Source organism: Novosphingobium sp. HNCC26BN242, from assembly GCF_057180525.1.
In genome coordinates this window covers 1,591,720-1,648,814 of sequence record NZ_JBXUGM010000001.1, presented here as the reverse complement: position 1 = coordinate 1,648,814, position 57,095 = coordinate 1,591,720, and the positions used below count along the sequence as shown (strand labels likewise).

General features: G+C 62.0%; 52 protein-coding genes and 5 tRNA genes (2 of these 57 only partly in view). 43 read left to right on the top strand and 14 right to left on the bottom strand.

All coding sequences use genetic code 11. The features are described from left to right. From mfd to AC2A1F_RS07595, 3 genes are all read right to left on the bottom strand, one after another. A protein-coding gene (gene mfd / locus AC2A1F_RS07605; RefSeq protein WP_484208123.1) for a transcription-repair coupling factor crosses the window boundary here: on the bottom strand, positions 1-3,131 show its 5' portion. It extends 364 nt beyond the left edge of the window; the window shows 3,131 of its 3,495 coding nt (coding positions 1-3,131); the start codon lies at positions 3,129-3,131; the stop codon falls past the left edge of the window. 26 nt (positions 3,132-3,157) lie between these two features. After that, a complete protein-coding gene (locus tag AC2A1F_RS07600; RefSeq protein WP_484208122.1) occupies positions 3,158-3,451 on the bottom strand; it encodes an FAD assembly factor SdhE in 294 nt (97 codons plus the stop codon). Positions 3,452-3,571: 120 nt separating this feature from the next. Further along, on the bottom strand, positions 3,572-3,976 hold the full coding sequence (locus AC2A1F_RS07595) for a baeRF12 domain-containing protein (RefSeq protein ID WP_484208121.1): 405 nt from the start codon (positions 3,974-3,976) through the stop codon (positions 3,572-3,574). Positions 3,977-4,109: 133 nt separating this feature from the next. Between AC2A1F_RS07595 and recG the strand changes: the two genes are divergently transcribed. Beyond that, positions 4,110-6,167, top strand: coding sequence for an ATP-dependent DNA helicase RecG (recG, locus tag AC2A1F_RS07590; protein ID WP_484208192.1), 2,058 nt, complete (start codon positions 4,110-4,112; stop codon positions 6,165-6,167). A gap of 50 nt (positions 6,168-6,217) precedes the next feature. Here recG and AC2A1F_RS07585 read toward each other — a convergent pair whose 3' ends face one another. Together AC2A1F_RS07585 and AC2A1F_RS07580 are read right to left on the bottom strand one after the other, a co-directional pair. After that, entirely contained in the window at positions 6,218-6,784 is a 567-nt protein-coding gene (locus AC2A1F_RS07585) for a hypothetical protein (protein ID WP_484208120.1), read from the bottom strand. A gap of 222 nt (positions 6,785-7,006) precedes the next feature. Then, positions 7,007-7,083: transfer RNA gene (locus AC2A1F_RS07580), tRNA-Pro, on the bottom strand. Positions 7,084-7,223: 140 nt separating this feature from the next. Between AC2A1F_RS07580 and thyA the strand changes: the two genes are divergently transcribed. From thyA to AC2A1F_RS07550, 6 genes are all read left to right on the top strand, one after another. Beyond that, on the top strand, positions 7,224-8,168 hold the full coding sequence (gene thyA / locus AC2A1F_RS07575) for a thymidylate synthase (protein WP_484208119.1): 945 nt from the start codon (positions 7,224-7,226) through the stop codon (positions 8,166-8,168). A gap of 127 nt (positions 8,169-8,295) precedes the next feature. Beyond that, positions 8,296-9,585 carry a thiamine pyrophosphate-dependent enzyme gene (locus AC2A1F_RS07570; RefSeq protein WP_484208118.1) on the top strand — a complete coding sequence of 430 codons (1,290 nt, stop codon included), beginning with the start codon at positions 8,296-8,298 and terminating at the stop codon, positions 9,583-9,585. Continuing rightward, positions 9,582-10,613: an alpha-ketoacid dehydrogenase subunit beta gene (locus tag AC2A1F_RS07565; protein WP_484208117.1), complete on the top strand. Its 1,032-nt coding sequence runs from the start codon at positions 9,582-9,584 to the stop codon at positions 10,611-10,613. Before AC2A1F_RS07570 ends, AC2A1F_RS07565 begins: the two co-directional genes overlap by 4 nt. A gap of 4 nt (positions 10,614-10,617) precedes the next feature. Beyond that, positions 10,618-11,907 (top strand): dihydrolipoamide acetyltransferase family protein, encoded by a 1,290-nt coding sequence (locus AC2A1F_RS07560; protein ID WP_484208116.1) that lies wholly within the window; start codon positions 10,618-10,620, stop codon positions 11,905-11,907. A 107-nt stretch (positions 11,908-12,014) separates the two neighbouring features. Then, a tRNA-Asp gene (locus tag AC2A1F_RS07555) sits at positions 12,015-12,091 on the top strand. Between the two features lie 138 nt (positions 12,092-12,229). Further along, positions 12,230-12,306, top strand: a tRNA-Asp gene (locus AC2A1F_RS07550). A gap of 46 nt (positions 12,307-12,352) precedes the next feature. On the opposite strand, the gene AC2A1F_RS07545 is transcribed toward AC2A1F_RS07550, so the two are convergent. The 4 genes from AC2A1F_RS07545 to AC2A1F_RS07530 form a co-directional block, all read right to left on the bottom strand. After that, positions 12,353-12,583, bottom strand: a complete 231-nt coding sequence (locus AC2A1F_RS07545; RefSeq protein ID WP_292628790.1) for a DUF2842 domain-containing protein — start codon at positions 12,581-12,583, stop codon at positions 12,353-12,355. Further along, positions 12,580-13,167, bottom strand: a complete 588-nt coding sequence (locus AC2A1F_RS07540; RefSeq protein ID WP_484208115.1) for a 5-formyltetrahydrofolate cyclo-ligase — start codon at positions 13,165-13,167, stop codon at positions 12,580-12,582. Before AC2A1F_RS07540 ends, AC2A1F_RS07545 begins: the two co-directional genes overlap by 4 nt. Before the next feature lie 206 nt (positions 13,168-13,373). Further along, positions 13,374-13,718, bottom strand: coding sequence for a cell division protein ZapA (locus AC2A1F_RS07535; RefSeq protein ID WP_484208114.1), 345 nt, complete (start codon positions 13,716-13,718; stop codon positions 13,374-13,376). Positions 13,719-13,731: 13 nt separating this feature from the next. Beyond that, positions 13,732-13,938 carry a hypothetical protein gene (locus AC2A1F_RS07530; RefSeq protein WP_484208113.1) on the bottom strand — a complete coding sequence of 69 codons (207 nt, stop codon included), beginning with the start codon at positions 13,936-13,938 and terminating at the stop codon, positions 13,732-13,734. A gap of 236 nt (positions 13,939-14,174) precedes the next feature. On the opposite strand from AC2A1F_RS07530, the gene tkt reads away from it, so the two are divergent. The 8 genes from tkt to AC2A1F_RS07490 all read left to right on the top strand — a co-directional run bounded on the left by tkt (position 14,175) and on the right by AC2A1F_RS07490 (position 23,902). Continuing rightward, entirely contained in the window at positions 14,175-16,145 is a 1,971-nt protein-coding gene (gene tkt, locus AC2A1F_RS07525; RefSeq protein WP_484208112.1) for a transketolase, read from the top strand. 21 nt (positions 16,146-16,166) lie between these two features. Then, positions 16,167-17,174 carry a type I glyceraldehyde-3-phosphate dehydrogenase gene (gap, locus tag AC2A1F_RS07520; RefSeq protein ID WP_484208111.1) on the top strand — a complete coding sequence of 336 codons (1,008 nt, stop codon included), beginning with the start codon at positions 16,167-16,169 and terminating at the stop codon, positions 17,172-17,174. Positions 17,175-17,185: 11 nt separating this feature from the next. After that, the gene (locus AC2A1F_RS07515) at positions 17,186-17,650 is read left to right on the top strand and encodes an MOSC domain-containing protein (RefSeq protein WP_484208110.1); all 465 of its coding nucleotides are present in this window, start codon (positions 17,186-17,188) and stop codon (positions 17,648-17,650) included. Then, on the top strand, positions 17,647-18,846 hold the full coding sequence (locus tag AC2A1F_RS07510; protein ID WP_484208109.1) for a phosphoglycerate kinase: 1,200 nt from the start codon (positions 17,647-17,649) through the stop codon (positions 18,844-18,846). The genes AC2A1F_RS07515 and AC2A1F_RS07510 overlap by 4 nt, the downstream gene beginning before the upstream one ends. Before the next feature lie 173 nt (positions 18,847-19,019). Next, positions 19,020-19,937: a fructose bisphosphate aldolase gene (locus AC2A1F_RS07505; RefSeq protein ID WP_484208108.1), complete on the top strand. Its 918-nt coding sequence runs from the start codon at positions 19,020-19,022 to the stop codon at positions 19,935-19,937. 153 nt (positions 19,938-20,090) lie between these two features. Beyond that, positions 20,091-20,735, top strand: a complete 645-nt coding sequence (gene thiE, locus AC2A1F_RS07500) for a thiamine phosphate synthase (protein WP_484208107.1) — start codon at positions 20,091-20,093, stop codon at positions 20,733-20,735. Between the two features lie 52 nt (positions 20,736-20,787). After that, positions 20,788-21,888, top strand: coding sequence for a L,D-transpeptidase family protein (locus AC2A1F_RS07495; protein WP_484208106.1), 1,101 nt, complete (start codon positions 20,788-20,790; stop codon positions 21,886-21,888). Between the two features lie 64 nt (positions 21,889-21,952). Next, positions 21,953-23,902, top strand: coding sequence for an OPT family oligopeptide transporter (locus AC2A1F_RS07490; RefSeq protein ID WP_484208105.1), 1,950 nt, complete (start codon positions 21,953-21,955; stop codon positions 23,900-23,902). A gap of 11 nt (positions 23,903-23,913) precedes the next feature. Here AC2A1F_RS07490 and AC2A1F_RS07485 read toward each other — a convergent pair whose 3' ends face one another. Next, the gene (locus tag AC2A1F_RS07485) at positions 23,914-24,291 is read right to left on the bottom strand and encodes a hypothetical protein (RefSeq protein ID WP_484208104.1); all 378 of its coding nucleotides are present in this window, start codon (positions 24,289-24,291) and stop codon (positions 23,914-23,916) included. 108 nt (positions 24,292-24,399) lie between these two features. Here AC2A1F_RS07485 and efp point away from each other — a divergent pair, with 108 nt between their 5' ends. From efp to AC2A1F_RS07470, 3 genes are all read left to right on the top strand, one after another. After that, complete coding sequence (efp, locus tag AC2A1F_RS07480) at positions 24,400-24,963, top strand: elongation factor P (RefSeq protein ID WP_305618510.1); 564 nt, start codon at positions 24,400-24,402, stop codon at positions 24,961-24,963. Between the two features lie 4 nt (positions 24,964-24,967). After that, positions 24,968-25,792 carry an inositol monophosphatase family protein gene (locus AC2A1F_RS07475; protein WP_484208103.1) on the top strand — a complete coding sequence of 275 codons (825 nt, stop codon included), beginning with the start codon at positions 24,968-24,970 and terminating at the stop codon, positions 25,790-25,792. A gap of 40 nt (positions 25,793-25,832) precedes the next feature. Continuing rightward, positions 25,833-25,916: transfer RNA gene (locus tag AC2A1F_RS07470), tRNA-Leu, on the top strand. 4 nt (positions 25,917-25,920) lie between these two features. Here AC2A1F_RS07470 and AC2A1F_RS07465 read toward each other — a convergent pair. Next, a complete protein-coding gene (locus AC2A1F_RS07465; protein WP_484208102.1) occupies positions 25,921-26,394 on the bottom strand; it encodes a hypothetical protein in 474 nt (157 codons plus the stop codon). A 160-nt stretch (positions 26,395-26,554) separates the two neighbouring features. Between AC2A1F_RS07465 and radA the strand changes: the two genes are divergently transcribed. The 9 genes from radA (at position 26,555) to AC2A1F_RS07420 (ending at position 37,702) form a co-directional block, all read left to right on the top strand. Further along, complete coding sequence (gene radA / locus AC2A1F_RS07460; RefSeq protein WP_484208101.1) at positions 26,555-27,922, top strand: DNA repair protein RadA; 1,368 nt, start codon at positions 26,555-26,557, stop codon at positions 27,920-27,922. Positions 27,923-27,935: 13 nt separating this feature from the next. Beyond that, positions 27,936-28,490 (top strand): CvpA family protein, encoded by a 555-nt coding sequence (locus tag AC2A1F_RS07455; protein ID WP_484208100.1) that lies wholly within the window; start codon positions 27,936-27,938, stop codon positions 28,488-28,490. A gap of 1 nt (position 28,491) precedes the next feature. Beyond that, a complete protein-coding gene (locus tag AC2A1F_RS07450) occupies positions 28,492-28,947 on the top strand; it encodes an iron-sulfur cluster assembly scaffold protein (protein WP_484208099.1) in 456 nt (151 codons plus the stop codon). 79 nt (positions 28,948-29,026) lie between these two features. After that, positions 29,027-30,655, top strand: a complete 1,629-nt coding sequence (locus tag AC2A1F_RS07445) for an MFS transporter (protein WP_484208098.1) — start codon at positions 29,027-29,029, stop codon at positions 30,653-30,655. Next, entirely contained in the window at positions 30,648-31,706 is a 1,059-nt protein-coding gene (gene alr / locus AC2A1F_RS07440; protein ID WP_484208097.1) for an alanine racemase, read from the top strand. Before AC2A1F_RS07445 ends, alr begins: the two co-directional genes overlap by 8 nt. A 78-nt stretch (positions 31,707-31,784) precedes the next feature. Next, complete coding sequence (gene phaR / locus AC2A1F_RS07435) at positions 31,785-32,339, top strand: polyhydroxyalkanoate synthesis repressor PhaR (RefSeq protein WP_484208096.1); 555 nt, start codon at positions 31,785-31,787, stop codon at positions 32,337-32,339. A gap of 66 nt (positions 32,340-32,405) precedes the next feature. Next, positions 32,406-33,953: a proline--tRNA ligase gene (gene proS / locus AC2A1F_RS07430; RefSeq protein WP_484208095.1), complete on the top strand. Its 1,548-nt coding sequence runs from the start codon at positions 32,406-32,408 to the stop codon at positions 33,951-33,953. 83 nt (positions 33,954-34,036) lie between these two features. After that, positions 34,037-35,383 (top strand): M28 family peptidase, encoded by a 1,347-nt coding sequence (locus AC2A1F_RS07425; protein ID WP_484208094.1) that lies wholly within the window; start codon positions 34,037-34,039, stop codon positions 35,381-35,383. A 39-nt stretch (positions 35,384-35,422) separates the two neighbouring features. Further along, positions 35,423-37,702 (top strand): ribonuclease R family protein, encoded by a 2,280-nt coding sequence (locus AC2A1F_RS07420; protein ID WP_484208093.1) that lies wholly within the window; start codon positions 35,423-35,425, stop codon positions 37,700-37,702. Positions 37,703-37,954: 252 nt separating this feature from the next. Here the strand turns inward: AC2A1F_RS07420 and AC2A1F_RS07415 are convergent, their stop codons facing one another. After that, entirely contained in the window at positions 37,955-38,413 is a 459-nt protein-coding gene (locus AC2A1F_RS07415) for a universal stress protein (RefSeq protein WP_292628839.1), read from the bottom strand. Positions 38,414-38,584: 171 nt separating this feature from the next. Here AC2A1F_RS07415 and AC2A1F_RS07410 point away from each other — a divergent pair, with 171 nt between their 5' ends. Both AC2A1F_RS07410 and lpdA read left to right on the top strand, forming a co-directional pair. Next, entirely contained in the window at positions 38,585-39,868 is a 1,284-nt protein-coding gene (locus tag AC2A1F_RS07410) for a pyruvate dehydrogenase complex dihydrolipoamide acetyltransferase (protein ID WP_484208092.1), read from the top strand. A 74-nt stretch (positions 39,869-39,942) separates the two neighbouring features. Then, positions 39,943-41,355 (top strand): dihydrolipoyl dehydrogenase, encoded by a 1,413-nt coding sequence (lpdA, locus tag AC2A1F_RS07405; protein WP_484208091.1) that lies wholly within the window; start codon positions 39,943-39,945, stop codon positions 41,353-41,355. A gap of 300 nt (positions 41,356-41,655) precedes the next feature. Here the strand turns inward: lpdA and AC2A1F_RS07400 are convergent, their stop codons facing one another. Both AC2A1F_RS07400 and AC2A1F_RS07395 read right to left on the bottom strand, forming a co-directional pair. Beyond that, positions 41,656-42,138: a shikimate kinase gene (locus AC2A1F_RS07400; protein WP_484208090.1), complete on the bottom strand. Its 483-nt coding sequence runs from the start codon at positions 42,136-42,138 to the stop codon at positions 41,656-41,658. A gap of 41 nt (positions 42,139-42,179) precedes the next feature. Then, positions 42,180-42,269 (bottom strand) — tRNA-Ser (locus AC2A1F_RS07395). 122 nt (positions 42,270-42,391) lie between these two features. On the opposite strand from AC2A1F_RS07395, the gene AC2A1F_RS07390 reads away from it, so the two are divergent. From AC2A1F_RS07390 to AC2A1F_RS07325, 14 genes are all read left to right on the top strand, one after another. After that, entirely contained in the window at positions 42,392-43,432 is a 1,041-nt protein-coding gene (locus tag AC2A1F_RS07390; RefSeq protein WP_484208089.1) for a lytic murein transglycosylase, read from the top strand. 10 nt (positions 43,433-43,442) lie between these two features. Further along, complete coding sequence (locus AC2A1F_RS07385) at positions 43,443-44,408, top strand: SPOR domain-containing protein (RefSeq protein WP_484208088.1); 966 nt, start codon at positions 43,443-43,445, stop codon at positions 44,406-44,408. A 56-nt stretch (positions 44,409-44,464) separates the two neighbouring features. Continuing rightward, positions 44,465-45,640: a D-alanyl-D-alanine carboxypeptidase family protein gene (locus AC2A1F_RS07380; protein ID WP_484208087.1), complete on the top strand. Its 1,176-nt coding sequence runs from the start codon at positions 44,465-44,467 to the stop codon at positions 45,638-45,640. After that, positions 45,637-46,263, top strand: coding sequence for a dTMP kinase (gene tmk / locus AC2A1F_RS07375; protein WP_484208086.1), 627 nt, complete (start codon positions 45,637-45,639; stop codon positions 46,261-46,263). The genes AC2A1F_RS07380 and tmk overlap by 4 nt, the downstream gene beginning before the upstream one ends. After that, on the top strand, positions 46,263-47,219 hold the full coding sequence (locus AC2A1F_RS07370) for a DNA polymerase III subunit delta' (protein WP_484208085.1): 957 nt from the start codon (positions 46,263-46,265) through the stop codon (positions 47,217-47,219). The genes tmk and AC2A1F_RS07370 overlap by 1 nt, the downstream gene beginning before the upstream one ends. Positions 47,220-47,269: 50 nt before the next feature. Next, a complete protein-coding gene (gene metG, locus AC2A1F_RS07365; protein WP_484208191.1) occupies positions 47,270-48,835 on the top strand; it encodes a methionine--tRNA ligase in 1,566 nt (521 codons plus the stop codon). Further along, on the top strand, positions 48,835-49,611 hold the full coding sequence (locus tag AC2A1F_RS07360) for a TatD family hydrolase (RefSeq protein WP_484208190.1): 777 nt from the start codon (positions 48,835-48,837) through the stop codon (positions 49,609-49,611). The genes metG and AC2A1F_RS07360 overlap by 1 nt, the downstream gene beginning before the upstream one ends. 10 nt (positions 49,612-49,621) lie before the next feature. After that, positions 49,622-50,389: an MBL fold metallo-hydrolase gene (locus AC2A1F_RS07355; protein ID WP_484208084.1), complete on the top strand. Its 768-nt coding sequence runs from the start codon at positions 49,622-49,624 to the stop codon at positions 50,387-50,389. Next, a complete protein-coding gene (locus tag AC2A1F_RS07350) occupies positions 50,386-50,553 on the top strand; it encodes a hypothetical protein (RefSeq protein ID WP_484208083.1) in 168 nt (55 codons plus the stop codon). Before AC2A1F_RS07355 ends, AC2A1F_RS07350 begins: the two co-directional genes overlap by 4 nt. 140 nt (positions 50,554-50,693) lie before the next feature. Then, positions 50,694-51,698: an IS30 family transposase gene (locus tag AC2A1F_RS07345; RefSeq protein WP_484207800.1), complete on the top strand. Its 1,005-nt coding sequence runs from the start codon at positions 50,694-50,696 to the stop codon at positions 51,696-51,698. 305 nt (positions 51,699-52,003) lie between these two features. Then, entirely contained in the window at positions 52,004-53,686 is a 1,683-nt protein-coding gene (locus AC2A1F_RS07340; RefSeq protein ID WP_484208082.1) for a class I adenylate-forming enzyme family protein, read from the top strand. Positions 53,687-53,690: 4 nt separating this feature from the next. Beyond that, positions 53,691-54,557, top strand: a complete 867-nt coding sequence (locus AC2A1F_RS07335; RefSeq protein ID WP_484208081.1) for an amidohydrolase family protein — start codon at positions 53,691-53,693, stop codon at positions 54,555-54,557. A gap of 93 nt (positions 54,558-54,650) precedes the next feature. After that, the gene (locus AC2A1F_RS07330) at positions 54,651-55,742 is read left to right on the top strand and encodes a Rieske 2Fe-2S domain-containing protein (protein WP_484208080.1); all 1,092 of its coding nucleotides are present in this window, start codon (positions 54,651-54,653) and stop codon (positions 55,740-55,742) included. Beyond that, positions 55,739-57,095, top strand: the 5' portion of a protein-coding gene (locus AC2A1F_RS07325) for an amidase (protein WP_484208079.1). 149 nt of this gene lie beyond the right edge of the window; the window shows 1,357 of its 1,506 coding nt (coding positions 1-1,357); its start codon is at positions 55,739-55,741; the stop codon falls past the right edge of the window. The genes AC2A1F_RS07330 and AC2A1F_RS07325 overlap by 4 nt, the downstream gene beginning before the upstream one ends.

Genomic DNA, 57,095 nt, shown 5'->3' with positions numbered 1-57,095 from the left:
GCATCGTTCATGCGGCGGTAGAGCGCCATGCGCACGGCCAGATCTGGCACGTAATCCTCAGGTATCATGATCGGCGCATCAAGCGTGATCTGCGGGCTGAGCGCTTCGCGTTCTCGCGCCAAACCAATATCACCCGCCTTAGCCGCAAGTATCGCATCTTCCAGCATCGATTGGTAGAGTTCGAAGCCGACTTCCTTGATGTGGCCCGATTGCTCGTCGCCCAACAGATTGCCCGCGCCCCGCAAGTCCAGATCGTGGCTGGCTAATTGAAAGCCAGCGCCAAGGCTATCGAGATCACCCAGAACTTTGAGCCGCTTCTCCGCGACTTCGGACAGCGCAGTGTTCTCGGAATGCGTCAGGTAAGCATAGGCGCGAATTTTCCCGCGGCCCACACGCCCGCGCAGCTGGTACAACTGAGCCAATCCGAAGCGGTCTGCGCGGTGGATGACGATGGTGTTGGCGCTCGGGATGTCGATGCCGCTCTCCACGATGGTAGTGGAGAGCAACACCTCGTACTTCTTTTCGTAGAACGCGCCCATGCGGTCCTCGACCTCGGTCGGGCTCATCTGACCATGCGCGGCGATATAGCGGACTTCGGGCACATTAAGCCGCAGCCATTCCTCGACATCGGGCATGTCGGCAATACGCGGCACCACGATGAAGCTCTGCCCGCCGCGCTGGTGTTCGCGCAGCAGCGCCTCGCGCATCACCATATCGTCCCACGGCATCACATAAGTGCGGGTTGCAAGGCGGTCGACCGGCGGGGTCTGGATCGTCGAAAGCTCACGCAGGCCCGACATGGCCATCTGCAACGTGCGCGGGATCGGCGTGGCGGTGAGGGTGAGGACGTGGACGTCCGCTTTAAGCTCCTTCAGCTTTTCCTTGTGAGTCACGCCAAAGCGCTGCTCCTCGTCCACGATGACAAGGCCGAGGCGTTTGAACTCCACCGTTTTGGCCAGCAGTGCATGGGTGCCGATAACGATATCGACCCGCCCATCGGCAAGCCCTGCTTTGGTTTCTGCTGCTTCCTTGGGCGGAACGAGCCGCGAAAGGCGTCCAATTTCAATCGGGAAGCCTTTGAAGCGTTCGACGAAATTGGTGAAGTGTTGGCGCGCGAGCAGAGTCGTCGGCGCGACCACGGCCACCTGCACGCCCTGCATCGCAGCGACGAAAGCGGCGCGCAATGCCACCTCGGTCTTGCCAAAGCCTACGTCGCCGCAGACAAGCCGGTCCATCGGCTTGCCTTCGACCATATCGGACAGGACATCGCCAATGGCGCGCTCCTGATCTTCGGTTTCGTCCCACGGGAAGCGGTCTACGAACGGGCCGTAGCTGGCGGGATCGACCGGCAGGACCAGCCCGTGTCGCAGCGCGCGGTGGGCGGCGGTGGCCATGAGTTGGCCCGCCATTTCCAGAATGCGCTCACGCATCCGCGCCTTGCGCCGTTGCCAGGCTTCACCGCCTAGCTTGTCGAGCGGGATGCCTTCGGCGTCCGAGCCGTAGCGAGAAAGGACATCGAGGTTTTCGACCGGAATGTAGAGCTTGTCTTTGCCGGCGTACTCTAGCTGTACGCAATCGTGCGGGGAATCGCCCACCGCGATGGCTTCAAGCCCGATATAGCGCCCGATGCCGTGGTCCATATGGACCACCAGATCGCCCGGCGTAAGCGCCGACAATTCGGCCAAGAACGCATCGGCATTCTTGCGCTTCTTCTTGCGGCGGACAAGGCGGTCGCCAAGGATGTCCTGCTCGGTCAGCAGTTCCAGATCGTCGTTGGCGAAACCTTGTTCGAGCGGGAGAACAACGGCGACGGGCTTGCCAGAGGCAGCCAGCCCAAGCGCCTCCTGCCACGTCTCGGCCATCAGCGGCGCAGCTTTGCCAGCTTCGGTCAGCAGCGAAGTAAGGCGCGCGCGCGATCCGGTAGTGTAGGCCGCAACGATGGGCTTCTTGCCGCGCGTGCCTAGCGCAGCGATGTACTTCGCCGCTGCTTCGTAGATGTTGCTCCCGCCGCTAGTCGCCGCCGCGCGTTCCGGCGTGAAATCGTGGCTGGAGGTGAAGCCGAAATCGATGACCTGCTTTGATTCCGGCTCGGCAAAGATGGTCGTGCGGTGGACCGGCCAGCCCGCCAGCGCGCGGTCCAGCTCGTCCTGCTTCAGGTAAAGCGCGTCTTCGGCCAGCGGGCGATAGCTGCCGGGGGCCTTTGACGAGGAATCGAGCCGTGACTGGTGGTAGTCGGTGATATCCGCCACACGCTGTTCAGCGGCCTTGATTGCGGTGCCATCCAACACCACCAGATCGTCCGCCCCCAGATGATCGAACAGCGTGACGAGCCGGTCTTCGAACAGCGGCAGCCAGTGCTCCATGCCCGCTAGACGGCGGCCCTCGCTTATCGCCTGATAGAGCGGATCCCCGGTGGCATTTGCGCCGAACAGCTCGCGATAGCGGCTGCGGAACCGCTTTATGCTGTCCTCGTCCAGAAGCGCTTCACTGGCCGGGAGCAGCAGGTGCGTTTCCACCGGCTGCACCGAACGCTGCGTGTTCGGATCAAACAGGCGCAGCGTTTCCAGCTCGTCACCAAAGAAATCGAGCCTCAGGCCATGATCGAGGCCCGACGGAAAAATGTCGAACACCGAACCGCGCACCGCGTATTCACCGGCATCGACCACGGTATCGGTGCGCGAATAGCCCTGCCGCTGCAGCAGCGCAATCAGGCTCTCCCGCCCGATTTCCGCGCCGGGCGTCAACAGCCGGGTGGATTCGCGGATGCGGAACGGGGTGAGCACCCGCTGCAGCACCGCGTTGATCGTGGTGACGAGCAGTTGCGGGCCAGAGCGTTTGTGCTGCAGTTTCTGAAGTGCCGCAAGACGCCTTGAGCTGACGCTGAGCGCGGGCGAAGCGCGATCAAACGGCAGGCAATCCCATGCCGGAAAGTCGATTACCTCAAGGTCAGGCGCAAAGAACGCGGCGCTATCGGCCACAGCGCGCATCGCCGCTTCATCGGCTGCGATGAACACCGCACGGCCCTTTGCCGCGCGCGCAAGATCGGCCAGCACAAGCGGCTGCGCCCCGCGCGCGACGGACGAGAGCGTAAGCGGCGTCTTGGCCGACAGGATGCGGTTCAGATCAGACATGGCGGGCTACTGCGCTGCAGATTGAATCAGCGCGGAATCTCGACGTAGTCCAGCTTGCGCATGACGTCCATCATCGCGCCTGCAAACTTTTCAGGCACGATCTGTGTTCCCAGCGCCCATGCCATGATGTCCACATCGTCTTCCTCGATCAGCTCTTCGAACCATACGACCTGATCGAGATTCCAGTTGGCATGGAAACGATCAAAGTAGCAGCCGATCATGTAGTCCGCCTCGCGCGTGCCGCGATGCCATGCGCGGAATTGCAGGCGTTTCAGGCGATCAGCGGTGATCTCGGCGGTAGAGGCAGGGCTTTCGGTCATGGCAAATCCGTTAGGCGCAACGGGGATGCGAAACAAGGCTGTGCAGCCTGTTCAAGCGGGCAGGTGCTGAACAGTGCCCGGCGCGGATGACTTTGCCGCGCCGGGACAGCGATTGCGAGCTTACTTGCTGCGCAGGGCTGCGATGATCTGCGTGGGCTGGCGGTCCATGAAGTCCTTGGCCAGTTCACCGATCACAGCACGTTCCACCGCCTTGCTGTAATGATGGCGCAGTTCGCCCAGAGTGCGCGGTGGCGCGATCACCACGAGCTGCTCGATCTTGTGGTCCTGCACCTGCCGGTTCAGCCATTCGGCCACGGCTGCGGCATGGGCGTCTTCATCGCGCTGGTTGCCCGATGGGTTGGCGGAGCTGGTGCCATGGCGGTTACCCGAACCGTGATTGCTTTCAACCAGTTCCGGGGTGTCCATTTCGGTCAGCTCCGGCTCCGCTTCGGTCCCGCTGTTGCGTAGGATTTGCCAGTCTTCGCCATCGACAAGCGCAATGACGGCACCATGAGGGATCAGCATTGTGGGTAAACTCCTGTGATTGTGGCTTCTGAACGAACGAAGCGCCTACTTGGGACCAATCACCTTGCGTTGCGTCAAATCGCCGTGATTTTCCGGTGTGGCGAAACCCGCTTGCACAGCTTATGTCCGCGCGATGCGTCCTGATGTGCTCAACCCCCTGTTTGCGGAAACCGGCAGCCTGAAAGGCGTGGGGCAGGGATTATCGCGCCCGCTCGAAAAGCTGGGGCTGGGGCGCGTGCGGGATATCGCCTATCACTTGCCCGAACGCTGGGTGCTGCGCCGCGCCGTCGGCAATCTGGACGAGGCGGGCCTTGGCGAACAGATCGTCCTGCCGCTCACCCCGCGCGAATATCGCCAGTCTGCTGGGCGCGGGCCATTCCGGGTCATGGCCGAAGATGCGGGCGGCAATTACGTGGCGCTCACCTACTTCGGGCGCGCGGCCTATAGTGGCAAGAAGCAGCTTCCTATCGGGGAGAAGCGCTGGGTCGCCGGGCGGCTCGATCAATATGGCCAGACCTGGCAAATGGTCCACCCCGATCACGTGAGCGAAGACAGCGCCGGGATGATCGGCCAGTTGACCGAACCGGTCTATGCCCTGTCCGAAGGCCTGACCCAGAACCGCATTCAAGGCCTTGTTCAGCAGGCACTGGCGCATCTGCCCGACCTGCCCGAATGGATCGAACCGGGCCTTGCCGCGCGCAACGATTGGCCGCGCTGGCACGATGCGCTGCGCGCCGCGCACAAGGGCGAGGACAAGGCCGCGCGCGACCGTCTCGCCTATGACGAGTTGCTGGCCAACAGCCTTGCCCTGCTGCTGGTGCGCCAAAGCAACCGCGCCAAGAAAGGCACGCCGCTCCATGGCGACGGGCGCTTGCGCGCCAAGCTGAATCTGCCGTTCGAACTGACCGGCGCGCAGAAGCGCGCCATCGCCGAGATCGAAAGCGACGTGGCGCAAGGCGCGCCGATGCTGCGGCTGCTGCAGGGCGATGTCGGGTCTGGCAAGACGGCGGTGGCGCTCAACGCAATGCTGATAGCAGTAGAGGCCGGAGGTCAGGCCGCCTTGCTGGCTCCCACCGAAATCCTCGCGCGGCAACACGCCGAAACGCTGACGCGCATGGCCGCGGGCACCGGGGTTAACATCGCGCTCCTGACCGGACGGGACAAGGGCAGAGCGCGTGAATCAATCCTGATGGGACTGCTCGATGGCAGCATCGATATCTGCGTCGGCACGCACGCCATCTTTCAGGACACGGTCGCCTATCGCAATCTGGCGCTAGTGGTGATCGACGAACAGCACCGTTTCGGTGTCGGCCAGCGGCTGATGCTTACGCAGAAGGCACGGCGCACACCGCATTGCCTGGCGATGACCGCAACGCCGATCCCGCGCACGCTGACGCTGGCCCAATATGGCGAGATGGACGTCTCGCGGCTCGACGAAATGCCACCGGGTCGGCAGGCAATCGATACGCGGGTCGTGGCGCAAGACCGGTTGGACGACGTGATCGAAGGCATCGGGCGGCACATTGCCAAAGGCGCGCAGGCCTATTGGGTGTGCCCGATGGTCCACGAACAGGAAACCTCGGACATCGCCGCCGCCGAAGCGCGCCACGCGTTGTTGCAAGAGCGGTTTGGCGATACGGTGGTCATGGTCCACGGCCAGTTGCGGCCCGAGGCCAAGGACGCCGCGATGGAACGCTTTGCTCGTGGCGATGCCAAGCTGCTGGTGGCGACCACGGTAATCGAAGTGGGCGTGGATGTGCCCAACGCGACGCTCATGGTTATCGAACAGGCTGAACGCTTCGGCCTTGCCCAGTTGCACCAGTTGCGTGGGCGAGTGGGTCGGGGCAGCCAGCAATCGACCTGCCTTTTGCTGCGTGGCGATGCGCTGTCCGAAACCGGACGCGAACGCCTGGCGCTGATGCGTGAGACGCAGGACGGGTTCAGGCTGGCCGAAGAGGACTTGCGCTTGCGCGGCGGTGGAGAATTGCTGGGCACTCGGCAATCGGGCGATACGCCGTTCAGGGTCGCCGATTTTGAACAGATTGCGCGGTTGCTGCCCTTGGCCCACGACGATGCGAGGCTGCTGATGGAGCGCGACGGTGGCCTGTCATCCCCGCGCGGGGAGGCTGCGCGGCTGCTGCTCTATCTGTTTGAACGCGATTGGGGCGTGCAACTGCTGCGGGGAGGCTGAATCCAGCCAAAGGCGGCACCGAACCCGATGCCGCCCCTTTTTTGTGAAGCTCAGTTGGCAGCAGCTGGAGCCGCCGCGCTCTTGGTTGCATCGGCAAACTGCTGTGAAGTCATGCCCATGAACAAGCCACTTTCGCCTTTCCCGACTGCTGTGCGGGGCAGCTTGACCTTGGCCGTGCCGGTATCGAGCACGAAGTCGGTCTCAGACACTTCGCTGATCTTGCCCAGCACGGTGGTGCCATCAGAGGCATGGACCGGCGCATCCACTACAATGGCCGCCGCCAAAGCTTCCTTGGCCGCAGCCGCAGCCTTTTCAGCGGCTTCATCAAGTTGCACCTTGGTCAGGCCAAGCACCGGACCCTTGGGGCTGGTGCCCAGCGCCGACAGCGCCAGCGTAGCGGTGTTCTTGCCTGTATCGATCACGAAGTTGGGGGCGGCGATGCTCTTGATCGTACCCACTTCGGCACCGGCAGCATCATAGACGGTTGCGCCAACTGCAGGCGCGGCAGGTGCAGGCGCGGTGGCTGCGGCTCCAGCAGCACCCTGCTGTGCGATCGCGGGCGTGGCAAACGGTGCTGCGGCCACAAGCAGGGAAATCGTCAGGTTTTGCAGTTTCACGGATGGGGGTTTCCTGTCCAGTTAATGGGATAACCCCGGAAAGGTCAGGAAAATTCCGCATCAGCGAAAGGGTCTTTGCGTTCTTTGCGAAGGAATATACGGTGAATTGAATGACTTGTGTATCATGAGCGATGAAGCGAGCCTCTGCGACCATGTGATCCAGCGCACATATGAAAAGAGCGACCCGAAGGCCGCTCTCATTCTCATCCCGCTGTGATGAAGTGGTCGGGGAAAGAGGATTCGAACCTCCGGCCCCTGCCTCCCGAAGACAGTGCTCTACCAGGCTGAGCTATTCCCCGACCGATCCGCCAACTGGTTTCCCAGCCGCGAGGCAGGCGCGCCCTATACGAGGCAGTGCCGGGACTGGCAAGCAGGTTGGGGCAAGTTTTTTCCTCCTGCGGTTTTGCGCGTTTGGGCCATGCCGGATAGAAGCAGAGCGATGTCCAGTCATGCCGATTCCGCCCGCCATCCTGAATGGCAATACCTCGATCTGATGCGTCACATCTGGGAGCAAGGGGATGAGCGCGTTGACCGGACTGGCGTTGGCACGCGATCGGTGTTCGGCGCGCAATTGCGGTTTGACCTTTCAGACGGCCGCATGCCACTGCTGACCACCAAACGCGTGTTCTGGAAAACCGCGACGCGCGAATTTCTGTGGTTCTTCACCGGTGACACCAACATTCGCAAGCTTTGCGCGCAGGGCGTGGAAATCTGGACCGACTGGCCGCTTGCCCGCTATCGCAAGGCAACGGGCGACGCCATTTCGCGTGCCGATTTTTCCGCCCGCATCGTGGCAGACGAAGCTTTTGCGCAAAGCTGGGGCGATCTCGGCCCGGTCTATGGCAAGCAATGGGTCAACTGGCCAGTCTATGAAGAGGCGGGTGAGGGCTTGTTCCGCCAGCGCGCGCAAGGCGTAAATCAGGTGGCCGATGTGGTCCACTCGCTGCGCCACAACCCGGGCAGCCGTCGCCATATCGTCGAAGGGTGGAACGTGGCTGAACTGGACCAGATGGCACTGCCGCCCTGCCACAAGACCTACCAGTTCCACGTCAGCGGCAACCGGCTCAATGGTCTGCTATATCAGCGCAGCTGCGATGTGGCGCTGGGACTGCCGTTCAACTTGTGGGGCGCGGCGCTGTTTATCCGTCTGCTGGCGCAGCAATGCGATCTTGAACCCGGCGAACTGGTGTGGATGGGCGGCGATACACACCTCTATCTGAATCACGCGGAACTGGTCGAAGCGCAACTTTTGCGGGAACCGGAGGGCGATCCGCGCCTTGCTCTGTTGCGCCGTCCCCAAGATATCTTCAGTTATCGGATCGAGGACTTTGAAGTCTCCGGATATGCGCCTCAGGGCCAGTTGAGCGCACCGGTAGCCGTCTGAAACGGTGATTGACTCGCAAAGCTGTGTGAAATAAAATAACACGAAGTTATAATTTAACACCCGTTCGGCTTTTGCATTTGCATAGGCACCTGCGGGTGGTGGAGAGTCAGATGCAGGCGTTCCCAAGATGAGCGAAACCGCGCGTGGCAACTTGCCGCAGTTGGCGCTCCATGTGCCGGAACCGAAATTCCGGCCGGGGGACAAGGTCGATTATTCACATTTGGCGATACCCCCCGCAGGCGAACAGCCTCGCCCGGACGAACAGTGTGCGGCAGCGCAGACGCACCCGCTTTGCCTCGATCTGGTGCGCGTGCTTGGCGATGATCATCACGCCGTCGGGCCATGGGACCCCAAACTTGATGCCGAAACACTGCGCCGGATGCTGCGGACCATGGCGCTCACCCGGGCGTTTGATGACCGGATGTATCGCGGGCAGCGACAGGGCAAGACCAGCTTCTACATGAAATGCACCGGCGAAGAGGCGACCTCGGTCGCCCCGGCCATGGCGCTGGCCAGCGATGACATGGTCTTTCCCAGCTACCGCCAGCAAGGCATCCTGATAGCGCGCGGCTATCCGATGGTCGACATGATCAACCAGATCTATTCGAACCGGGCAGACAAGCTGAAAGGTCGCCAGTTGCCGATCATGTATTCAGCGCGTGAGGCTTCATTCTTCTCGATCAGTGGAAACCTCGCCACGCAATATCCGCAGGCCGTGGGTTGGGCCATGGCCAGCGCGATCAAGGGTGACAGCCGCATTGCCGCAACATGGATTGGCGAGGGGTCGACGGCAGAAGGCGATTTCCATTCCGCCATGACGTTCGCCGCGGTTTACAACGCGCCGGTCATCTTCAACGTCGTCAACAACCAGTGGGCGATTTCCAGCTTTTCGGGCTTTGCCGGGGCCGAACGGACGACCTTCGCTGCCCGCGCTATCGGTTATGGCATCGCCGGTATCCGCGTGGATGGCAACGACCCTCTGGCCGTTTATGCCGCCACGCAATGGGCGGCCAACCGCGCGCGGTCCAATGCCGGGCCGACGCTGATAGAACACTTCACCTATCGCGCCGAAGGACACTCCACCTCGGACGATCCCGGACAATACCGTTCGGCGCACGAACGCGAGGAATGGCCGCTGGGTGATCCGATCAATCGGCTCAAGCTGCACCTCATCGCGCTGGGCGAATGGTCCGAAGAACAACAGGCGGAAATGGACCGCGAATTGATGGAACAGGTCAAAGCAGCGACCAAGGAGGCCGAGAAGAACGGCATTCTGGGCCACGGCCTGCACCACCCGTTCCGCACGATGTTCGAAGACGTCTTCGAAGAACTGCCTTGGCACCTGAAAGAACAGAGCGCGCAGGCCATTCATGAGCGCCGCGTCAAATGGCCAGACTGGAAGGAGGACGAGGCATGAGCGAGCCAGTCTCCACCCGCCGCCTGAACATGATCGAGGCGATCAACGATGCACTCGATATCATGATGGAGCGCGATCCCGATGTTGTGGTGATGGGCGAGGATGTGGGCTACTTCGGCGGCGTGTTCCGCGCAACGGCAGGCCTGCAGGCCAAGCACGGCAAGACACGCGTATTCGACACGCCGATCAGCGAATGCGGCATTATCGGCGTGGCTGTGGGCATGGGCGCCTATGGCCTGCGCCCCGTGCCCGAAATCCAGTTTGCCGACTATATCTATCCGGGGCTGGACCAGTTGGTGTCTGAGGCTGCGCGGCTGCGCTATCGCTCAGCGGGCGAATTTACCGCCCCGATCACCGTGCGATCTCCGTTCGGTGGCGGCATCTTCGGAGGGCAGACGCACAGCCAGAGCCCCGAGGCGCTGTTCACGCACGTATCCGGTATCAAGACAGTCATCCCCGCAACCCCCTATGACGCCAAGGGTCTGCTGATCGCAGCGATTGAGGACAACGACCCGGTCATCTTCTTCGAGCCCAAGCGCATCTACAACGGCCCTTTCAACGGCTACTATGACAAGCCAGTTGAGCCGTGGGCCAGACATGCGGACAGCGCCGTGCCAGAGGGGTATTACAAAATCCCGCTGGGCAAGGCGCGGACAGTGCGGGAAGGGGAGGCGTTCACCGTGCTCGCCTATGGCACGATGGTCCACGTAGCCGCCGCCGTCTGCGCTGAAAAGGGTGTCGATGCCGAAATCATCGACTTGCGCACGCTGGTTCCGCTTGACATCGCGGCTGTGGAAAAGTCTGTGCAAAAAACCGGCAAATGTCTGATCGTCCACGAAGCCACCCGCACCTGCGGCTTCGGCGCGGAACTCTCCGCGTTGGTGCAGGAGCGCTGCTTCTACCACCTCGAAGCCCCGATTGAGCGTGTGACCGGTTTCGACACCCCTTATCCCCACAGCCTCGAATGGGCCTATTTCCCCGGCCCGGTCCGCATCGGCGAGGCCATCGACCGTCTGATGAAAGCCTGAAGCCATGGCAACCTATACATTCCGCCTGCCCGACATTGGTGAGGGTATCGCCGAGGCCGAAATCGTCGCCTGGCACGTCGCGGTCGGTGACACCGTTGAGGAAGACGGCCGCCTTGCCGACATGATGACCGACAAGGCCACCGTCGAAATGGAAAGCCCGGTAACGGGAAAAGTCATTTCGATTGCGGGCGAGGTGGGCGATATTGTTGCCATCGGGTCGGCATTGGTGGTGATCGAGACGGAGGGGGAAGACGAGGGTCCTTCGACAAGCTCAGAACGTGCGGATGTTGTTGAGCAGGTGGCAGCCGCCGAACCATCCTCACCAGCCCCCACCACCGCTCGTGCTGAGCTTGTCGAAGCACCGCCCGCCAAACCCGCTCATGCTGAGCCTGTCGAAGCACCGGCCAAACCCGACGCCAGCACCAAAATCCTCGCCAGCCCCGCCGTGCGCGAGCGCGCGCATGATCTGGGCATTGATCTGGCCGAAGTTCGCCCGTCCGAAGAAGGCCGCGTTCGCCACGCCGATCTCGATCAGTTTCTCGCCTACAACGCCACAGGAGGCTATCGCTCGGCAAGCCCGGGGCGCGGCGACGAAGTCGTCAAGGTCATCGGCATGCGCCGCCGCATTGCCGAGAACATGGCCGCGTCCAAACGCCACATTCCGCACTTCTCCTATGTGGAGGAATGCGATGTGACCGCGCTCGAGGCCATGCGAGAACAGTTGAACGCCAATCGTGGTGACAAGCCTAAACTCACACTGCTCCCTCTGCTGATCACCGCGATCTGCCGCGCCTTGCCGCAATTTCCGATGATCAACGCTCGCTATGACGATGAGGCCGGTGTGGTCACCCGCTATGGCACGGTTCACCTTGGCATGGCAGCGCAGACGCCTGCAGGACTGATGGTTCCTGTGATCCGCAATGCCCAGCGTCTGAACCTGTGGCAACTCGCACGCGAGATCGGCCGTCTTGCCGAAGCGGCGCGCAGCGGCAGCGCGAGGTCCGAGGAACTATCCGGATCGACCCTCACGATCACCTCGCTCGGCCCGCTGGGCGGCGTGGCGACCACTCCAGTCATCAACCGGCCTGAAGTCGCTATCATTGGCCCCAACCGCATCGTCGAGCGTCCGATGTTCGTGTCGGACAGTACAGGCGCAGAGCGGATAGAGAAACGCAAGTTGATGAACATCTCCATCAGTTGCGATCACCGCGTTGTGGACGGGCATGATGCAGCCAGCTTCATCCAGGTTGTGAAAAAGCTGATAGAAACGCCGGTGTTGCTGCTGGCGGATTGAAGCTTGTGCGCCGACCCGCGCAGAAAACTGCAGGGCCTGCAATATGCTGCACGAACAGCGTTGACAGCCCGCAAACTCTGCCATAGAGGCGGCGCTCCCAAGGGTGAGCGGGTGTAGCTCAGTTGGTTAGAGTATCGGCCTGTCACGCCGAGGGTCGCGGGTTCAAGTCCCGTCACTCGCGCCATTGGGAAGATGATCAAGGCGCCTTCGGGCGCCTTTTTCTTTGCCTTCAAGCTACGCCGCTCTTGTGGAAAAATAGCTCGCTTCAGCCCCGTTGACAGCCTTACTCACCTGCCATAGAGGCGCGGCTCCCAAGGTACACGCGGGTGTAGCTCAGTTGGTTAGAGTATCGGCCTGTCACGCCGAGGGTCGCGGGTTCAAGTCCCGTCACTCGCGCCACCTTGGGAATTTCTGACAACAGTGGCGGGTCAGACGGCGCGGACAATCAGCCCCAGCGCCCGGTCTCCATCCAGATCAGGAACCGCCGCAGTGGCAGCAGCCACGCAATTCCCAGAATGATATAGACCAGCGTCTGCACCAGCACGTGTAAGCTGCCGATCCACGCCGAAGCCGAAGCGGCTGCAAAGACATAGACGCAAAGCGCCAGCACCAGCGCAATAATGCCGATCGGCTTGCGCCATGTAGGCCGCCAATCGGGCTTTTCAGGCTGTGTCACGCTGGCTGCTCCCATGGACCGTAGATTCGGGTCGGCGTTACCACGGCATGCAGCGGTCGGTCATGCGCCTCACAGGGCAGGTCTTCGATAAGCTGGCAATCCCAAGCCAGCCCAATCCGGCGCACGTTGGGATTCGCCTCAAACCAGCGGTCATAATGCCCGCCACCTTGGCCAAGCCGCGCGCCATCAGCGCTGAAGCCGACCAGCGGCACGAACAACACATCAGGCATCACCGCAGGAGCGCTGGCGGCAGGCTGAACAATATCTTTCCACGGTCCCGGCACAAGCAGGTCATCCACCCATGGCGACGACCACTCGCGAAAGACCATTGGCGCGTTACGGCTCTCGAACCACGGCAAGGCGATCTTGTGCCCGGCTTCGTGGAAAAACTGGGTATAGGCCGTAGCGGGCGCCTCTGATGGGCCAGCCAGATAGACGCCTACAATCGCGTCTTGCGGCACCAGTGCGACCACAGGGGACGGTGGACGCTTGAACATCAGGGCCATCACGCGCGAATCGATAGATGCAACGTGCGCCTTGCGCCGCGCTCTCAATTCGTTGCGCAGCGCGTTCTTGCCTTCCACACGATGCTCCGGTCTTTTTTCAAAAAGGGGGGAGGGTGACGGGCCCACCATGGGTCGTTAGCTCGGAAAATCCTCTGACGCCTCGACGTCAGGTGGGGACCGCTTGCCCGGGACCAGGATCCCAGACAGGGGCAGCCCCCTTGGATTGCTTATAGCCTCAGGGATGTTCATGCGGCTCGTGCCGGGCAGATCCCGTCACGCCCTAGTTAAGCATTCACGGGGCCTTGCTCAAGGGCCATCGCGAGTTTTTCAAGCCGCTCTGCCAAAGCGATGACCCGAGTGACCGTCTGATCGTCAGCAAATGGCGCATCGCCTTCGTTCTCAACCACCGGATCTGCGGTGGCAGCAGGCGCATTGCGATGCGCTTCATGCAATTCGTCGGCCAGCATCAGCGCGGCGAACAGCAAGGTGCGCGTTTCGCTTTGCCCGCGCCCGACATTGCGCGCCCGCTCATCAATCATGCGGCCCAGCATTTCCACATGCGGCTCTTCACCATCGGCACAAGATACCGTGAAGGGCCGACCGCCGATGTCCAATGTCAGATTGCTCATTTGGCCAAAATGCTCACTTTGGCAGTCCTGCCAGCAACAGATCAAGCTGGCGCAGTTCCTGCGCCACGCTATCTTTCAGCTTGCGATGACGTACCTTGAGAAGCGCAAGCTCCTCAACCGTTTCGCCGCCCCTGTGTTCCTGTGCCGAAACCGCCCCTTCGACCCGGGCTAGCGCTTGCTCAAGCCGGTCCAGCGCGGCACCAAGTCCCTCTGTCGCCATGGTCGCGCAAGCTACCACAATGCTGCCTATGCGCAACACCGCCCGCGCATTCTGCCGGGGAAATTGGCCAGCGATTCGTATGCCTTGCGCACATGCAGCAAAGAAGCGCGCCCACAGCCTTGACCCTTGTGTCTGCTATGACCAAAGAGACGCGGCCCCGAATCAAAGTATCTCGTGGCCCGGGCTATGCGGTTGACAGCCGTTCGGTCGCAAACAGGGAAGGGCTTACTTCAAGCATGACACGCGATTCATCCGTGCTGGCTCCGATGGCCAACGCGATCCGTGCGCTCTCCATGGACGCAGTTCAGGCCGCCAATTCCGGGCATCCCGGTATGCCGATGGGCATGGCCGATGTTGCCACCGTTTTGTGGACACAATTCCTGAAGCATGATCCTTCGGCCCCTGACTGGTCGGATCGTGATCGTTTCATCCTGTCGGCCGGGCACGGGTCGATGCTCATTTATGCGCTGCTGTATCTATCCGGCTATGATAGCCCGACGATGGAAGACATCCGCAACTTTCGCCAACTGGACAGCGTTTGCGCCGGGCACCCCGAAAACTTCCTGATCCCCGCCGTTGAAAGCACCACCGGTCCGCTGGGGCAGGGCCTTGCCATGGCCGTTGGCTTTGCGATGGCCGAACGCCACCTGAACGCGCATTTCGGCGATGATCTGGTCGATCACAAGACCTGGGTGATTGCTGGTGACGGCTGCCTGATGGAAGGCATCAACCACGAGGCCGTGGGCCTTGCTGGGACGTTGAAGCTTGGCCGCCTGAACGTGCTGTGGGACGATAACAAGATCACGATCGACGGCGATACCTCGCTGTCGACCACGGAAGACATCCTTGGCCGCTACACCGCCTCGGGGTGGCACGTAACAACCTGCGACGGCCACGACTTTGCTGATATCGCACGCGCTTTGGCCGAAGCCGAAGCCGATCCGCGCCCGTCGCTGGTCGCCTGCCGCACTATAATCGGCAAAGGCGCACCCAACAAACAGGGCGGCCACAACGTACACGGATCGCCGCTGGGCGCTGACGAAATCGCCGCCGCGCGCGAATATCTGGGCTGGACGGCTGCACCGTTTGAAGTGCCTGCCGATATCCTCGCCAACTGGCGGTCGTCGGCAGAGGCAGGCAAGTCTGCCCACGCCGCATGGTCCGCTCGCGCTGCTGCCAATCCCAAGGCTGCGGAACTTGCCCGTCGTATGGCAGGCGATCTGCCCGCAGGCGACGAAGGCAAGAACGAATACTTCGACAGCCTGATCGCCAATCCGCCGAAGGTCGCCACGCGCAAGTCCAGCGAAATGGCGCTGGAAGCCTTGACCGCAGTGATCCCTGAAATGGTCGGCGGTTCAGCAGACCTGACCGGGTCGAATAACACCAAGACCAAATCAACTACGCCGTTTACGCCTGACACTTACGGCGGTCGCTACGTATATTATGGCATTCGCGAATTCGGCATGGCCGCTGCGATGAACGGCATGGCGCTGCATGGTGGCGTGATCCCTTATGGCGGCACGTTCCTGATCTTCTCGGACTATTGCCGCAACGCCATCCGTCTCTCGGCGCTACAGCATCAGCGGGTAATCTATGTGCTGACGCATGACTCCATCGGCCTTGGTGAAGATGGCCCCACCCATCAGCCGGTCGAACATGTTATGTCCTTGCGCATGATCCCCAATCTGCTGGTGTTCCGCCCGGCTGATGCAATGGAAACCGCCGAAGCCTGGACGCTGGCATTGGCCAACAAGCACCGTCCGTCGGTGCTGGCGCTGACCCGTCAGAACCTCGCTCCGGTGCGGTTCGACCGGGAGTTCAAGAGTGCACGCGGCGCCTATCGCCTCGTAAGCGCTACGGCTGCGCGCAAGGTCGTGCTGCTGGCAACCGGTTCGGAAATTGGCGTCGCCAACGATGTTGCTGCCGCGCTTGAAGCGCAGGGCATTGGCGCTGATGTCGTCTCGTTCCCGTGCTGGGAACTGTTCGAAGAACAGGACGCTGCCTATAAGGCCGATCTGCTTCCGGCAGACGTGCTCAAGGTCTCCATCGAAGCAGGCGTTACGCTGGGCTGGCAGAAGTACGTCGGCGATGGACTGACCATCGGCATCGACACTTTCGGCGCTTCGGCCCCGATTGATGTCCTTTATGACCACTTCGGCCTGACGGCTGAAAAGATCGTCCCGCAGATTCTCGCGCGGGTATCGTAATCACACAGGAGTTAAGCTGACATGGCCATCAAGGTTGCGATCAACGGTTTCGGGCGCATCGGGCGCAATGTGGCGCGCGCCATCCTCGAACGGCCCGATTGCGGCCTTGAACTGGTCTCGATCAACGACCTCGCCGATGCCAAGGCCAACGCCCTGCTGTTCAAGCGTGACAGCGTTCACGGCGCATTTGCCGGAGACGTGTCCGTCGATGGCAGCGACATGATCGTCAATGGCAAGCGTATTCAGGTGACGGCGGAAAAGGACCCGGCCAACCTGCCGCATGCCGCCAACGGCATCGACATTGCGCTTGAGTGCACCGGCTTCTTCGTTGATCGTGCGGGTGGCCAAAAGCACCTTGATGCAGGCGCCAAACGCGTGCTGATCTCGGCCCCAGCCAAGGGCGTTGACCTCACGGTCGTATTTGGCGTGAACCATGATAAGCTGTCCGCCGATCACCTGATCGTGTCGAACGCATCGTGCACCACCAACTGCCTCGCGCCACTTGCCAAGGTCCTGCACGAAGCCATCGGTATCGAGCGTGGCCTGATGACCACGATCCACTCGTACACCAACGACCAGAAGATCCTCGACCAGATCCACAAGGACCCGCGCCGCGCCCGCGCTGCTGCGATGAACATGATCCCCACCAGCACCGGCGCTGCCGTGGCCGTGGGCGAAGTTCTGCCCGATCTGAAGGGCAAGCTCGATGGCTCGTCGATCCGCGTACCAACGCCGAACGTTTCGGTCGTCGATCTCACCTTCACGCCCTCGCGCGATACCACGCTCGAAGAAGTCAACGGCCTGCTCAAGGCTGCTGCCGAAGGCCCGCTGAAGGGTGTGCTCGGCTACACCGAAGAGCCGCTGGTCTCGATCGACTTCAACCACGATCCGCACTCGTCAACCATCGACAGCCTCGAAACCGCCGTGCTCGAAGGCAAGCTGGTCCGCGTGCTGTCGTGGTATGACAACGAATGGGGCTTCTCCAACCGCATGCTCGATACCGCAGGCGCGATGGCGAAGTTTCTGTAAGGAACGCTGACATGAACGGGCGTCTCGGTGGCATTGCACGGCACGAAAAGTCGCGCGGGGCCATTGAGACGCTCGATCACGTTTCAGTCACGTGTGAGCGCGGGGTTGAAGGCAATGCCCGCGGGCGGATTGCACCGGGCAAGACTGGTCGCCGCCAGATTTCGCTGATCGAAGCAGAGAGCTGGGCGGCCGCACTGGCGGAGCTGTCTCCAGACCGTGAACTGCCCTGGCACGTGCGCCGCGCCAATCTGCTGGTGCAGGGTGTGCGCTTGCCGCGTGAGCCGGGCAAAGTCATTGCCATCGGCAGCAGCTTGCGCATCGAAGTAACCTGCGAATGCGATCCGTGCTTTCGCATGGACGAAATCCAGCCCGGCCTGAAAAGCGCGCTGCTGCCAGATTGGCGCGGCGGTGTGCTCGGCCGGGTCCTGACCGACGGTGACATTGCCGTGGGCGACGAAGTGAGGATCGAGGAATGAGCTTCAAGACACTGGATGATTTGGGGGATGATCTGGGCGACCTGACCGGCAAGACCGTGCTGGTGCGCGAAGACCTCAACGTGCCGATGGCCGATGGCGTAGTCACCGATGACACCCGCCTGCGCGCCACCGTGGCGACCCTGTGCGAACTGGCCGACAAGGGTGCCAAAGTCCTCGTCCTTGCGCACTTTGGCCGTCCGAAGGGCCAGCCCTCTGAAGAATTTTCGCTGAAGAAGCTGGCCGCACCGCTGTCCCACGTGCTGGGCCGCCCGGTCAGCTATATCGACTGGGAAGGGGACAAAGCCGCCGTTGCCGCGCTCGCCCCCGGTGCCATCGCTGTCCTTGAAAACACCCGCTTCTTCGGCGGCGAGGAAAAGAACGACCCTGCCGTGGTCGCACGCTTCGCCAGCCTGGGTGATATCTACGTCAACGATGCCTTCTCCGCCGCGCACCGCGCACACGCATCGACCGAAGGGATCGCCCACGTCCTTCCGTCTTACGCCGGCCGCGCGATGGAAGCGGAACTCAAGGCATTGCAGAAGGCCCTGGGAGAACCCGAACGCCCGGTCGCAGCCGTTGTCGGCGGGGCCAAGGTTTCGACCAAGCTCGACGTGCTCAAGCACCTTGTGACCAAAGTCGATCACCTGATCATCGGCGGCGGCATGGCCAATACGTTCCTCGCCGCGCGCGGCGTGAATGTCGGCAAATCGCTGTGCGAGCATGACCTGACCGGCACCGCTGAGGAAATCCTCGACAATGCCGACAAGGCAGGCTGCACCGTCCACCTGCCTTACGACGTTGTTGTGTCGAAGGAATTCGCCGCCAATCCACCCTCGCTTCGCACCTGCAACGTGCACGAAGTGGCCTCAGACGAGATGATCCTTGATGTTGGCCCGGCTGCGGTCGAAGCTTTGGCCGATGCGCTCAAGACCTGCCGCACGCTGGTGTGGAACGGCCCGATGGGCGCGTTTGAGACCGAGCCTTTCGATACGGCCACAGTTGCACTTGCGAAGACCGCCGCTGCGCTCACCAAGGAAGGCTCGCTCGTCTCGGTTGCGGGTGGTGGCGATACCGTCGCCGCGCTCAATCACGCGGGCGTGGCGGGCGATTTTTCCTATGTCTCCACCGCAGGCGGGGCATTCCTCGAATGGATGGAAGGCAAAGTGCTTCCGGGCGTCGCCTCGCTTGAAGCATAAAAAACTGAAGGGCGCGTGTTGCACTGCGGCACGCGCTCCTTTAAGGGTTGTATCCGCATAGGAATGCGCCTCTCCAGACGCTCGCCAAATCGCTGAGCGTTTTTTTATGGCGCATTCGTGCATAGGTATGCGGAACCGGAATTCCGGGCCTTCCGCCAGAACAGGACGGGCTGATGAACACGACCGAAATGACCACCAAGATGGCCTCCGGCAACGGCTTTATTGCCGCCCTTGATCAGTCGGGTGGCTCCACGCCAAAGGCACTAGCAGGCTACGGCGTGACTGAAGATGCCTGGACCACCGAAGAGGAAATGTTCGGCCTGATCCACGATATGCGCGCCCGCATCATCCGGTCGGACGTGTTTCACGGTGACAAGGTCATCGGCGCGATCCTGTTCGAACGCACGATGGATGGCAACGTCGATGGCAAGTCGGTTCCTGCCGCACTGATCGAAAAGGGCGTCGTACCCTTCATCAAGATCGACAAGGGCTTGGAAGACGAAGGCTTTGGCGGTTTTGGGGGCGTCCAGCTGATGAAGCCCATGCCCACGCTCGATGCCCTGCTGACCCGCGCAAAGGCCATGGGCGTCTATGGCACCAAGGAACGCTCGGTCATCAACTCGGCCAACCAGGAAGGCATCGCCGCCGTGGTTGCTCAGCAGTTTGAAGTCGGCATGCAGGTGCTTGGCCACGGCATGATGCCGATCATCGAACCCGAAGTGAACATCAAGAGCGCCACCCGCGCCGAATGCGACATCATCCTGCGCGATGAAATCCTCAAAGCGCTTGATGCTCTGCCAGAAGGCACGCAGGTCATGCTCAAGCTTTCGCTCCCGGTCGCGCCTTGCACGTTCGATCCGCTGGTCGCACACCCCAAAGTGCTGCGCGTCGTCGCGCTGTCCGGTGGCTACAAGCGCCCTGAAGCTTGCGTCGAACTGGCCAAGAACACCGGCATCATCGCCAGCTTCAGCCGCGCCCTGCTCGAAGACTTGCGCCATCAGATGACCGAAGCGGAGTTTGATGCTGCGCTGGGCGCTGCGATCGACGAAATCTACACCGGCTCGACGCAAAAGACACTCGTCGCCGCATAACCTGCCCGTTTGGAGAGGACGGAAAGGCCGCCCCGCCACCAGCAAAGCTGGGGCGGGGCGTTTTATCTTGGCTAAGAGTTTGGCCACCATCTGCAAAGCTGGGGCTGGGCGTTTTGCTTGCAGCCATCCATCCGCGCCGATAAGGCCGCCCCTATGGCCAAGCTTTCCTCTGAACTCTACCTGATCTCCCCGCTCGATGTTTCCGGCACTTTCCCCGAACGTCTCGCCCGCGCGCTCGATGCAGGTCCAGTGGCCGCTTTCCAGTTCCGGGTGAAAGGCATGGATGAACATGCCGCAGCCACCCTTGCCGAACCGCTGCAGCGCATCTGTGCGGATCGTGATGTGGCCTTCATCGTCAACGATTCGATCAGCCTTGCCAAACGCCTCGGTGCCGATGGCGTTCACCTCGGGCAAGACGATGGCGACGTTAAGGACGCGCGCGAACGGCTCGGCCGCAACGCGCAGATCGGCGTGACCTGCCACGACAGCCGCCACTTGGCGATGGACGCGGGCGATAAGGGGGCAGACTATGTCGCCTTCGGCGCATTCTTCCCGTCCAGCACCAAGGATTCCAAGCACGTCGCCGGGCTCGACTTGCTCGAATGGTGGCAATCAATCTTCGAACTGCCCTGCGTCGCCATCGGCGGCATTACTCCTGCCAATTGCCCCCCGCTGATTCAAGCCGGCGCCGATTTCCTTGCGGTCAGCAATGCGGTGTGGAGCGGCGACGAAGCCGCCAACATCGCGGCGTTTTTCGAGGCCATCCGCGCCAACCCGCGCATCAGCCCCGAAAGCTGACGGAACATCACAACGCTCCAGGGGTTCTGTGACAATACAGCCCCCCGGAGCCATGATGTCCTCATTTTTCAATGCCACCCTTGCCCTGTCGATTTCGGGCCTCCTCGTCTCTGCCTGCCAGTCAGAAGCACCCGACCCTGCGCCCGCGCAAAGCGAAACATCGCCCAAGCCGTCCTTCGTGGTGCCGATGGCCTCGAACGACCCTGCGCCGGGACAACTTGTCGCCGCACAGGACACCGCGCGCCCCATCATGCAGGCGCAAGTCGTGCTCGAACGTCTCGGTTTTGCGCCCGGCGTGATTGACGGCAAGAGCGGGCTTTCCACCACAAATGCGGTTACCGGGTTTCAGAAGGCCAATGATCTGCCGGTTACCGGCGCATTCGATGATCCCACAACGCAGGCGCTGGCCCGCTGGACGCACATCGCGGCCACGCGCATCGTCACCATCCCGCAGGATTTCGCCAAAGGCCCCTTCGCACCCTTGCCAAAAACGCCTGCCGATCAGGCCAAGCTGCCTGAAATGGGCTATACCTCGCTCGATGAAAAACTAGCCGAACGCTTTCACACCACGCCCGAGGTTCTGCGCGGGCTGAATCCGCAATTGCAAAACGCTCCCTTTGCCGCCGACCAGCAAATTCGCGTGCCCAATGTTGGCGGCGACAGGATCAATCCCGACGAAATTGAAAACAAGGGATGGCTGGCAACGCTGACCACGCTCGGCGTCAGCGATAGCCAACCCGCAGCAGCGCGGCTTGTCGTCAGCAAATCGAAAGGCACGCTTGAGGCCTACGACAAGGCGGAAAAGCTTGTCGGCCTGTTCACCGTCACCACTGGCTCTGAAAAAGATCCCCTGCCGCTGGGCGATTGGACGATCAACGGCAAGGCCTATAATCCCGAATTCAGCTACGATCCTAGCCTGTTTTGGGACGTTCCCGACAGCAAGGGCGAGCACATGTTGCCGCCCGGTCCCAACGGCCCGGTCGGCGTTGTGTGGATTGATCTGTCGAAGGAGCACTATGGTCTTCATGGCACGCCCGAACCGCACACCATCGGCCGTGCCGAAAGCCACGGCTGCGTTCGCCTGACCAATTGGGACGCCGCTCGCCTTGCGCAGATGGTCAGCGGATCGACCAAGGTTACCTTCGTCCGTTGAACATGCTTCCCACGAACGATGTGCCGTGCAAAACAAGCCTTCGTTCGAACATCACGGGGCAGGCATGAGCGGTATTGCATCACCAAGAGAACTGACGCTGCGCGGCGTTGTCCTCGGCGCGATCCTCACGGTCGTGTTCACCGCTGCCAATGTCTATCTCGGCCTGCGCATCGGCCTGACCTTTGCCACATCGATCCCCGCCGCCGTGATCTCGATGGCCGTGCTGCGTGCGTTTTCCGGCACGACCATTCAGGAAAACAACATCGTCCAGACGATTGCCAGCTCTGCTGGTACGCTCTCGGCCATCGTGTTCGTGCTGCCGGGTCTGGTCATGGTCGGATGGTGGGCGGATTTCCCCTATTGGGAATCGGTTGCCGTCATCGCGGTCGGCGGCATTTTGGGCGTGATGTATTCGGTGCCGCTGCGCCGCGCCTTGGTCACCGGGTCGGACTTGCCCTATCCTGAAGGCGTTGCCGCTGCCGAAGTGCTCAAGGTCGGGGCTGGTGTTGGCGGGGCAGAGGAAAACCGCAAGGGCCTTGCCGCTGTTACCGCAGGTGGTCTGCTTTCCGCGCTCTATCCCTTGCTGGCCAAGATGAAGCTGGCGGTTGAGGAAGTGGGCGGCGCATTCAAGGTCGGCTCAGGCGGCACGATGCTGTTTGGCGGGCTGTCGTTGGCGCTGGTGGGCGTTGGCCATCTGGTCGGTCTTGCGGTCGGCATTGCCATGCTGGTGGGCATCGTCATCAGCTTCGGCGTGCTGCTGCCACAACTGACTGCAGGCAGCATCCCCGCTGGGGCCGACCTTGCCGATTTTGTCGGCACCGTTTTCCGGCAGAAAATCCGCTTCATCGGCGCAGGCACCATCGGTGTCGCCGCGATTTGGACATTGCTGCGTGTAATCGGCCCCATCGTGCGCGGCGTCACCGCTGCCATCGCCGCCAATGCATCGCGCAAGAGCGGTGGCAACGAAAGCCTCGACATTACCGAGCGTGACATTCCCATCGGCATCGTTGGCGGCACAATTCTGGCGTCGATGATCCCGATCGCTTTGCTGCTCGCCGATTTCGCTGTCGGTGGTCCGGTAGCTGGCGCACTAGGCCTCACCCTGCTGGCATCGGTCGTTTACGTGCTGATTGCCGGGATCGTGATCGCATCGGTCTGCGGCTATATGGCAGGCCTGATCGGCGCATCAAACAGCCCGATTTCTGGCGTTGGAATCCTTGCCGCGCTCGGCATTTCGCTGCTCCTGCTCGGCCTGTTCGGGCAGGGCGGCAGCGAGGAAGATACAAAGGCCCTCGTCGCCTTTGCCTTGTTCGTCACCGCCATCGTCTTTGGCGTGGCCACGATTTCGAACGACAACCTGCAAGACCTTAAGACCGGCCAGCTGGTCGGGGCGACACCATGGCGTCAGCAAGTCGCATTGATCCTTGGCGTGTTGTTTGGCGCACTGGTGATCCCGCCAATTCTCGATCTGCTCAATTCCACGTTTGGGTTTCAGGGCGCGCCAGGGGCAGGGGAGAACGCGCTGTCTGCACCACAAGCCTCGCTGATCTCGGCCATTGCGCAGGGTGTGCTTGGCGGCAGTCTGGACTGGGGCCTCGTCGGCCTTGGCGCAGCAATTGGCGCAGGCGTTATTGCGGTGGACGAACTGCTCAAGCGCTCGGGCAAGGGTATGCTGCCACCGCTTGCAGTCGGCATGGGCATGTATCTGCCCACGCAAGTGACGATGATGGTCATTCTCGGCACGGTGTTAGGCCATCTCTACAATCGTTGGGCCGCCCGCCAATCCGCGCCCGAATTTGCCGAACGCATGGGCGTCCTCACCGCCACCGGCCTGATCGTAGGCGACAGCCTGTTCAACATCGCCTTTGCCGCCATCGTTGCCGGCACCGACAATCCCGAAGCGCTGGCCGTCGTAGAGGATTTTCCCGCCAGCCTGCCTTTGGGCGTGGCCGCATTTGCCGGGATCATCGGCTACGCCTACTGGCGCATGCGGCGCGACAGCGCGTCGATTTAGCTTTTGGTAGTTTATCCGGGTGTAGCGATCCTGATCGGCCCGGCGTGGACGCACCGGATCCCGTTCGGCGCATCGCTTTGCGCCACTTCGCGCAGGATTTCCTCGCCATCCATCACAAACCGCCGTCCGGCAAAAACCCCGCTGGTCAACGTCAGCCGGTCAGCCAACCGCAGATACGATCCGGTCGTCCCATTAGGTGCCACATAGCTCGAATCTGCAATAGCCTCGAACCCCAGCTCAGGCTTTTCGACCGCCAGCGTATTGGCATCACCGGGAATTTCGCAGGTCCACGGCCCTTTTTGCACGGTCATCAGTTTTCCGCCCGGCACGGCCTGGGCGCTGTTGGCGATGAACAGCATGGCGATGGCGGCAAGGGTCCGTTGTGTCATGCCTTGTGCGCTAGCATGCCAGCCCCGTTTCAGGCAATCGCGCTTGAAGCAGCGGCATTGCTCCGCTAAGGGCCGCGCTTCCCTACTCACGGTAAGGCTCTTTCCATCATGAAGATCAGCGGCGTGGACATCCGTCCGGGCAATATCCTGGAATACGAAAAGGGCATCTGGAAGGTCGCCAAGACCCAGCATACCCAGCCCGGCAAGGGCGGTGCGTTCATGCAGGTCGAGATGAAGAACCTCATCGACGGCCGCAAGACCAATGTCCGCTTCCGCAGCCAGGACACGATTGAACGCGTGCGCCTCGATACCAAGGACTTCCAGTTCCTCTATGCCGAGGGCGATGATCTGGTGTTCATGGACGTCGAAAACTACGACCAGATCACGCTGCCTTCCGATCTTCTGGGCGATGCCGCAGCGTTCCTGCAGGACGGCATGACCGTGCTGCTCGAAATGTATGACGAGCGCCCGATCTCGGTGCAATTGCCTGATCAGGTCGAAGCCACCATCGTTGAAGCCGATGCCGTGGTTAAGGGCCAGACCGCCTCGTCGTCCTACAAGCCTGCCATTCTCGACAACGGCGTGCGCGTGATGGTGCCGCCCCACATCGGCAGCGGCACGCGCATCATCGTCGATGTCTATGAACGCACTTACGTCGGCAAGGTGGGCTGATTAGATGGCAGCCATTTCAGGCCTGATGCGCGTGATAGAGCGCGCGGCGCGCAAGGCGGGCGGCCGCCTGCGCCGCGACTTTGGCGAGATCGAGCATCTTCAGGTCAGCAAGAAAGGCCCGGCAGACTTCGTCTCAAAGGCCGATCAGCATTCCGAACGCACGCTGTGGGATGAATTGCGCGTGGCCCGACCGGGCTGGGGCTTCCTGATGGAAGAGGGCGGTGAAATTCCGGGTGAAGAGGGCAAGCCCCGCTTCATCATCGATCCCTTGGATGGCACCACCAATTTCCTCCACGGTATCCCGCACTTTGCCATTTCCATCGCGGTGCAGGAACCCAAGCTGGATGGGTCGGGCTGGGGCGATGTTACCGCAGCGCTGGTCTACCAGCCGATCACGGACGAAAGCTTCTGGGCCGAAAAGGCGCAAGGGGCATGGCTGCAGGACCGCCGCCTTCGCGTCTCGGCGCGCCGCCATATGGATGAAGCGCTGATCGCCACCGGCATTCCCTTTGCGGGCCGCGGCGATATCAACGAATGGGCACGCATCTACGCCGAACTCGGGCCGCGTATCGCCGGAATCCGCCGCTTCGGGGTGGCCTCGCTCGATCTGGCATGGGTCGCTGCGGGCCGATTCGATGGCTTCTGGGAAAGCGGCCTCTATCCTTGGGACACCGCTGCGGGCTGCCTGCTGGTGCGTGAAGCAGGCGGGTTCGTCTCTGACTACAAGGGCCGTTCGCAGCCGATCTGCGACGAGACGGTGCTTGCCGGAAACGACGCGCTGCATTCAAAGCTGCACAAGTTGCTCGTCGGCGCACTCCGTAACGCTTGACCGATCACGATGGCACTGGCTAAGGGCCGTGCCATCATATGCCCCTGTGGCGGAATGGTAGACGCGAACGACTCAAAATCGTTTGTAGCAATACGTGCCCGTTCGAGTCGGGCCAGGGGCACCATTTCCTATTCCGGCTTTTCCGAGCCGGACCGCGCGGCCGATTGCGCGGCCAGCGCCTCGATTTGCGCCAATGTGGGCCGCATGGGTCCTTGTGCAATGCGCTTGCGTTTTTCTGCTTCCAGCATTTTAAGATAGGCCGCGCGCTGGGCCGGAGTCATGCGGGCCAGCGCCGCCTGATCGACTTCCACAATGATCGGTGACTGCCCGGTCGACATACCCGCCAACACAAGCCCACCATCGCTGGGGCCGCTGCTATCCATCGGCTCATCGAACCGGTCGTCGAACCCGCTTGACCGGAACTGCTTGGCCTTGTCGCTGCGTTTGTCGACCAGTTTTGGGCCGCCCTGCTTGGCTTTTTCGGCGCGCTTCAGTTCCGCGTTCTGCTGGCTTTTGGCCATGGCCTCCTGCGCCTCGCCATCAGCGAACAGCGCAATCAGCACCGAAATCGCCAGCGTCAGCGCTGCGAAGTGCCGGTACATTTTCGGCTCAATGCCAAGAAGGTGAGGTGATCTGCGGGCCATCGACCGCCTGCATAGTCAACGCACGTTAAGGATGCTGCCAGCCTTCATGGTTAAGCAATTGCTGCCACATCGGCCAAGTCTGGCTTGCGTTCCACCTATGTTCTGATAATCGGTTGCGATGGCCAAACCCAAACGCCGCTATGTCTGCCAAGCCTGTGGCAGCGTGACAAATCGCTGGCAGGGCCAGTGCGCCGATTGCAGCGAATGGAACACGCTGGTCGAAGAAGCGCCCGAAACGATCTTCTCGGCCAAGCATGACCTGTCGAGCGGGGGCCGCCGCGTCGCCTTCGTCAACCTGAACGAACCGGTTACCCTGCCGCAACGTCGCACCACCGGCATTGCCGAATTTGACCGTGCGCTGGGTGGCGGCCTCGTGCCCGGTTGCGCCATCCTGATGGGCGGCGATCCCGGCATTGGCAAGTCCACGCTGCTGCTGCAGGCTTCTGCGAAAGTCGCGATGTCGGGCGGCTCGGCCGTCTACATCAGCGGAGAGGAGGCGTCTGACCAGATTCGTCTGCGGGCTGATCGTCTGGGGCTGGGCCAAGCCCCTATCCAGCTCGCCGCCGCCACATCGGTGCGCGATATCCTGACAACGCTGGGCACCATGCCAACGCCCGACCTGCTCGTGATCGATTCGATCCAGACCATGCACTCCGATCAAATTGAAGGTGCACCCGGCACGGTCAGCCAGGTCCGCGGCTGCGCGTTTGAACTGATCCGCTATGCCAAGGAAACCGGTGTTTCGCTGGTCCTCGTCGGCCATGTCACCAAGGACGGCTCGATTGCCGGCCCACGCGTGCTGGAACACATGGTCGATGTGGTGATGAGCTTTGAAGGCGAACGCAGCCATCAGTACCGCATCCTGCGCGCAATCAAGAACCGCTTTGGCGCAGTCGATGAAATCGGCGTGTTCGCGATGGCCGGGGCAGGGCTGGAAGAGGTCGGCAATCCCTCGCTGCTGTTCCTGTCGGGCCGGGAAGATCAGGTGCCGGGCAGCGCCGTGTTCCCCGCGCTTGAAGGCACACGGCCCGTACTGGTTGAAATTCAGGCGCTCACCGTTCGCCTTGCCAGCGGAGCCACCCCGCGCCGCGCCGTGGTGGGCTGGGATTCAGGTCGCCTTGCCATGTTGCTGGCCGTGCTTGAGGCGCGCTGCGGGCTCAATTTCTCCACCGCCGAAGTCTATCTCAATGTTGCGGGCGGCTACCGGTTGACCGATCCTGCTGCAGACTTGGCCGTTGCCGCCGCGCTGGTCTCGGCCCTGTCGGATCGACCCCTGCCGTCTGCCTCGATCTGGTTCGGCGAAATTTCGCTGGCCGGTGAAGTCCGCCCGGTGGCCCACACCCCCGTCCGCCTGCGCGAAGCGGCCAAACTCGGCTTCAAGCTGGGCTGCGGGCCCGAGGCGGGGGCCGAAAAAGTCGAAGGCCTGCGCTATTCGCCGCTCCGCCTGCTCCCAAATCTGATTGACCGCATAATGGGCGGGTCATAGGACCTCGCAGGACATGACCGGTTTTGATTATGTAGTCCTGATCCTTGTCGGCATCGGTGCCGTCGGCGGCTTCCTTCGCGGGTTCGTCGAAGAAGTCCTGTCGCTTGCCGCTTGGTGTCTGGCCTTGCTGGCCGTGCATTACCTCCACGAAGACCTGACCGTCTGGCTCTCCGCCCATTTGCCGACCGAGACGGGCGCGGGCGTGCTGGCCTTTGCGCTGCTGTTGCTCGGCCCCTACATCGCAACCCGCATGATCGCGCGGCGCATGGGCAGTGCCAGTCGCGATTCGGTGGTGGGTCCAATTGATCGCCTGCTCGGGTTCGGCTTTGGCGCACTGAAGGGCTTTATCATTGTCGTGCTGGGCTATTCGATCACGGTGTTCGGCTATGATCTGGCGTGGGGCGCAGATGGCCGCCCGCAATGGATCACGCAGGCCCGTACATATCCGCTGCTCAATGCCGCCAGTGAGGAATTGCTCACGCTGATCTCCGAACGGCGCGAACAGGCCGCAGATCAGGCGCGCGAGGCGACCCGCAACAAGGCCCGCAAACAAGCGCTGGGTGACTAAGATGAGCGCCAGTGTTTCGAGTGGGGGTCGGAGGCTCTACACGCCCGAAGTGCTGGCCGCCGCGATGGAGCTTGCCGCCTTCCCATGGCGCGATGATCTGCCCTACACCGGCACGGCTCGCTCCCGCAGCTGCGGCAGCACGCTCGATCTTGCGCTCGAAACCGATGCTGTCGGCGCAATCACCGCGTTGGCCCTGCGCCCACACGCTTGCGCCATTGGTCAGGCCGCAGCCGCCCAATTCGTGCGCGGCGCAAAAGGCCAAACCCGCGCCGCCATAGCCCAAGCGCGCGCCAGCCTTGCGCTCTGGCTTGCCGGAGATGGGGAGCAGCCTGATTGGCCGGGCCTTGCCCTGCTCGATCCGGCCCGCGATTATCCGGCCCGTCATGGCGCAATCCTGTTGGCATGGGATGCGGCGCTTGCCGCCTTGCCTGATCATAACAAACTGCCCGCAGAATGAACAAAGGCGGGGCTTGCCGCCGGGCCAAGCGGTTGGCTACAGCACGCAGCAATAAAGCATGGTCCGGGGGAATTTTGGCGTGACTGCAACCGTGTCGAGCGAACACAAGATCGAGCCGAGTGCATCGGACATACGGCTTGTCATTGCCGCCAGTTCCGCCGGTACCGTGTTCGAATGGTACGATTTCTTCATCTACGGCACACTGGCCGCCATCATCGGCAAGACCTTTTTCCCCTCAGACAATGCCACCTTGCAGGTCCTGCTGGTCTGGGCTGGCTTTGCCGTCGGCTTCGGCTTTCGCCCCTTGGGCGCAATCCTGTTCGGCTATCTGGGCGACAAGCTGGGCCGCAAATATACGTTCCTTGTCACCGTCACGCTGATGGGCATTGCCACGGCGGGGGTGGGCCTCATCCCCTCAGCAGAGAGCATCGGCCTGTTCGCGCCCGCCATCGTCCTGCTGCTGCGCGTGCTCCAAGGTCTGGCACTGGGCGGAGAATATGGCGGCGCGGCGATCTATGTTGCCGAACATGCGCCGGGCGGCAGACGCGGCTATTACACCAGCTATATTCAGGCCAGCGTCGTCGGCGGCTTCGTGCTCAGCCTGATCGTCGTGCTCTCCAGCAAGGGGTTGATGAGCGACGAAGTTTGGCAAAGCTGGGGCTGGCGCGTGCCTTTCCTGCTAAGCATCGTGCTACTGGCAATCTCGCTATGGATGCGGCTGAAGCTGTCGGAAAGCCCGGTGTTCAAGGCGATGAAGGAAAGCGGTGAGCTGGCCGGAAACCCCTTTGTCGAAAGCTTTACCTACCCCGGCAACAAGCGCCGCATCTTCATCGCGCTGTTCGGCATTGCCGCGGGGCTGACCGTGATCTGGTACACCGCCATGTTCACCAGCCTCGGCTTCCTCAAATCGGCCGCGCGGATGGACGATACTTGGGCCGAGATCATCGTCGGCATCGGCGGGGCAATCGGCATGACATTCTATCTGATCGCAGGCGCATGGTCGGACCGGGTCGGGCGCAAAAAGCCGATCGTCATCGGCTATGCGCTCACGCTGCTGTTGCTGTTCCCCACGTTCTGGCTGCTCGGGTCTGCCGCCAACCCGGAACTCGCCGCTGCTGCACAGCGCAATCCGGTGGTCGTGGCCGGGCCAGACTGCAATTACAGCCCCTTTGCTTCCGAACAATCCAGCAATTGCGCCCGGCTCCTGTCCGATCTTTCCGCCTCGGGCATCAGCTACCAGCTTGATACCGCACCCGGCTTCACCGCCACAGTCGGCGGCGCACCGATGGCCATCGCCACATATCCGTGGACAGAAAAAGCCGCCGTGCGGATCAAGGCGCTGCAGACCGATCTTTCGGCTCATGGCTATGACTTTGCCAAAGTGAAACCCTCGGCAGGCAGGCTGGCTTTGGTCCTTGTCGCGCTTGCCCTGCTGATGGCCATGTCCGGCGCAACCTATGGCCCGGTTGCCGCACTGCTTTCAGAAATGTTCCCACCGCGCATCCGCTACAGCTCGATGTCGATCCCCTACCACCTTGGCACCGGATATTTCGGCGGCTTTCTGCCGCTGATTTCCAGCTATATCGTGGCCCGCACAGGCGATCCTTATGCAGGCCTCTGGTACACGTGGGTTGTCGTCCTCATCGCGTTTCTCGTGGCGATCTGGGGCCTGAAACCGGGATTGGCGACTGACTTTGCCGATGACTGAAATCAAAACGCCGCCTGCCACCCTGCGCCTCTCGCTCGATAGTGCAGCGCTTATGGCAAACTGGCGCGCGCTCGATGCGCTGTCGGGCACGGCTGCAGCAGGTGCTGCGGTAAAGGCCAATGCCTATGGCCTCGGCGCCGCCCGCGTCGTGCCGCTTCTTGCCGCAGCAGGATGCCGCGATTTCTTCGTGGCGCACTGGTCCGAAGTGCCCGCGCTTCTGCCGCATGTTCCGGCAGAGCGCATATCCGTGCTGCATGGCCCCGTTAACCGTGACGAGGCCGATTTCGCGCGCAGCACCGGCGTGCGGCCGGTGCTCAACAGCCTGTCCCAGATCCAGCTCTGGACGCAGTCCGGCGGCGGTCCTTGTCATCTCATGGTCGACACCGGCATGAACCGTCTCGGGCTCGAACTTGGCCACTTGGCAGACCCGGCAGTCGCAGCGCTAGATATCGACATTTGCATGAGCCACCTTGCCAGCGCGGACGAGGACGTTGCGCAGAACGAGGCGCAGCGGCTACGCTTTACCGATGTGCGCGCTGGCCTCACCGCACTTCGCTACAGCCTTTCCAACAGCGCCGGGATTGCCTTGGGCGCTGCCTGGCACGCTGATCTCACCCGTCCCGGCATTGCCTTATATGGCGGGACCGTGCGCCCCGAACTGGCCGGGCACATTCAACCTGTAGCCAGGCCCGAAGCCATGGTCTTGCAAGTCCGCCATCTGCAGCCGGGTGACAAGGTGGGTTACAACGCCCTGTTCACTGCCACTGCGCCGATGCGTGCGGGTGTGCTCTCGCTCGGCTATGCTGATGGCTATCTGCGCTGCTGGACGGGCAAGGGCCGCTTTTCATGGCAAGGCCACAGCATTTCTGTGCTCGGCCGCGTCTCGATGGATCTAACGATCGTGGACCTTACCGGTTGCCCCGATTGTGCAGAAGGCGATTGGCTGGCGGCTGAATATGATCTGCCACTTGCGGCGCAGCAATCCGGGTTGTCGCAATACGAATTGCTCACCCTGTTGGGTCAAAGATTTTCCCGTCAATTCGGTCTTTAACGGTACTTGTTAAGATATGTTGCGCCGCACATACTGCACGTGCTAATACATAGCTTCGTCGCAGTAGGAAGCCAGACCATGGCCAGTGAATCCAAGAATGGCGGCACGGTTATAATTAAAAAATACGCTAACCGGCGCCTCTATAACACCAGCACATCGAGCTACATCACGCTCGACCATCTCGCCCAGATGGTGAAGGAAAATATCGACTTCAAAGTGATGGATGCCAAAACGGGCGCGGATCTTACCCACGCCATCCTGACGCAGATCATCATGGACGAAGAAGCTGCGGGCGAGCAGATGCTGCCCACCAATTTCCTGCGCCAATTGATCTCGATGTATGGCAATTCGATGCAGGCCTTCCTGCCCAGCTATCTTGAAGCTTCGATGGACCATTTCCGCGAAAATCAGGCCAAGATGCGCAAAGCGATCGAAGAAAGCCTCGGCGCAAATCCGCTCGCTCAGATTGCCCAGCGCAACATGGAAATGTTCAAGGCTGCCGCCGCCGCCTTCGTTCCTGCTGCTCAAGGTTCAACCGAGCAGCCACCTGCCGCTACCGAGGCCGATGATCTTGACGCACTGCGCAAACAGATGGCTGAAATGCAAAAGAAGCTGGATCAGCTTTCCAGCTGATTTGAACCCCGCAATGCCCACACCGGGCATTGCGGTCACAGCTTTTGCGCTTTAACGCGCAAATCCATGAACCAGCCAGCCATAAAGCATGCGCTCAATGTAAAGCGCGCCGAAGACTTCGCCCAGTGGTATCAAGCCGTGATCGCCGAGGCCGAACTGGCCGAGGAATCCGGCGTGCGCGGCTGCATGGTGATCCGCCCGTGGGGCTATGGCATCTGGGAACGTATCCAGAAGCTGATGGACGCGCAGATTAAGGATGCGGGCGTCGAGAATTGCTACTTCCCGCTGTTCATCCCGCTGTCCTACTTCGCCAAGGAGGCTGAGCACGTCGAAGGCTTTGCCAAGGAAATGGCGGTCGTCACCCACCACCGCCTGATTTCTGACGGGAAGGGCGGGTTGACGCCTGATCCCGAGGCGAAGCTCGAAGAACCGCTGGTCGTGCGCCCAACGTCCGAAACCGTGATCGGTGCGGCAATGGCGCGCTGGGTCCAGTCGTGGCGCGATTTGCCGCTGATGGTCAACCAGTGGGCCAATGTCGTGCGCTGGGAAATGCGCACGCGCATGTTCCTGCGCACTAGCGAATTCCTCTGGCAGGAAGGCCACACCGCCCACGCCGATCAGGCCGACGCAATGGCCGAAACCCTGCGCGCGCTCGAAATGTATCGCGCCTTTGCCGAAGGCCCACTCGCCATGCCGGTGATCGCTGGCCCCAAGCCCGAGAACGAGCGCTTCCCCGGCGCGGTCGAAACCTTCTCGATCGAGGCGATGATGCAGGACGGCAAGGCGCTGCAGGCCGGCACCTCACACTACCTCGGCACCACTTTCGCGCAGGCCGCCGGCATCCGTTATCAGGACAAGGAAGGCCAGCAGGCGCTCGCCCACACCACTTCGTGGGGCGTCTCCACCCGCTTGATCGGTGGCGTGATCATGACACACGGCGATGATGATGGGTTGCGCGTTCCCCCGCAGATCGCGCCGCAGCAGATCGTCATCCTCCCCATGCTGCGCGACAATGACGGTGACGACGCGCTGCTGGCGTACTGCGAAGATATCCGCGCCGCACTTTCCAAACAGAGCGCCTTTGGCGAACGCATCCGAGTCCTGCTCGACAAGCGCCCCGGCAAGGCCACGCAAAAGCGCTGGGCCTGGGTCAAGAAGGGCGTGCCGCTGATCCTCGAAATCGGCGGCCGCGATGCCGAAGGCGGGCAAGTCTCGGCCTTGCGGCGTGATCAGCTCTGGCGTCTTGACGCCAAGCCCAACTTCGTCGGCCAGTCCAAGGAAGCCTTCATTGCCAGCGCCGCGTCGGAACTCGAAGCCATCCAGACCGCGCTCCACGAAGAAGCCCGCACCCGCCGCGATGCCCAGATCGTGCATGATGTGACCGATCTCGCTGGTCTCAAGGCCTACTTCGCCGAGGGCAACAAGTATCCGGGCTGGGTCGAAATGGGCTGGTCCAAGCCCACCGGCGCCGCGCTCGATGCCGTCGTCGAACAGCTTAAGTCGCTCAAACTCACCATCCGCAACACGCCATTGAACGCACCAGTGCCCACCGGCACCTGCCCGTTCACTGGCCAGCCCGCGACCGAGACGATCCTGATCGCCCGCTCCTATTGATTGCCCGAAAGGGTGGCGCAGCGCCGCCACCCTTTCGTCGCCCCCCGCTTGCAGCACAGCCCCGCCCGTTGCATGACGTTTTCATGCGCAACTATCTGATCCTGCTCCCGCTCCTTGCTTCCACCGTAGACGCGTCCACCGCTGCTCACGCCGCGCCCGAGGATGCCATTTCCGAAGCCCGCCTGCGCGAAGATGTGGAAAAGCTTGCCAGCTTCGGCACCCGCCACACGCTGTCTTCGCAGACTGATCCGAAACGCGGCATCGGTGCCGCCCGCAAATGGGCCGAATCCGAATTCCGCAAGGCCAGCGCCGCCTGCGGCAATTGTCTCGAAGTGGTTCTGCCCGAAACCATTGTCACCGGCGACCGTGTCCCCGCACCCACCCGCCTCGTAAACGTCGTCGCCATCCAGCGCGGTACTGAACGCCCGAACGAAGTGGTGATCGTCCAGGGCCATATCGACAGCCGTGTTTCCGATGTGCTCGATGCCACAAAGGACGCCCCCGGCGCCAACGACAACGCATCGGGCACCGCGCTCGTCCTCGAAGCGGCCCGCGTGCTCAGCCGCGAAAAGTTCCCCACAACGATCGTCTACGCGGCGCTCTCGGGCGAAGAACAGGGCCTGCTCGGCGGAAAACTCCTCGCTGACTATGCCGCCGCTCAAGGCTGGACAGTCAAAGCCGTGCTCAACAACGATATCGTCGGCGGCTCCACCGGCTCTGACGGTTACCGCGACAATGCCAATATCCGCGTCCTGTCCGAAGCCTTGCGTGCGGATTCGACCGACGCTTTGCGCGCGCAAATGCGCCGCTTCGGTGGCGAGAACGACAGCCCCTCGCGGAACATCTCCCGCTGGGTCGCCTCGCTTGCGCAAGATGACAGCAAGGGCCTCGCCGTCCGCCAGATCTGGCGCGCTGATCGCATGGGCCGGGGCGGCGATCAGCTGCCCTTCTCTGACAAGGGCTTCCCCGCCGTCCGCTTCACTGTGGCGGTTGAGGACTACGAACACCAGCATCAGGACCTGCGCACCGAAGCGGGCGTAAAGTTCGGCGATACGGTTGACGAAATGGACTTCCCCTACCTCGCCAAGGTTACCCGGCTGAACGTGCGCGCACTCGCCAAATTCGCCCGCACGCCTATGCCTCCCGCCCCGGTGGTGAAGGGCGCGGTCAAACCCAGCACCGACATCGAATGGCAACCCGTCCCTGGCGCTGTCCGTTATAGCCTATGGCAGCGCCGCACCGATGCGCCGATGTGGCAGACCAAGCTGCTCGAAACCGCCGACACAAAAGCCAGCCTGCCCGGCGTCCGGGCCGACGATTGGCTGTTCGGCGTCAACGCGGTCGCAGCAGACGGCTCGGAAAGCCCGATCGCTTCGGCCGTCCCCGGCGGCCAATTCGCGCCACTAATCTCGGCAATTACCAAGCCCTAACAGCTTGCCATCGGGGGCTTGAACGACCACATGCTCCCAATGACCAAACTCCGTTTTCCCCAAGGCCTCCCCACGCGCCAACAGGTGCTCGATTTCATCGCCCAGTCCGATGAACCGGCCGGAAAACGCGAAATGGCCAAGGCCTTCGGCCTCAAAGGCACGGAAAAGATAGCGCTCAAAGCCTTGCTCAAAGACATGGCCAACGAAGGCCTCATCGATGGCAACCGCAGCGCCTTCCACGCAATGGGAGGCGTTCCGAAAGTCACCGTGCTGCGCATCGTCGAGATTGACGAGGGCGAACCCATCGCCGTGCCCGACAGCTGGCAGCCCGATGATGCCAGCCCCCCGCCACGCATTCGTGTGATCGAACCGCGCGGCAAAGTGCGGGATCGCACCGCCGCCCTTCGCACCGGTGACCGCGTGCTCGCCCGCACCGAAGAAGCGGGCAAAGGCTGGATCGCCCACCCGATGAAAAAGCTGCAGGGCGGCGAAGAGCAGATGATGGGCGTCGTCGAACTCGACGCCACCGGCAAAGGCTGGCTTGCCCCGGTCGATAAGCGCGTGCGCAACGCCGTGCCGATCTCCGATCTTGGCGGCGCGGAAAAGGGCCAGTTGGTTCTGGCCGAACCCAATGGTCGCTCTCCACGCGCAGGCATGAAAGTCGTCGCCGTCTTGGGCGATCCGCTGGCCCCGCGCGCCTTCAGCCTGATCGCCATCCATAAACACGGCATCCCGTTTGTCTTCCCCGAAGGCGCCGTGACCGAAGCCGAACGTGCCGCCAAACTCCCGCTCAACGAAGAGACGCGCGAAGACCTGCGGCACCTGCCCATCGTCGCCATCGACCCCGCCGATGCGCGCGATCATGACGATGCGATCTGGGCCGAACCCGACGGGGAAGGGGGCTTCAAGGCCCTCGTCGCCATCGCTGACGTCAGCTATTATGTGCGCCCCGGCGGCGAGACGGACCGCGAGGCCCGCAAGCGCGGCAACTCGGTCTATTTCCCGGATCGGGTCGTGCCGATGCTGCCCGAAGTGCTCAGCGCCGAAGTCTGCTCGCTGAAATCGGGCGCAGACCGCGCCGCAATGGCCTGCCACCTCACCATCGACAGCTCTGGCAACATCCGCGAGTGGCGCTTCACCCGCGCCATCGTCCGCATCTCCGAAGTCATCGCCTATGAAGAAGCGCAGCGGCGGATTGATGTAGATGAGGCCGCGCCGCACCTTCAGAACCTCTGGTCAGCTTGGGCGCTGCTCGAAAAGGCCCGCCACGCCCGTGATCCGCTGAACCTCGACCTGCCCGAACGCCGCGTCGTACTAAACAGCGAAGGCAAGATCGCCGAAATCGCCATCCGCGAACGGCTCGATGCGCACCGCGTGGTCGAAGATTTCATGATCGCGGCCAACGTGGCCGCCGCCAAGGCGCTTGAAGCCAAAGTCGCGCCGGTCGTCTATCGCATCCACGAACCACCAAGCCGTGAAAAACTGACTGCGCTGAAAGACTACCTCGCCACGTTCGACAAGAAGCTTTCGCTCGGCCAGGTCATCACGCCATCGTTGTTCAACCGCATGTTGAAAGACATCGCGGACGAGGCGGAAAAGGCGCTGATCATGGAAGCCGTGCTGCGCAGCCAGACTCAGGCCTATTATGGCCCGCGTAATGCCGGACACTTCGGCCTCGCCCTCGGCTCCTACGCCCATTTCACGTCGCCCATCCGCCGCTATTCGGACCTGCTGGTCCACCGCGCGCTCGTCGATGCCTATGGGCTGGAACAACCACGCCCCAAGGCCGACCTTCCTGCCACATCCGGCCTGTCAGACCGCGACCGTGCCGATCTCGCCCGCGTATCCGAAGCGTTGAGCAACGCCGAACGGCGTGCGATGGAGGCCGAGCGCGATACCATCGACCGCTATGTCGCGGCGTGGCTTTCGGGCAAAGTCGGTGAAGTGTTCGATACGCGCGTTACCGGCGTCCAGAAGTTCGGTCTCTTCGCAACGATCATCGGTCTTGGCGGTGATGGTCTGGTGCCCATCTCTACGCTTGGCGCGGAACGCTTCAACTATGATGAAAAGGCGCAAGCCCTGATCGGCGAACTGTCTGGCGAGGAATTCGTCATGGGCCAGATCCTCAAACTGCGCTTGGCCGAAGCCAACCCGCTGACCGGTGCACTAAAGTTCGAACCGGTCGATGTGGCCGAAGGAGTCCAGCGAATCGAACGGCGCGGTGGCAAAACCGATCACAAAGCGCGCAGACAAGGCCAGTTCACCGCCGGAAAACGCGGCCGCCCTTCCAACATCCGCCATCAAGGCCGCCGCAAGTAGTAGTCTATGACCCGTTCGTGTCGAGCGAAGTCGAGACACCTTTAGCCGTGGCTCGATTTCGCTCGACACGAACGGTGATTTCACCCCACCTGCGGGAGGGGTCGGGGGAGGGCATGTTGCGGCACCCCCGTCGCTCCAAGAAACCGGTCGTCATTCCCGCGCAGGCGGGAAACCAGCACTCCGAGAACATCGTCGCACCGCGGCGTCCTTTTCATCTCCACTGGATTCCCGCCTGCGCGGGAATGACGAAGATCAGCTAAACCGGTCGATCTCTTCATCCGAAATCGCACCCGGCACAATCATCAGTGGGCAGGGCAATTGCCCGGCAATCCCGGCAAAGTGCGTGACCAGCGGGCCGGGAGAGCTTCCCCCCGCAGCGCCCAGCACCAGCGCCGAAATCTCCGGGTGCTCGCCCAGATATTCACGCACGACTTTCGGCCCATCGCCCTGCCGCACCGAAATGACCGGAGTCAGGCCCGATTCGCTGGCAAGGCTACCGGCGGCTGACATGGCCAGCACTTCGGCCCGGTCGCGCGTTTCCTGTTCCATGGTCGCCTGGACACCACCGAACGCCACAAACTGTTGGCGCGGGACCAGTGCGAGGATATGGACCGCCCCACCGGTTCGTACCGCACGGCGGGATGCAAAGCGCAGCGCACCCTTGGCCTCGTCGGTCTCGTCCATGATGACCATATAGATACGCTGCGGCATGGGATTGATCCTTCCGCACGGGTGATATCGGCAAATTCGTATGCGGTGCAAGCGCCAAGCCACTTGACCCGACACGCCATGCTGGTGAAATGGGACGGACAAAAGATGCAGGAAAGGTTTCCGTTACGGCGGCCTTTTTTCCTGCGCCTCAGGACACGGAACCACATACCCATGCCCATCGCGATCAAGATGCCAGCGCTTTCCCCGACGATGGAGGAAGGCACCCTGTCAAAGTGGCTTATCAAAGTGGGCGATAAAGTCTCCTCTGGCGACATCATGGCCGAGATTGAAACTGACAAGGCAACGATGGAATTTGAAGCGGTTGACGAAGGCACCGTGGTTTCGATTGATGTTTCCGAAGGCAGCGAAGGCGTGAAGGTCGGCACCGTGATCGCAACGATCGTGGGCGAAGATGAAGATGCTAGCGCGCCTGCGCCCGCTGCCGCCCCGGCTCCCGCCGCAAAAGCTGCCGAACCTGCGCCTGCGCCAAAGGTTGATGCTGCTCCCGCCGCCGCACCGGCTCTGGCTCCAGCGCCAAAGGGTGACCGCGTGATTGCCAGCCCGCTGGCCAAGCGTATTGCGGCTGACAAGGGCGTGGACCTGTCTGGCGTGGCGGGCTCTGGCCCCAATGGCCGGATCGTCCGCGCCGATGTTGAAGGTGCAAAGCCTGCAGCGACCGCTGCCGTGGCTGCACCTGCACCCGCCGCTGCGCCTGCTGCTGCACCGGTAGCTGCTCCGGCACCAGCTGCAATCCCAGACTTTGGCATCCCCTACGAGGCGACCAAGCTGAACAACGTGCGCAAGACCATCGCGCGCCGCCTGACCGAAGCGAAGCAGACGATCCCGCACATTTACCTCACCGTGGATATCCAGCTCGATGCGCTGCTCAAACTGCGCGGCCAGTTGAACAAGGCGCTAGAGGCTCAGGGCGTAAAGCTTTCGGTCAACGACCTGATTATCAAGGCGCTGGCCAAGGCGCTGGTGCAAGTGCCCAAGTGCAATGTCAGCTTTGCAGGCGACGAACTGCGCACCTACAGCCGCGCCGACATCTCGGTCGCCGTCGCTGCGCCTTCGGGCCTGATCACGCCGATCATCGTCGATGCAGGCGCGAAGTCTGTCTCGGCCATCGCCACCGAGATGAAGGCGCTGGCCGGCAAGGCGCGCGAGGGCAAGCTGCAACCGCACGAATATCAGGGCGGCACGGCCTCGCTTTCGAACCTCGGCATGTTCGGCATCAAGAGCTTCGATGCGGTGATCAACCCGCCCCAGGCGATGATCATGGCGGTCGGCGCGGGTGAGCAGCGGCCTTATGTGATCGACGGCGCTCTGGGCATCGCCACGGTCATGTCGGCCACCGGCAGCTTCGACCATCGCGCGATTGATGGTGCCGATGGGGCCGAACTGATGCAGGTGTTCAAGGCCTTGATCGAAAACCCGCTAGGCCTTGTTGCCTGACCATTCTGTGAGCGGCTTTATGCCGTTCGCGCCGCTAGATCATGGGCCAGGTAAGGGCCTGAAGGAGCATTCGCGTGGCTGATCAATACGACGTCATCATTCTTGGTTCCGGCCCCGGCGGCTATGTCGCCGCGATCCGCTGCGCGCAGCTTGGCCTGAAGACCGCGATTGTGGAGCGTGAGAATCTGGGCGGCATCTGCCTCAATTGGGGCTGCATCCCGACCAAAGCGCTGCTGCGTTCGGCCGAAGTGCTGAACCACATGAAGCACGCCGCTTCCTATGGTCTTGCCGCTGACAACATCCGGGCCGATCTGGATGCGGTGGTCAAGCGCTCGCGCGGGGTGGCCAAGCAACTCAATCAGGGCGTCACGCACCTGATGAAGAAGAACAAGATCGCCGTCCACATGGGCAACGGCGTGTTGAAGAGCGCGACCAGCGTCGAAGTAACCGGCGAAAAGGGCACAGAGACGATTTCAGCCAAGCACGTAATCGTCGCCACAGGCGCCCGCGCACGCGAATTGCCCTTTGCCAAGGCCGATGGCGAGCGGGTGTGGACCTATCGCCACGCGATGACCCCCAAGGAACTGCCAAGCAAGCTGCTGGTCATCGGATCGGGCGCTATCGGCATCGAATTTGCCAGCTTCTACAACGATATGGGTTCGGACGTTACGGTCGTCGAAATGATGGACCGCGTGGTGCCGGTCGAGGATGCTGACGTATCGGCCTTCCTTGAAAAGGCGCTGACCAAGCAGGGCATGACCATCATGACCGGCGCGGGCGTTGAAAACCTCGCCGTTTCTGGCTCGGGCGTGAAGGCGAAGATCAAGGGTAAGGACGGCAAGGTTGCCGAGAGTGAGTTCAGCCATGTGATCGTGGCGGTCGGCATCGTGCCGAACACCGAGAACATCGGCCTTGAAGCGCTGAAAGTCACGGCAGATCGCGGGTTCATCACCATCGATGGCTATGGCCGCACCAATGTGAAGGGTCTGTGGGCCATTGGCGACGTGACGCCGGGGCCATGGCTGGCGCACAAGGCCAGCCACGAAGGCGTGATCGCCGCCGAAGCCATCGCCGCGGAACTGGGCAACAAGGACGTCCACCCGCACCCGATGGACCGGATGAACATCCCCGGCTGCACCTATTGCCACCCCCAGATCGCCAGCGTCGGCCTGACCGAGGCCAAGGCTAAGGAGGCGGGCTATATCGTGAAGGCCGGAACCTTCCCGTTCATCGGCAATGGCAAGGCGATTGCCCTGGGCGAGCCCGAAGGCTTTGTGAAAACGGTGTTCGACGCCAAGACCGGCGAACTGCTGGGCGCGCACATGATTGGCGCTGAAGTGACCGAAATGATCCAAGGCTATGTCATAGGCAAGACGCTGGAGACGACCGAAGCCGAACTGATGCACACCGTGTTCCCACATCCGACCATCAGCGAATCCATGCACGAAAGCGTGCTGGCCGCATTTGGGCGCGCGATCCACATCTGATATCTGAAGTTTTACCGCCAAACCCTTGGCGAACAACAACAAAGCGCGGATGGGGCAACCTGTCCGCGCTTTTGTTCTTGGCTTGGCCAAGCCAAATTTGGGCGAATCACGCGTTGTCAGTGACTTGCACAGAGTTAGTTGATGAAGTTGAATTAGCGGTAATGCACCGCCTGACGCAGTTGCATGCTGTTGAGCTTCACGATGTCAAAAAGCCTCTGACGGTTGCAGATTTTCGGCTTGTAGGAAAATGGTTTTGGGTTCTGTCCGGATCTGCGCGGGCCAACTTTGCAATCGGCAGTGCTAACGGCTTCGAAGTGCGAGGGCCGTCTTTACCCTGCCGATCAGAAGTTCAGCCGCTTCGGGAATCGTCAAATTGTCGAGACTTACCGATAGGTTTGCCGTGCTGAAGATCTTGTCCTGTTCAGACCGGCTCTGTTTGTAAAATTGGGTATAGACGATCACTGTCCGCGCTGGCCGACCTTCGGAGTTGGCATCGAGCCAGACGGAAAAGACCTGGTCCTTCATATCCGCAGTCATGATTTCGTCGCAAAAATCCTCGCATCCGGCCGCAATCACGACATTCTGGACGGACATCAACTGATTGATCACAGCTCGGCGCAAGGCTGCATTGTAGGATCTGACCACCGGCAGGTCGGCGATTTCCTGATCGACGTCGAAGAAACCATATCCGAGTGCCTCGGCCAGATAGGGGCCCAACGTGGATTTTCCGACGCCCGAATGCCCGATGAGGACGATTGTCGAATTTGCGTTGCTGGACGTCATGATGATTTGCGCCGTCGTGAAAATCGGGGCTTTCAGGCAATTGGCGGACAGGGTGGGATTCGAACCCACGGTGAGCTTCCACCCACGGCGGTTTTCAAGACCGCTGCCTTAAACCACTCGGCCACCTGTCCGCGCTTTGCCTGCCTGATGCCGCTGGGCGGCTCGGGAGAACGGTTCGCCGTTAGCGCTTTCTGTTTCGGACGCAAAGGGGATTCCCATCGGTGTTGAACCGTGCGAGACCGGAAAAATGGAAATGTTGAGAAAAAAACCGTGGTTGCGGCTTGCCGGTGTTGTGGCGATGGCCCTGTTTGCGGGCGGGCCAGCAGTGGGCCAGGTGGACGCGGAAGAGCGCGGGTTTCAGGGGTATTTGCAATTGCTGGCGGCGCGTGGGCGGGCCGAAGGTGTGCGGGAATCAACGATTTCGGCGATGACGCAAGGGTTGACGCTCAATCCGCGGGTGATTCAGCTGGACCGGGCGCAGCCGGGATCCTCGACGGGGACGATCCCGGCCTTTGAGCCTTACAAGCGCAAACATGTGGACGCATCGCGCATCACGCGCGGGCGGCGGCAGTTTGCAGCGGCCTCCGGGCAGATTGGCGCGATTGAGCGGCGCTATGGTGTGCCCGGCCCGATCATGCTGGCGATCTGGGGGCATGAGACGGATTATGGCGGCTATACCGGTGATTTCGATCTGGCCCGATCGCTTGCTACGCTGGCCTATGAAGGGCGGCGGCGCGAATTGTTTGCCGATGAATTTGTGGCGGCGATGAAGATGGTGGACCGGGGTGTGCCGCGGTCGAAACTGGTGGGCAGCTGGGCGGGGGCCTTTGGCAATCCGCAGTTCCTGCCGTCGGTCTATCTGCGTGTGGCGGCCGATGGCGATGGCGATGGCTTTGCCGATATCTGGACCAATCGCACCGATACGCTGGCATCGATCGCCAACTATTTCCGCGATGCCGGATGGCGTAGCGGGCAGCCGTGGGGTGTGGCAGTGAGCGTGCCGGACGGTCTGGACCGAGGGAGCCTGGGCACCACGATGGTAAGCCCGCGCTGCCCGCGCGTGTTTGATCGGCATACGGGCTGGAAAACGATGGCGGAATGGCGCGCGCTGGGAATTGTGCCGAAAACGGGGGCTTGGCCTGCCGACAATGTGATGGCCAGCCTCCTGGAACCGGACGGGCGAAGCAAGACGGCTTATCTGCTAACCGGAAATTATAGGGTTATCCTCGATTACAACTGCTCGAACTTTTACGCTCTGTCCGTGGGACTTCTTGCAGATGAGATCAGCCGCTAATGTAACCGCGATGGCCGCGACCCTGCTTCTGGCAGCTTGTGGTGGCGCAGATGCCCGGGTTTCAGGGCCTTCTCCGGCACTTACCGAGACGCAGATGCGCGGGCCCGCCGGGGACTATCCGATGGTTCTGGGCGCGCCATTCGTGGTGGATGGGGTGACGTATACCCCTGCTGATACGATGAACTATGATTCGGTTGGCTATGCGCAGATCGCCGATGGAGCGGGGGTGAGCGGGGCGCACCGGACTTTGCCCCTGCCAAGTTATGTTGAAGTGACCTCGCTGGAGAGTGGGCGAACGATCCTGGTGCGCCTGACCGAGCGTGGGCCGATGCAGGGCAGTGACCTGATTGCGCTATCGCCCGGGGCATGGGCGCAATTGGGATTGCCTGCAGGTTCGCGTGAGCCGGTGCGTGTGCGCCGCACCAATCCGCCCGAGACTGAGCGGACGCAGTTGCGCGCCGGAGGCCAAGTGCCCGCGCGCATGGACACGCCGCCGGGGCTGCTCAGCGCGCTGAAGCGCAAGCTGGGCCTTGCGGTGGTGACGCCTGCTGCGGTGGTGCCGGCTTCTGGCACTGTGCCAGTTGCGCCGATGGTAAAGCCTGAGCCAGTACCTCAGGCAAAAGCCAAGGTTGCCGAGGCTTCGGTGCCCAAGCCTACGCCTGCGCCCAAGGCTACACCGACTCCTGCGCCGATTCCGGCACCAACGCCCAAGCCAACACCTGCACCGAAGCCAGCACCTGCAACAGTTGCGAAACCTGCTGCCCCAGTGACGGGGATTTACGTGCAGGCCGGGGCCTATTCCGACAAGGCGCGGGCTGAAACCGTGGCGAAGGCCATCGGCGGATCAATTTCGCAAGCGGGCCGCGTGTGGCGGGTGCGCACCGGACCGCACAAGGACCGTGGACAAGCCGACGCGGCGCTGGCGAAGGTGCGCGCAGCGGGCTATGCCGATGCCCGGGTCGTGACCGCGCCATGATGTGAACCGCGCGGGCGGCCCTGCTTAGCCGGGGACGATGATTGCGCGCGAGAGGTTTGACAGTTCTGGCAGTGGTCGCGGCAGGCTTTGCGCCGGTCAAGGCGGCAGCGCCTGTGGCGGCAAGCTCGGCGGCAGGTGTGGACATAGCCATGGCCGCCATGCCGCAGATCGATGCGCCGGTTGCGCTGCTGGTCGATGTGGGTTCAGGCCGGGTGCTCTATGCCCGCGATGTGCACCGTCGGTTCGTACCGGCATCAATCACCAAGATCATGACCAGCTATGTCGCGTTTGACCTGATTACCAAGGGCAAGATGCGGCTGGATCAACGCATGCCGATGCGACCCGAGACTTTCAAGCAATGGCACCGGGTGGGCAGCACGATGTTTCTGCCCGCCGATTCCCAGGCCAGCGTAGCCGAACTGATCGAGGGAATTGTGACCGTTTCGGCCAACGATGCCTGCGTGGTGCTGGCCGAGGGTGCTGTCGGATCTGTCCCTGCGTTCACGAAGCTGATGAACGATGCGGCGGCAGAACTGGGGATGCGCGACAGCCATTTCAACACGCCCAACGGATGGATGGACGAAGGGCAGACCTATGTGACCGCGGCCGATCTGGCCACGCTGAGCGGCGCGTTGATGACGCGGTTTCCCGAGCTCTACCGCCAGTTTTATGGCCATGCCGGGATGACCTGGGGCGGGATTACGCAGCCCAATCACAACCCGCTCTATGGCTATGTCGAAGGGGCGGACGGGGTGAAGACCGGGTTCACCAACGAGGCTGGGTATGGCTTTGTGGGATCGGCACAGCGCAATGGGCGGCGGCTGGTGATGGTGCTGGGCGGCTATGACCGGCCGAATTTGCGCGCCAAGCAAGCGCGCGAGTTGATCGAATGGGGCTTTGCAATGTGGGACGCGCTGCCGCTGTTTGCCAAGGGTGCGGCGGTGGGGAGCGCTGTGGTGCAAGGCGGTGCCGCTCGTGAAGTGCCGCTGCTGGCCCCGCGCGACCTAAGCGTGACGGTGCCGCGCGGGGCCAAGGCCGCCTATACCCTGAGCGTGCGCTACAAAGGGCCATTGAAAGCGCCGATTGCCAAGGGCGAGACCGTGGGCAGCCTGCTGGTGCGCGTGCCGGGTGAGCCGGTGCATGTGCTTCCGCTGGTGGCAGGTGCCGATGTGGCCAAGGGCGGGATGTTGCACCGGTTGCGCGATGGGGCGTTGGGGCTGGTGGGCCTGTGACCAATCCGGCTGTGACTGGAAAGTTTATCGCGCTGGAGGGCGGCGAGGGTGTGGGCAAATCCACGCAAGGCCGCATGCTGGCCGAAGCCCTGCGCGCGCGCGGGATCGAGGTTGTAACCACGCGTGAACCGGGCGGGACCACCGGGGCCGAAGCGATCCGCGCGATGCTGCTCTCCAACGAGGGCGATGGCTGGGGGCCGCGCGCAGAGGCTCTGCTGTTTGCAGCGGCGCGGGCGGACCATGTGGAAAAGCTGATCCGGCCTGCGGTGGCGCGTGGGGCGTGGGTGGTGTGTGATCGGTTTGTGGACAGTAGCCGCGCCTATCAGGGCGGCGGGAGCGGGCTGTCTGACGATGAGGTCATGGAGCTCCATCGGATTGGCAGTAAGGCGCTTTTGCCCGATGTGACCGTGTTGCTGACGGTCGCGCCCGAGGTTTCGGCGGCGCGACTGGCCTTGCGCGATGGGGAGAATGCGGACCGGATCGGCGGGCGCGGGGCAGACTATCATGCACGGGTGGCCGCGGCGTTTCGGCGCTTTGCCGAGGCTGAGCCGGGGCGCTTTGTGGTGATTGATGCCGAGGGCACGCCGGAGGATGTGCATGCGCGGATCATGGCGGCGCTATGATGATCGGGCATGAAGAGGCGTGGCGGGCGTGGCGCGCGGCGATGGCGGGCGAGCGGATGCACCATGGCTGGCTGTTGGCGGGCCGGGAAGGGCTGGGCAAGGCCAGCTTTGCGCGCGCGGCGGCGGCGGAACTCGTGGCCGAACCGGGCGTGCCGCAACCGGCGGTTGAAGCGCATCCCGATATCCTCGTCCTGTCCCCGCTTCCGGCCAATGATGACGAGGTCAAAAAGCGCGATGAGGGTAAGCCCTATCAGCTGAAGCGGAGCATTTCGGTCGATCAGGTGCGCGGGCTGCAGCGGCGGTTGAACACGCGGCCAACGCTGGGTGCGCGGCGGGCGGTAATCATTGATTCGGCTGATTTGCTGGAGAAAAGCGCGGTCAATGCGCTGCTCAAAAGTTTGGAGGAGCCGCCGCAGGGGACTTTTTTCCTGCTGGTGGTCCATGCGCTTGGGCGGTTGCTGCCGACAGTGCGATCGCGCTGCCTGATCGTGCGGTTTCACCCGTTGAGCGATGCCGATGTGGCGCGGGCGCTCGATCTGGCCGCGCCTGAACTGGATTCTGAAACGCGGCACGCGGCGCTGGCGGTGGCTGGCGGATCGCCGGGGGCGGCGCTGGCTTTTGCGGAGCAGGATCTGGGGCGGGCACAGGCGGTCTATGAAAAGCTGATCGCGCAGGGGGATGCCGATCTGGCCTTGCGCGGGGCACTGGCGGGGGCAATTGGCACACGGCCTGACCGGGAAAGGCTGGGCGCGGCGATCGAGGCGGCACGGATGACCGTGGTGCGCGCGCTTGATACGGTCGATGATGCGGGAAAGCTGCGGCTGGTGCAGGCGCATGCCCGTTTGGTCAGGCTGGCAGGTGAAGCGCCGATCTACAATTTTGATGTGGGCATGCTGGCGATGGAAATCGGCTCCTTGCTGGCAGCCGCTGCGCCGCCTAGGGAAGGGGTGCGATAAGCGCTCTGCAGCGATTTCTTGCCAGCAATTTCTTGAAAGTGAAAGGCCCGATGGGCGAACCCTATTACATCACCACCGCGATTTCTTATCCCAACGGCAAACCGCACATTGGCCATGCCTATGAGGCGATTGCCGCTGATGTGATTGCGCGGTTCCAGCGGGCGATGGGGCGTGACGTGCGGTTCCAGACCGGGACCGACGAACACGGCCTGAAGATGGCGCAAAAAGCGCGCGAGCTGGGCGTGACCCCGCGCGAGCTTTCGGACGAAATGTCATCGTATTTCATACAGATGTGCGATGAATTGAATGTGTCGTATGATGTGTTCATCCGCACGACCGAGCCACGCCACCATGAATCGGTGCAGGAGTTGTGGCGGCGCATGGAGGCCAATGGCGATCTCTATCTGGATCGCTACGAAGGCTGGTATTCGGTGCGCGATGAAGCATTCTATGACGAAAGCGAACTGGTGGCAGGTGAGGGGGGCGAGAAGCTCTCGCCACAGGGCACGCCGGTGGAATGGACGGTCGAGGGCAGCTGGTTCTTCCGGCTTTCGAAATATGCCGAACCGCTGCTGAAGCTCTATGAAGAGCATCCCGAGTTCGTGCAACCCGACAGCCGGCGCAACGAAGTGGCGCGCTTTGTCGAAGGCGGCCTGCGCGATCTTTCGGTTTCGCGGACCAGTTTTGACTGGGGGATCAAGGTTCCTGGCAGCGATGGGCACGTGATGTACGTGTGGGTCGATGCGCTGACCAACTACATTACAGGCCTTGGGTATCCCGACGAAAGCGGCGATTTTTCAAAGTATTGGCCTGCGAATCTGCACCTGATTGGCAAGGATATCGTGCGGTTCCACACGGTGTACTGGCCGGCGTTCCTGATGAGCGCGGGGCTGGCGGTGCCCAAACAGGTGTTCGGCCACGGCTTTCTGCTGAACCGGGGGCAAAAGGAATCAAAGTCGCTCGGCAATGTCACCGACCCACTGGCACTGGCCGAGCGGTTCGGCGTGGACCCGCTGCGCTATTTCCTGATGCGCGAAGTGGCGTTCGGGCAGGACGGCTCCTATTCGCCAGAGGCCATAGTAATGCGCTGCAACGCTGAACTGGCGAACAGTTACGGCAATCTGGTGCAGCGCACATTATCCATGATTTTCAAGAACATGGATGGTGAACTTGGCGCATTTTCGACCACAGAGGCTGACGATACGCTGCTGGCCACGGTGTTCACGGCGTGCCAATATGAGCTGCCGCGTGAGTTTGAGGCGCTGAACTTCTCAAGTGGGATCGAAGCGTGGATGCGGGCGGTGTTTGCCTGCAATGCCTATGTTGATGAGCAAGCGCCATGGGCGCTGCGCAAGACCGATCCTGAGCGGATGAAAGCGGTGCTGCTAACGCTGTTCATGGCGATCCGCGATCTGACCATTGCGATTGCACCGGTGGTGCCAAGTTCGGCATCGAAGGTGCTGGATCAATTGGGAATTGCGGCCGATGCGCGTGGGTTTGACGCTTTGACGGACGCTGACTGGTACATGGCGCGCGTGGCGACGGGTGAGCGTTTAGCGCAGCCGGTGGCAGCTTTCCCGCGCTTGGAACTGCCCGAGGAGAGCGCATCGGCATGATGCTGATCGATTCCCACTGCCACCTGAACTACAAGGGACTTGTTGAGGATCAGGCGCAAGTGCTTGACCGCGCACGCGAAAGTGGGGTGCGCGGGTTTCTAAACATCTCCACCCGGCAGAGCGAATGGGCGGCCATTGTGGCCACAGCAGAGCGCGAAAGCGATGTCTGGGCGAGCGTGGGCATCCATCCTCACGAAGCCGATGGCCATGCCGATCTGGGCGAGGCCGTGCTGCTGGAAGCTGCCGCGCACCCGCGCGTGATCGGCATTGGCGAGACGGGGCTGGACTATTTTTACGACCATTCGGACCGACAAGTGCAGCAGGACCTGTTCCGCATGCACATCCGCGTGGCGCGCGAAACCGGACTGCCCGTGATCATCCACACCCGCGATGCCGAGGACGATACGACGCGGATCATTTCCGAGGAGATGGAGCAGGGGGCCTTTCCGGCGCTGATACACTGCTTCACAGCATCAGCTCCTTTTGCCGCACAGATGTTGGAGCTGGGGCTTTCGATCTCGCTTTCAGGCATCGTGACGTTCAAGAACGCCAAGGATTTGCAGGGTATAGCTGCCGATCTCCCTGAGGATCGGCTGCTGGTGGAGACCGATGCGCCGTTCCTCGCGCCGGTGCCGCATCGGGGCAAGACCTGCGAGCCTGCGTTTGTGGCCGATACTTGCGGTTTTGTGGCGTCGCTGCGCGGCACGAGCAACGAAGCATTGGCCGATATGACCGGTGCCAACTTCTTCCGCCTGTTCAGCAAGGCCGCGCTGTGAAGGCCGGGCGGTGAAACTGACGATTCTGGGTTCCGGCACATCGACCGGAGTGCCGCGCATCGGCAACGACTGGGGTGATTGCGACCCGACCGAACCGCGCAACCGGCGCACACGCGTGTCGATCATGGTCGAGGGCGAAGATGGCAGCCGCTTGCTGGTGGATACGCCGACCGACCTGCGCCACCAGTTTCTTGCTTGCGGGATCGACCGGGTGGATGGCGTGGTGTGGACGCATGACCATGCCGACCATTGCCACGGGATCGATGACCTGCGGCCACTGCGCTATGGCCGTGCTGGGCCCATTCCAGGCTATGCGGCGGGTGAAACTGTGCGGCGGTTGCGGCAGCGGTTCGGCTATGTCTTTGCAGGGCAGCACGGCTATCACACGATAGTGGAACTCGACAATCTGGACCGGGTGCGGATGATCTGCGGGATCGGGATCGGGCATTGCCAGATGCCGCACGGCCCGGCGCAATCCACTGCATTCCGGTTTGATCAGGGTGGAAAGACAATCGGTTACGCGACAGACTTCAGCGAAATTACCAGCGACATGATCGACCTGTTCTACAAGGTTGATGTGCTGGTGGTCGATTGTCTGCGCCGCACGCCGCATCCAACGCATTCGCATTTGGCCATGGCGCTTGAACTGATCGAGGCAACGCGCGCAGGGCGCGGCATTTTGACACATCTCGACAAGTCGATGGACTATCGGACGCTGTGCGGTGAAACGCCCGAGCATGTGGAGCCGGCCTATGATGGCATGGAGATCTTGGTGTGAGCGGCAACGACGTGGCGCAGTTGATCGGAATTGCCATGGCAATGGTCCTTATCATCGCCAATCTGCGCGGAAAGCAGATCGGATTGAGCGAAGGGCTGCGCATGGGAGCCTTATGGGCGTTTCTGTTCGTGGCGGTGGCGCTGGTGTTTTCGGTGATCGGATGAAGATAAGGCTTCAAGGCGCCCAGCTTTAATTTACATAATACTTATTATCAATGTTGATGAACGGGGTGGGTGGATTCTATCTGGAAGTGCGAATCTTGAGGGTTTCCGGGCACTTTGTGCCCCACTCAAAAGGACGCGCAATGGCTCATAACTACCGGCATCTCAGTCTCGAAGAGCGTGACACGATCATGCGCATGCGCGATCGTCGTATACCTGTTGGCCGGATCGCGGCCGAACTCCGGCGGCATCCATCGACAATCTATCGCGAACTGCGGCGCAATTTTTTCTATGATGAGGATGCCTGGTTTCGTGGTTATTTCGGTCGTGTCGCACATCGGAAAGCTGCTTCGCGCCGGGTTTGTGGCGGCAAGGTCAACCGTGATCGTGAGCTTGCCGCGCGCATCGTGGAGCATCTTCAGCAATGTTGGTCACCAGAGCAAATTGCTGGCCGCTTAAGGCTCGATGAGGCCAATCCCATTACTGTCTGCCACGAGACGATCTACCAGTTTGTATACGGCACAGAAGGTCGTCAGTTAGGCCTCTGGAGCCACCTGCCGCGCCAGCGGAAGACGCGGCGCCAGCGCTATGCGCGCAAACCGCGAGGCCTGAATATCCCGTTGGCAAACACCATCGCAGAACGTCCCAAAGAGATTGCCGAACGCAAGCAGTTTGGTCACTGGGAGGGCGATCTCATTGCTTTCAGGAAAGAATTTGGAAAATCCAATCTTACCTCGTTGGTCGAACGGCGCAGCCGATATATCGTGCTCACGCGCAACCCCAGTCGCCATTCGATCGGTGTCATGGCGGGGATTGAACACCACCTTGGCCCCCTTCCCCCGACCCTTCGGCAAAGCATTACGTTCGACCGCGGCACCGAGTTTGCGGCATTCGCTACACTCAAGACAAAACTCGGCATGACGAGTTATTTCTGCAAGCCATCAGCGCCCTGGCAGAAGGGAAGCGTGGAGAACAGCAATGGTCGCATCCGCCGCTTTCTGTCGCTCGATACTGACATTGCCGCACTGCCCGATTCTGATCTGGCAGCTATCATCCAGAGGCTGAACAACACGCCGCGCAAGTGCCTCGGATTCCGAACACCAACCGAGGTCATTGGAGAACAAATCGCAGCCCACATAGCGACTTGAATTTTGTTGCCGGGGGTGGGGCTCGCCCCACCCCCGGCAAAACGCTACACTCTCACCGGCAGTTCGCACTTCAAATAGAAATCACACTCTTCCACCATGATACGCGATCTTCGCCATGGGGCATCGCGGGATCTGCGTGGTTCCCACCAAAGTCACCCCAGAATGACGTTTTGCGCATTTTTTATGGTCTTGTAATTCGCATATGATCCATTATCTCTCATTGAAATGGTGCTGTGCATCGATTCGGTGAGAGGGATTTATCGCATGATCAGGTCGCGCCCCATCGGCTGCGAACGGAGCTCAGCATGAGCAATGCGCCTGAAGCCGCTTCACATGATCCGGTTCTGGCCCGCGTCACCGGCCCCGGCTCTCCGTTTGAAATCGGCATGGTGGATGGCCTGCGCCAGTTCGTCGCCGCGCCGCCTGATCTGAACCTGCTGGTCGAATCCGCGCGCCGCTTTGGGGATCGCACCTGCGTGGTCGATTTTGACAGCGCCGGAACCGAACGCCGCCTGAACTACGATCAACTCTTCACATGGCGCGATCAACTCGTGCCCATCCTGCACATCGCGCGCGGAGACCGGGTGGCCATTGCCATGCGCAACCGCGCCGAATGGTTGGTGGGTTTCCTTGCCGTGATGAAGGCGGGCGGCGTTGCTGTGCTGGTCAACAGTCGTGGCTCCGGCCAGGAATTGCTGGCTATGCTTGAAGATGTCGATCCCGCCGTTGTGCTGGCAGATGGCGAACGCGCCGTGGTCATCCGCGATGCCGGATTTACCGGCCGCGTGCTCGATCTGACCAAGCCGTTTGACGCTAATGAATTGGCGCGCCGAACCGCAGATGCGCCCGTCACTTCCGGCACGGCTCAGGCGACAGACCCCTGCGCCATTCTGTTCACTTCGGGCACTACGGGCCGGGTCAAGGGCGCAGTGCTTTCGCACCGCAATGTCATCACCGGGCTGATGTCCACGCAGATGTCGGGCATGGTCGTATTGGGCAATATGGCCGCGCAAATGGGCATCGCTCCCGAAGCGTTGATTGCGCAATTGCCGCAGCAGGCCTCGCTGCTGGTCTATCCGCTGTTTCATGTATCCGGCCTTGGCGCAGGCTTCCTTTCGCCCTTCCTCGGCGGCGGCAAAGTGGTGATCATGCGCCGCTGGGACGCCGAAGAGGCCGCGCGCCTGATTGCAGCCGAACAGATCAGCATGTTCAGCGCCGTTCCCACCATGCTGTGGGATATCCTCCACCGCGCCCGCGTCGAGGGCGCTAGCCTCGTATCCTTGCGCAACATCGGCAGTGGCGGACAGGCCCTGCCGGTCAATCTGGTCGAAGAAGTCCACGCCCTGTGCCCCCATGCGCAGATCGGCACCGGCTATGGCATGACCGAATGCGCAGGCGCGATCGCGCAGGCGGTTGGCCCCGATTTCATGGCCCGCCCCGCCGCTGCCGGGCGTGTGTTGCCAATGGTCGAAGTGCGCATCGAAGGCCCTGACGGAACAATCCTCCCCCCGCATGAAACCGGCGAGATCGTGGTGCGCGGCGCGCAAGTCATGTCCGGCTACTGGAACCGTGCGGAAGAAACCGCCGCCGTGCTCACTCCCGATGGCTGGCTGCGCACCGGCGATGTCGGCATGGTCGATGATGACGGCTATATCTTCATCATCGACCGCAAGAAAGACATGGTGATTTCCGGCGGAGAGAACATCTACTGCGCCGAAGTGGAGCGCGTGCTGGGCCAGATCCCAGGCCTCACCGAATGCGCCGCCTTCGGCCTGCCTGATGAACGGCTGGGCGAACGCCTGGTCGCCGTCGTCATCGCTCCCGATATTGACGAGGCCGGCGTGATCGAATGGGTCGCCACCCGCCTTGCCCGCTACAAGGCGCCCACTCGCGTCGTCTTTGCCCCCGCCACACTGCCGCGCAACGCGCTGGGCAAGGTCGACAAGATCGCCCTGCGCAAATTGTGGCCGACGCTTTCAGGAGAATAGAACCATGCCCATGCCCACCGATATCGGCATCATCGACTGCATGCTGGGCATTCCCGAGGCGGAGGACCGGGGCGATTGGTACGCCTCGTTCCGCCCGCTAATCAAGGACAAGCAGACGCTCAGCCAGTTTGCCATGCCCGCGCAGTACATGTTCAAGGACATTCCGGTCTCCGGCGAACAGGACGATTATCTGGCGTGGACCGTTGCCCAGATGGACAAGCACAACGTCCAGCGCGCGCTGGTGGGCTGGAACGACAACGACACCTCGCGCCGTGCCAAGGAGCTTTACGGCGACCGCTTTTTCTTCGACCTGCCGACCGATCCCAACATGGGCGTCGAAGGCATCCGCCGGATCAAGCGCATCCACGCCGAAGTGGGCTTGTCCGCCGTCAGCGTGTTCCCCTCGGGCACGCTGCCGCAAGTGGCGATCAACCACAAATACATGTTCCCGCTCTACGCCGCGTGCGAGGAAATGGGCCTGCCGATCCTGCTCAACGTCGGCATCCCCGGCCCGCGCATCCCGATGGAAACGCAGAAGGTGGAGCACCTCGACGAGGTCTGCTGGTTCTTCCCCGAACTCAAGGTCGTGATGCGCCACGGGGCCGAACCGTGGGAGGCCTTGGCCGTCAAGCTCATGCTCAAATGGCCGAACCTCTACTATTCGACCAGCGCCTTTGCGCCCAAGCACTATCCCAAGGCGATCATCGATTACGCCAACACCCGCGGCGCCGACAAGGTGATCTACGCCGGATACTTCCCGATGGGCCTCAGCCTCGACCGGATCATGGCGGACATGCAGCACGTGCCGTTCAAGGACGAAGTGTGGCCCAAGTTCCTGCGCGAAAACGCGGTGAAGGTGTTCGGCCTTTAAGTCATCCCCACGGGAGCCGGGAAGTCTGCTCCCCCTGCAAAAACGGCCAGATGGCGCAGACAACCCGCGCCGTGGCAATTCAGGAGTAAGATCATGGCTGAAGCAGACCCCAAAACCCCTGCGGCAACCGACGCCCGCACCGCGCCTGTCGCGGTCTGGCAGATCCTCGAAAAGCTCAAGGGGAAGGACCTCACCGACTGGCGCACTGCGCCGGTCGAAGGCCGTGCCTCTATTGCCGAGCGTAATCTCGACATCGGCTTCCCCTTTGGCTGGTACCCGGTGGACCTGTCGGCCAAGCTCGCGGTGGGCGAAGTGCGCCCCTTGCGCTACTTCTCGCAAGACCTTGCCATGTGGCGCGGCGAGGACGGGCAAGTCCGCATCATCGATGCTTATTGCAAGCACTTGGGCGCACACATGGGCCACGGCGGCAAAGTCCATGGCAACCTGCTCGAATGCCCGTTCCACGCCTGGCGCTATGATGGCGAGGAAGGGATCGTCAAGGACATCCCCTACTCCAAATCGATCCCCCCGCAGGTAAAGCGCAAGTGCACGCGCACTTGGCACGTGACCGAGGCGAACCGCTTCATCTGGATCTGGTATCACCCCGAAGACGCCGCCCCGCTGTTCGATGTGGTCCACCTTCCCGAAGCGACCGACCCCGAATGGACCGATTACGACGTGTTCGAATGGAACGTCTATGGCTCCATCCAGAACATGGCCGAAAACGGCGTGGACGTGGCGCATTTCAAATACATCCACGGCACTGCCAACGTGCCGCTGGGCGAATTGCGCTGGGGCGATTGGGGGCGCGGTGCCACCGTCAAGGCCAAGATGGGCACGCCCTGGGGCGAGGTCGATGGCGAGATCAGCTATGACACGATGGGGCCGGGCCAAAGCTGGACCCGCTTCACCGGCATTTCCGAAACCCTGCTCGTCGCCTGCATCACGCCCGTCGAGCTTGACCACGTGCAAGTCCGCTTCTGCTTCACCCAGCCCAAGGCGCAGGCCGAAGGCGAACGCGCTGGCGTCGCCCGCGCGATCATCCGCGATATCTGCAAACAGTTCGATCAGGACAAGATCATCTGGGACCGCCAGAAGTATCAGCCCAACGCCCTGATCTGCGAAGGCGATGGCCCCATCGCGCAGTTCCGCAAATACTACGCCCGGTATTACGTGGCGTCATGAACCCCACCAGAAGAGAAGCCCTCGCCGGCGGTATCGCGCTTGCCGCAACCGCCGGCCTGCCGGGAAGCGCAAACGCGATGGATGAAGTGCTCGATACTCACGACAGCCTCGGCCTTGCCAATCTGGTGCGCAAAGGCAAAGTCTCGCCCACCGAACTGCTCGATGCCGCCATCGCCCGCACCGAAGCACTCAATCCGCGCTTCAATTTCATGGCGCAAAAGCACTATGACTATGCGCGCAAAGCCATCGCGGGCGGCCTGCCCAAAGGCCCCTTCACCGGCGTGCCGTGGCTGCTGAAAGACCTCAACACCTATATCGCGGGCGAGATCACCGAAAACGGAAGCCGCCTCTACAAAGGCAACCGCGCCACCGTCACCTCCGAACTCGTCCGCCGGATCGAGGCGGCAGGCTTCGTGATCTTCGGCAAAACCACCACCCCCGAATTCGGCCTGACCGGCACCACCGAAAGCGTCGCCACCGGCGCCACCCGCAACCCGTGGGACCCAACCCGCGTGGCCGGTGGCTCCTCGGGCGGAGCAGCCGCAGCCGTCGCCGCAGGCGTGATCCCGGCCGCCCACGCCACCGATGGCGGCGGCTCGATCCGCATTCCGGCGTCTGCCTGCGGACTGTTCGGCCTCAAACCCTCACGCGGGCGCGTGCCGATGGGGCCGCTCAGGACCGAAGGCTGGGGCGGCATGTCGGTCCACCACGCGGTCAGCCGCACAGTGCGCGATTCTGCCGCGATCCTCGATGCCACGCACGGCACCGAACCCGGCTCCCGCTACGGCGCACCCACGCCCGAACGCCCCTACTTGCAGGAAGTCGGCCGAGATCCCGGCAAGTTGCGCGTCGCCCTGATGCTAAGCCCCTTCTCCGGCGCACCGGTCGATCCCGAAGTCATCGAAGCCACCCGCGCTGCGGCAAAACTGCTCGAAAGCCTCGGCCACCACGTGGAAGAAGCCGCGCCCAAGATCGACATGGCCGCCATCAGCGCCAGCAGCTTCGCCCTGATGGCCTCCTCGGTCGCCGCCGACTGCATCGACCGCGCCAAGGCACTGGGCGTGGAACTCGGCCCCGATGTGGTAGAGCGCACGACGATGGACTTCATCGCCATGGGCAAAAGCTACAGCGCGATGGACTACGCCCGCGGCAACAACGCCTACCAGACCGCCGCCATCACCATCGCGCAGTTCATGGCGCGCTACGACGTAATCCTCTCCCCCACCCTCTCCGCCCCACCCCTGCCCCTTGGCCGCATCGGATTGGACACCGGCCGCACCATGATGGACTGGGGCCGCGAAGTCGGCACCTTCACCGCGTTCTGCGGCATCTACAACGGCACCGGCCAACCCA

Excerpts from the sequence above, each read along its gene's own strand:
- AC2A1F_RS07420 (WP_484208093.1), top strand. The coding sequence starts at position 35,423 with ATGACCAAACTCCGTTTTCCCCAAGGCCTCCCCACGCGCCAACAGGTG.
- AC2A1F_RS07515 (WP_484208110.1), top strand. The coding sequence starts at position 17,186 with ATGAACGGGCGTCTCGGTGGCATTGCACGGCACGAAAAGTCGCGCGGG.
- alr (WP_484208097.1), top strand. The coding sequence starts at position 30,648 with ATGACTGAAATCAAAACGCCGCCTGCCACCCTGCGCCTCTCGCTCGAT.
- AC2A1F_RS07510 (WP_484208109.1), top strand. The coding sequence starts at position 17,647 with ATGAGCTTCAAGACACTGGATGATTTGGGGGATGATCTGGGCGACCTG.
- AC2A1F_RS07495 (WP_484208106.1), top strand. The coding sequence starts at position 20,788 with ATGATGTCCTCATTTTTCAATGCCACCCTTGCCCTGTCGATTTCGGGC.
- AC2A1F_RS07530 (WP_484208113.1), bottom strand. The coding sequence starts at position 13,938 with ATGGCGACAGAGGGACTTGGTGCCGCGCTGGACCGGCTTGAGCAAGCG.
- AC2A1F_RS07415 (WP_292628839.1), bottom strand. The coding sequence starts at position 38,413 with ATGCCGCAGCGTATCTATATGGTCATCATGGACGAGACCGACGAGGCC.
- AC2A1F_RS07390 (WP_484208089.1), top strand. The coding sequence starts at position 42,392 with ATGTTGAGAAAAAAACCGTGGTTGCGGCTTGCCGGTGTTGTGGCGATG.
- AC2A1F_RS07595 (WP_484208121.1), bottom strand. The coding sequence starts at position 3,976 with ATGCTGATCCCTCATGGTGCCGTCATTGCGCTTGTCGATGGCGAAGAC.
- AC2A1F_RS07400 (WP_484208090.1), bottom strand. The coding sequence starts at position 42,138 with ATGACGTCCAGCAACGCAAATTCGACAATCGTCCTCATCGGGCATTCG.
- AC2A1F_RS07385 (WP_484208088.1), top strand. The coding sequence starts at position 43,443 with ATGGCCGCGACCCTGCTTCTGGCAGCTTGTGGTGGCGCAGATGCCCGG.
- AC2A1F_RS07425 (WP_484208094.1), top strand. The coding sequence starts at position 34,037 with ATGCGCAACTATCTGATCCTGCTCCCGCTCCTTGCTTCCACCGTAGAC.
- AC2A1F_RS07535 (WP_484208114.1), bottom strand. The coding sequence starts at position 13,718 with ATGAGCAATCTGACATTGGACATCGGCGGTCGGCCCTTCACGGTATCT.
- thiE (WP_484208107.1), top strand. The coding sequence starts at position 20,091 with ATGGCCAAGCTTTCCTCTGAACTCTACCTGATCTCCCCGCTCGATGTT.
- AC2A1F_RS07455 (WP_484208100.1), top strand. The coding sequence starts at position 27,936 with ATGACCGGTTTTGATTATGTAGTCCTGATCCTTGTCGGCATCGGTGCC.
- AC2A1F_RS07600 (WP_484208122.1), bottom strand. The coding sequence starts at position 3,451 with ATGACCGAAAGCCCTGCCTCTACCGCCGAGATCACCGCTGATCGCCTG.
- AC2A1F_RS07360 (WP_484208190.1), top strand. The coding sequence starts at position 48,835 with ATGCTGATCGATTCCCACTGCCACCTGAACTACAAGGGACTTGTTGAG.
- AC2A1F_RS07370 (WP_484208085.1), top strand. The coding sequence starts at position 46,263 with ATGATCGGGCATGAAGAGGCGTGGCGGGCGTGGCGCGCGGCGATGGCG.
- recG (WP_484208192.1), top strand. The coding sequence starts at position 4,110 with ATGCGTCCTGATGTGCTCAACCCCCTGTTTGCGGAAACCGGCAGCCTG.
- AC2A1F_RS07505 (WP_484208108.1), top strand. The coding sequence starts at position 19,020 with ATGAACACGACCGAAATGACCACCAAGATGGCCTCCGGCAACGGCTTT.
- efp (WP_305618510.1), top strand. The coding sequence starts at position 24,400 with ATGAAGATCAGCGGCGTGGACATCCGTCCGGGCAATATCCTGGAATAC.
- AC2A1F_RS07560 (WP_484208116.1), top strand. The coding sequence starts at position 10,618 with ATGGCAACCTATACATTCCGCCTGCCCGACATTGGTGAGGGTATCGCC.
- AC2A1F_RS07345 (WP_484207800.1), top strand. The coding sequence starts at position 50,694 with ATGGCTCATAACTACCGGCATCTCAGTCTCGAAGAGCGTGACACGATC.
- AC2A1F_RS07570 (WP_484208118.1), top strand. The coding sequence starts at position 8,296 with ATGAGCGAAACCGCGCGTGGCAACTTGCCGCAGTTGGCGCTCCATGTG.
- AC2A1F_RS07485 (WP_484208104.1), bottom strand. The coding sequence starts at position 24,291 with ATGACACAACGGACCCTTGCCGCCATCGCCATGCTGTTCATCGCCAAC.
- AC2A1F_RS07475 (WP_484208103.1), top strand. The coding sequence starts at position 24,968 with ATGGCAGCCATTTCAGGCCTGATGCGCGTGATAGAGCGCGCGGCGCGC.
- AC2A1F_RS07465 (WP_484208102.1), bottom strand. The coding sequence starts at position 26,394 with ATGTACCGGCACTTCGCAGCGCTGACGCTGGCGATTTCGGTGCTGATT.
- AC2A1F_RS07410 (WP_484208092.1), top strand. The coding sequence starts at position 38,585 with ATGCCCATCGCGATCAAGATGCCAGCGCTTTCCCCGACGATGGAGGAA.
- thyA (WP_484208119.1), top strand. The coding sequence starts at position 7,224 with ATGTCCAGTCATGCCGATTCCGCCCGCCATCCTGAATGGCAATACCTC.
- AC2A1F_RS07335 (WP_484208081.1), top strand. The coding sequence starts at position 53,691 with ATGCCCATGCCCACCGATATCGGCATCATCGACTGCATGCTGGGCATT.
- proS (WP_484208095.1), top strand. The coding sequence starts at position 32,406 with ATGAACCAGCCAGCCATAAAGCATGCGCTCAATGTAAAGCGCGCCGAA.
- phaR (WP_484208096.1), top strand. The coding sequence starts at position 31,785 with ATGGCCAGTGAATCCAAGAATGGCGGCACGGTTATAATTAAAAAATAC.
- AC2A1F_RS07330 (WP_484208080.1), top strand. The coding sequence starts at position 54,651 with ATGGCTGAAGCAGACCCCAAAACCCCTGCGGCAACCGACGCCCGCACC.
- metG (WP_484208191.1), top strand. The coding sequence starts at position 47,270 with ATGGGCGAACCCTATTACATCACCACCGCGATTTCTTATCCCAACGGC.
- AC2A1F_RS07450 (WP_484208099.1), top strand. The coding sequence starts at position 28,492 with ATGAGCGCCAGTGTTTCGAGTGGGGGTCGGAGGCTCTACACGCCCGAA.
- radA (WP_484208101.1), top strand. The coding sequence starts at position 26,555 with ATGGCCAAACCCAAACGCCGCTATGTCTGCCAAGCCTGTGGCAGCGTG.
- AC2A1F_RS07340 (WP_484208082.1), top strand. The coding sequence starts at position 52,004 with ATGAGCAATGCGCCTGAAGCCGCTTCACATGATCCGGTTCTGGCCCGC.
- tkt (WP_484208112.1), top strand. The coding sequence starts at position 14,175 with ATGACACGCGATTCATCCGTGCTGGCTCCGATGGCCAACGCGATCCGT.
- AC2A1F_RS07565 (WP_484208117.1), top strand. The coding sequence starts at position 9,582 with ATGAGCGAGCCAGTCTCCACCCGCCGCCTGAACATGATCGAGGCGATC.
- AC2A1F_RS07490 (WP_484208105.1), top strand. The coding sequence starts at position 21,953 with ATGAGCGGTATTGCATCACCAAGAGAACTGACGCTGCGCGGCGTTGTC.
- gap (WP_484208111.1), top strand. The coding sequence starts at position 16,167 with ATGGCCATCAAGGTTGCGATCAACGGTTTCGGGCGCATCGGGCGCAAT.